Here is a 43586-nt window from a genome sequence, read left to right as displayed (position 1 = left end):
CTGCGAAGGAAAGCGCGGAGCCGGTGGGATTTGAACCCACGGTCCCCAATTCAAGGGACTCCACCTTAGCAGGGTGGTGCTTTCGGCCGCTCAGCCACGACTCCTGGTGCGATGCGCGCCGCATCGGGCGGATCTCCCGGAGTGCAGGCGCGCGTAACCTCACCAATGATAACGAACTGCCAGCACCCGAGCAAAGCCGAGCCGCACGCCGGAAGCCGGCGCGCAGATGTGCGTTGCGAAGCTGGCACCGACGCGTAGCTCACGAATCTCGGAGGTTGAACTCGTACACTAAGAGCTTGTGATGATCACCCGTCCCTCGATCGTGCCGTTTTCCAAGGAGTGAGCAGTGTCCCACGATGACAATGGTGCCCCCACACCACGCCGTGGGCCGAACGGCTCATCCTCGTACGACTCCTCGTTCAAAGCCTCCAGCCGCCCCCGCCTGCGCAGCTCCCGGCCAGCGGCCCCCAGTGACCGCCGTCAGGATCAAACGCCGCCCGCCAACCGCCCAGCCCCGGAGGGATTCGAGAACTCGACCCCGCGTCATGCCAGCAGGCAGGCGCGGGCTTCGGCCGGCCCCCGGTTCACCGGGCTGCGCGCCGCTTCCGGCGCCGTCGCAGCCGGGGCCGGTGCTGTCGCCGGAGCAGCAGCCGCCAAGCGCAGCAGCAGCCCACGCCGCGAACCGCCCCGCACCTTCACCCCCGCCGCCGAGCCCACTCCCCGAGCGTCTTCTGAAGACGTGCCGCTCACCCGGCAGGAAGCGCGCGCGGCAGAGCAGCGCGCCCGCCGATCCCGGCGCCGCGGTCGGCCTGCCTCGACCGCCTCGGGCCCGGATGCTGCGGCAACCGCTGAATCCGAACGAGCCCCGGAGGCGACCCGGCACTCGCGCCGCAACGACGTCTTTCCCCGCATCGTCGGCTGGACGAGTCTCGGCACGCTCATCCCCGGCCTCGGCATGATCAAGAGCCGCAATTCGCGGCTCGGCTGGTTCCTCACCCTCGGGTTCGTGGCAGGTCTCTCCGCGATCGGCATCTGGGTGCTCTACCGCGGCCCGGTCAAAGCAGGCGCACGCGTCGTCTCCAGCCCGACGATCCTCAACGTCATCGCGATCCTGCTCATCATCGGGGCGCTGATCTGGGCGTTCGTCATCATCCGTTCCTATGTGATGCTGCGCAGCGGCACCCGTCTGCGGCGTTCGCAGCGCGTGCTCGGCTCGGTGCTCGTCATGAGCCTCATCGTGCTCACCGGCGTGCCGCTGGGCGTCGGAGCGGCCTACTCCCGCGTGCAGGGTGAGACGGTGCGCAAGGTCTTCGGCGACGGCGGCGGGCCCGTGCTCGACTCCGCTGACCTGTGGAAGGACAAGCCGCGCATCAACGTCTTCCTCATCGGCCGTGACAACGGCGACGGCCGCGAGGGCACCCGCCCGGACACCATGCTCGTCGCCTCGATCGACACGCGGTCGGGCAAGACAACCCTCATCTCCGTGCCCCGCAACCTCGCGTTCGCGCAGTTCCCGGAGGGGTCGAAGCTCGCCGAGCGGTTCCCACAGGGGTTCAACGCCTTCGGTTCCGAGGAGAGCCTCATCAACGCTGTGTGGACGTGGGCCGAATCCGAGCCCGAGGCGGTCGGCGATCCCGGCGACATGGAGCTCGGCATGTACGCCACCATGCAGGCGGTCGAGGGATCACTCGGGCTCACGATGGACAACTGGGCCTCGGTCGACATGCAGGGCTTCGAAGATGTCGTCGACGCGATCGGCGGCGTGAAGATCGACGTCGAACGCCCGATCCCGATGGGCGGCGGCACGAACATGAACACCGGTGTCAAGAACCGCGTGTTCGGCTGGATCGACCCCGGCGAGCAGGTGCTGACGGGCAAGAAGGCGCTGTGGTACGTCCGCTCTCGTGAGGGCGCAGACAACTACGATCGCATGTGCCGGCAGCAGCGGATGCTCAAGACCACCCTCGACCAGGTGAATCCGCGCGAAATCGCGCTGGCCTACCCGAAGCTCGCCGGCTCGGCTGAGCGCAATGTCGCCACTGACATCCCGCAGCGCGAGCTCAACGCCTTCGTCGAGCTCGCCGCGCTCATGCAGGGCACCGAGGTGAAGTCTGCGCAGATCAACAACGATGTCACCAGCACATTCAACCCCGATTATGAGGCGTTGCGCACCTGGGTCGACGAGCAGATCAATCCGAAGGCCAAGAGCCAGCAGGAAGAGGCGACCGGCACCGACACGGTCGAGACTGAGGAACCTGAGCCGGAGGAGACGGGCGCCCCCGCCGAGGGGATCGAAGACACCGAGGGCAAGTGCTACCCGAAAGGCTACGAGCCGGGCTCCGGCTGGCCCGGCTACCCCGGCCCCGAGGGCGATGGAGAGCAGAATTGAGCCGCCGCCGAGGCGGATCGGACAGTGGTGCGCAGGGCACCGAAGTGCCGCGCCGGGTGGGGATCATCGGGGCGGGCCCGCGTGGTCTCAGTGTGCTCGAGCGGCTGTGCGCCCTCGCCGGTGACGAGTCGGTCGAGGTCCATCTCATCGATCCGTTCCCGCCCGGGGCCGGGATCGTGTGGCGTACGGACCAGCACCCGGATCTGCTCATGAACACGACGATCGGCGAGCAGACGATCTTCCCCGATCTCAGCTGCGGCATCAGCCCGCACTCCACCGGGCCGGACATGGCGACCTGGTACCGGCGTGAGCACGCGGCGAGTGATGCCGAGGTGCTCTCGACCTTCGCCCCGCGTGCGCTTTACGGCCAGTATCTGCGCGATGCCTATGACCACATCTGCGCTACGGCCCCGGCAGGCGTGTCGATCCGCCACCGCCCGACGGTCGCCACGGCCGTCATCGAGCCGCGCGGTGCCGCCGACAGCCCGGCCGGGCAGCGGGTCGCCCAGCTCATCCGCTTGGCTGACGGTTCGACCCTGGAGGTCGACGACGTCGTGCTGTGCGTCGGGCACATCCCCGCGCGGCTGAATGAGGAGCGGGTGGCCTGGCAGCGCTTCGCCGCCGGTGCGCACCTGACCTACCTGCCTCCGGGACTGCCCGCTGAGGCCGATGTCGATGTGCTGCCGGCCGGTGAGACGGTGGTGTTCCGCGGTTTCGGCCTCAACTACTTCGACCATCAGGCGCTGCTGAGCACCGGCCGCGGAGGCGCGTTCACGCAGACCGGCACGACGGATGCCGGGGCGCCGGTGCTGGCCTATCAGGCCAGCGGGCAGGAGCCGGTGCTCGCTCCGTCGTCACGGCGCGGCGTGCCGTATCGGTGCAAGCCGATCACTGCCTCCCATCCGCTGTCGGACTACCCGCTGCGCTACTTCACCCCCGCCACCCTGGAGCGGCTAGCCGCCGAGACCGACGGCGGTGATCTGCGGTTCAACGATCAGCTGTGGCCGCTCATCCTCGCCGACCTGCGCCATGCCTGGTATGCGGTTCTCTACGCTTCCGAACCCGAGGCGTTCGTCAGCGACCCGGCAGCGCTCACCGAGGCCCTCGCCGAGGCGGTGGACCGGCATGTCTCCCGCCGTGCGGCTGCCGAGACCCGCGAGGTCGCCGGCCGCCCGGGCCGCCAGACGCAGGAGTCCAGCGCCTGGTCCGATGTCGAGTCGAGTGTCATCGGCAACCCTGAGCGGATCCTCGACCTCCATGCGCTGCTACGGCCGCTGGAGGACCAGACCTTCGCCTCGCGGGCGGAGCTGAATGCGTGGATGCTCGACTTCCTGCGCCGCGACCTCGATGCCGCCTATCGCGGGCCTGAGCGTGCGCCGGAGAAGGCGCTGTTCGCGGTGCTGTGGGCTGTGCGCGCATATCTCAAGGAGCTCATCGCCGACGGCCGGGTCGATGACATCAGCTTCCACACCGAGGTGCGCGGCTGGTTCGAGGGCTTCGTCTCCGGCATCTGCGACGGCCCGCCGCCGCAGCGCTTCGCCGAGCTCATCGCCCTGGCTGAGGCGGGGCTCGTCGACTTCGTCGGGCCCGAGGTGCGCATCACCACTTCGCGTGCCGGTGAGCGCTCCTGCTTCCGCGCCTCCTCCCCGGCCGTGGACGACCCTGTCGAGGCTGGCGCACTCGTCGACGCCGCCTCGCCCGCCAACCAGGTGCGGCGTGCCGCTGACGAGGTGGTGGCCGGGATGCTCGACCGCGGCCAGCTCGCCGTCGCTGAGCTGAAGCTCAGCGAGGGTGTTGCGCAGCCGCTGTCCGGTCTCGATGTCGATCCGGAGACGCTGCGCACCCGCGATGCGCGCGGCTATGACCACCCGCACCGGTACTGCCTGTCGATCCAGCTCTCAGCTGTGCAGTTCGGGCTGGCGATCGCGGCCAATCCACACAAGTCGGCGCGGACTCTGCGCGACGCCCACCGCATCGCCGAGCAGATCCTCGGCGGCTAGGTGTAAGCCCCGGATAGGTTGGGTACACGCGCGGCTGGGGGTTGTCCCTTGAGTGCGGTGTGGCCTCGGTGGTGATTGTAGTGGTGCAGCCATTGGTCGAACGCTTGGACGCGCTGGGTTTCTGAGGTGTAGGGCTGGGCGTAGGCCCATTCCTCAAGCATGATCCGGTTGAAGCGTTCGACCTTGCCGTTGGTCTGTGGTCGGTAGGGCCGGGTGCGTTTGTGCGTCACGTTGCTGCCGAGGGCGTGTTTGAAGGCGTTGGAGCGGTAGCAGGCTCCGTTGTCGGTCAACACTCGTGTGACGGTGATCCCGGCGGCAGCGAAGAACGCGTTGGCGCGTGTCCAGAATCCGGCTGCGGTTTCCTTCTTCTCGTCGGTCAGGATTTCGCTGTAGGCCAGTCGGGAGTGGTCGTCGATGGCGTTGTGGATGTAGGCGTAGCCGGGGCGACGGTTCATGGCCGTGCGGGTTTTGTTGCGGCGGCCAGCGGCACGGCCGAGGACCTTGTGGCCGCCGCCATCGGGGATCCGTCCGAGTTTCTTGATGTCGACGTGGATCAGGTCACCGGGGGCAGCGTGCTCGTAGCTGCGTCGTTGAGCCGGTGAGGTCTTGATCCGGCACCCAGTGGCCGGATCAGTCCATGCCAACGGTGGGCAGCCGTAACGCGTGAGGACCTTGTGGACGGTCGAGGGGTTCAAGTGGAGGTGGTAGGCGATCCGGGCCGGTCCCCAGCGCCGTGTGACCCGTAGCCCAACGATCCGACGCTCGGTACGCCGCGACAACTGGCGAGGGCAGCGCTTCGGACGCGACGACCGATCAGCCATGCCCGCAGCACCAAGGTCACGGTAGCGCTCAGCCCAGCGGCGTGCCGTGGTGACCGCGACACCGAAGCGTTGCGCTGCTCGACGAAGCGGCCATCCATGGTCGACGATGAGCCGAGCAAGGCGCAAACGTCCAGTTTCGGTCAAGATGGCGTTACGGTGGGACATGGAAGACCTCTGTTTCGTGAAATGGGTTTTGTCGTAAGTCCCACACTTCACTCAGGGGTCTTCCCCTATGTCCAGCCGACCCGCCGCGTGTACCTAACCTCCGTGGTTAGTACAGCTAGGGCGCCGGCTCGCCCGCTCATATTTGGGCGCGCCGGGCGACCTGGCCGGCCCCGAGTGTGCGCTTGCGCACGACCGCGGCGAAGCTGCCGGCCACACCGATGACCAGCCAGCCGAACAGGGCGGCCCATGCGCCTCCCAGTCCAGGCATGCCGGTTGCTGCGGCAGTGATGCCGTCCATCGCCGGGGTCATCGGCAGGAACGGGGTGATGGAGTGGAAGAACTCCGGCACCGCCCCGATCGCTCTGCCGGCGACGGCCAGCACGATGAGCACCACTGAGATGAACCGGCCGGTGCCGTTGAACCACGCGACGAGCGCATAGTTCAGCGTCATGAACACGAGCCCCGCGAAGAGCACGAGCAGCAGCACGGAGGCGAAGTCGAACAGGTTGAGCTCCAACACGATGTTCGCGATGATCGCCAGCACCACCGCCTGGATCGCGGCGATGACGAGGCCCGGCAGCATTCCTCTGGCCATGACTGAGAAGGATGACCGGCGCGACGTCAGGGCGGTTGCCGAGACGGCGCGCACGACCGTGTAGGTCACAAGTGCCCCGACCCACAGCGCCATCATGAGCAACAGCGCGATCGATGACGCCTGCGGGATGTCGTTGAGCAGGCTGCCGCTCTCGGCCACCGGTGCGACGACCGTGTTGGAGAGCTTGTCGCGTTCGGGTGCGGTGTAGGACGGGATCTTGTCCTTGCCCTCGTCGAGGCCTTCGGCGAGTTCTCCGGTGCCGTCGGCGAGCTGTTCGGCGCCGTCGTTGAGGTCGGTGAGTCCGTCGGAGAGCGTGCTGGCTCCGGTGGCCGACTGGTCGACGCCCTCGGTGTACTTGTTCACACCGGCGGAGTACTCATCAGCACCGTCGGCGAGCTTGCCTGCACCGTCGGCCAGCTGGCCGGCACCTGTGTCTAGCTGGCCGGCACCGTCAGCGGACTGCTTGACACCGTCGGCGAGGGGGCCCATGCCGTCGGCGAGCTTGTCGGTGCCATCGGCCACCTGGCCGGCACCGCTGCGCAGCTCCTTCGAGGCGTCGAGCAGGTCGTCTGCCTGGCCGCCGAGCCCCTTGAGGTCCTCGAGCAGCGTCGGCAGCTCGTCACCGAGGTTCTTCACCATGTCCTGGATGCCGTCGTTGAGCTCATCGGCCCCATCGGTGAGATCCTGGAGCCCACCGGTGATCGAGCGGCCGTTCTCGTCCTTCTGATCGAGTCCCTCGGCAGCCTGGTCCAGAGTGGATTGGGCGGTCGTGAGCACTCCCCGCGCGTAGGCGTCCTGGGTGCGCGTGCACTGTTCGCCCTCACCGTCCGGGCACAGCACCTGTGTGAGCTGGGCCGCCTCGCTCTTGTCCATGAGCCCGGCCTTGACCAGATCCTGCAGCGTCAGCGTGTCCTTCTGCTGCAGCTTCTCCAGGTCATCGGACTGCTGCTTGAGCTTGTCCTGATAGTCGCCGACACCGTCGTTGATGCGGTTGATGCCGTCGTTGAGGTCTTGGGCGCCCTCCCCGAGCCCGTCGAGCTTGTCCTCGAAGTCGAGATCCTTGCCGTCGCCGAGCCCGTCGGCGAAGTCGCGCAGGCCGATGATCATGCCGTCGACACCGCGGGTGTATTCGTCAACGCCGTCGGAGAGGTCGCCGGCGCCGTCGGCGAGCTTCCGAGTCTGCTCGGGCAGGTCCTTCGTCTGCTCGCGCATCGTGCCGAGCCCGTCGGCCAGTTCCCCGGCACCATCGGAGAGGTCGCCGGCGCCTGTTGACAGGTCACGCGCGCCGCTGGCGAGGTCGCCGGCACCGCTGCGCAGCTGGCCGCTGTTGGCCGACAGCTCGCCGAGCCCGTCGGAGAGCTTGCCAGCACCATCGGCTGCGTCACCGGTGCCGTCGGCGAGCTGTCCGGCGCCGTCGTTGATCTCGTTGGCAGCATCGGACACCGTCTTGAACTGCTTGCTGATGTCGTTGAAGCCGAGGTAGATGCCGTCGAGGTACTTCTTGGCGAACTCGGAGTTGAAGCTCGCCCGGGCGGCCTCGGCGATCGACTGTCCGATCGCGGAGTCGGCCAGCGGGGTGACGTGGGAAGTCTTGACGCTGATCGTGGCCTGCCGGGCCATCATCGGGTCATCGTCGCTCGACGAGGTGACCGCTTCGGAGAAGCCCTTGGGGATGGTGATGACGGCGGCGTACTTGCCGTTGCGCAAGCCGTCATCAGAGTCGTCCTCATCCGAGAGCACCCAGTCGAAGTTCTCGTCGTCGCTGTCGACGAGCCCGGCCGCCAGCTGGCGGCCCAGCGGTACCGTCTGACCGTCGATTTCTGCGCCCTCGTCGAGGTTGACGATGGCGGCCTGGACATTGTCGAGCCGGTCGGTGGCCTTCCAGATCGCAAACACGAATCCGGCGGCGATGACGATCGGCACGAGGATGAGTCCGAGGACGGAGTACCACTTTGCCGTGCGTCCGGTATCAGCTCGTTCGAACCAGGTCATGAGCCGTGTCCTTCCCCCGATTGTGGGTATCGAGATCTAGCAGTCGGTAATGGGTCTGTGGCGGGAGCATCCAGTCTGCGTCCCGGTTGCCGAGGCCGAGCAGCACGCTCGACCCGGCGGAGATGGCGGAGGAGATGAGCTCCCGGGCCGCCTCTGCGGTGTCGCGGTCGCGGGCCTGGTCGGCCCGGTCGATGAGGACGATGTCCGGCATCTGCTCGCGGGTGCGCTTGAGGTAGCCGGGGCTGGTGATGAGGGCGTCTTCAGCGGAGTTGAGCACCATGTACGGGATAGCGCTGCGCACCTTCGGCGCTTCTTCGGGCAGCACCCGGTTCAGCACCTTGAGTTCGCCGCGGTCTGGGGTTGCGCGTCCTGCGATCGTCAGCAGCAGCGCGGTGGCACCCTGTCCGGACACGGCGAGAACCTCGCCGGGCTGCACGGCCAGGTCGACTTTGTCGAAGACCGGCTGGCCGGATCCGTCAAGTCCCAGGCCTTCGCCGTAGACGGCGTAGTCCTTGCCGTCGCCGGGCCAGTCCTTGTACTGCACCTGGTGGTACAGCCCTTCGCCTTCGACGTCGAAGTGCGGCAGCATCCGCTCCAGCCAGCGCGGCAGCCACCAGGCCTTGTCACCCAGCAGCGCCATGACGGCCGGCACGAAGGTCATGCGCACGACGAACGCGTCGATGAAGATGCCGACGGCCAAGCCGAAGGCGATCGATTTGATGATCGCGTCACCGGCTGGGACGAAGGCTGCGAAGACGGCGAACATGATGATCGCTGCTGCGACGACGACGCGGGCTGAGGACTGGAATCCGCGGTGGATCGCGTCCTTCGCCGAGGCGCCGTGGGCGAAGGCCTCGCGCATGCCGGAGACGAGGAACACCTCGTAGTCCATGGCCAGGCCGAAGAGGATGCCCATGAGGATGATCGGCAGGAAGCTGATGACCGGGCCGACCTTCTCGACTCCGAAGATGTCGGCTCCGTGGCCCTGTACGAACACGAGGGTGACGAGTCCGAACGCCGCCCCGACCGAGAGCAGGAAGCCCAGAGTCGCCTTGATGGGCACGGCGATGGATCGGAACACCATCATGAGCAGGATGAGGGAGAGTCCGACGACGAAGATGCCGAAGGGCAGCAGCGCCCCGCCGAGCTGGTCGGAGACGTCGATGGCGACGGCGTTCGAGCCGGTGACCGAGGTGTCGAAACCGTATTCGTCCTGGAAGTGCGGCTTGAGGTCGCGCAGCTTCTTCACGACTTCGGTCGTGCGCTCATCGCTGGGTCCGTATTCGGGGATGATCTGAATGAGGCCGGTGTCGGCGGAGGGGTTGGGCACGGCCATGATGACCTTGTGCACCCCGTCGATCTTCTCGATGTCGGCCTTCATGTCGTCCACGTCGCCGAGCGGGTCGGTCGAACTGATGATGTTAGCTGTGACGACCAGCGGGGAGTTGAAGCCCTCGCCGAAGTGCTCGGAGATGAGGTCGTACGAGATGCGCGGGGCGGTGCCCTCTTCGGCTCCGCCGTTGCCGGGCAGGGCGAGCTGCAGGTTCTTGGCCGGCAGGGCGAGTGCGCCCAGACCGGCGATGACGATGATGACGGTCAGCAGCGGTACCTTCGTCGCTGCCGCCACCCAGGCGTCGTAGAAACGGGTGACGAACCCTGGCTTGCGCGGACGGCTCTCGGTCTCCTCGCCTTCCGCGCCCGAGGCGGTGGACGCGTGGCGGCTGCCGCCGGGCCGGTGCTTCTTGGGCACGAGCCGGTAACCGAGGAATCCGAGCAGTGCCGGCGTCATGGTGAGCGCGACTGCCACGGCGATCGCGACGGTGGCGGCGGCGGCGATGCCCATGACCGTGAGGAACGGAATGCCGGCCACCGACAGGCCGATGAGCGCGATGATGACGGTGACGCCGGCGAAGACGACGGCCGAGCCGGCGGTCGCGACGGCGCGGGCGGCGGATTCCTCCGGGTCATAGCCGTCGAACATCGTCTGCCGGGCACGGGAGACGATGAACAGTGCGTAGTCGATGCCGACGGCCAGGCCGAGCATGAGGGCGAGCATCGGGGTCGTCGAGTTGACGGTGGCGAACGCAGTGCTGCCGAGGATGAGCAGCATACCGATGCCCACGCCGATGATCGCGGTGACAAGCGGCATGCCGGCCGCCCATGCCGTGCCGAGGGTGAAGATGAGGACGATGAAGGCGATGACGACGCCGATCGCCTCGATGATCGAGATGTGCACGCTCGTGACCGTGTAGAGGTCACCGCCGGGGCTGACGATGCTGCCGTCGGGCAGCTCGGCCTGAAGTTCGTCGGCGACCGCCTGCAGATCGTCCTTCGCCGAGTCCGGCAGCAGGTCCGAGGCCTGGTCGTACTGGACGTTGACGATGGCGGCGTCGCCATCGTCGTTGATGACGCCGTCGATCATCTCGTCGAAGGGGGAGGTCGCGCCGTCGACGTGGGGCAGGTCGTCGATCTTCTCGACCGCGTCCTCGATCTCCGCCCGGTACGGATCCGCATCCACCGGCTGGCCGTCTGCACTGACGACGAGCATCGTCGCCGAGCCGCCGGCCACCTCGGGGAAGGTCAGTTCGAGCGCATCGAGAGCGTCCTGCGATTCACTGCCGGGCAGACGGAACTCGTCATTGAAGGAGTCGCCGAATGCGGCGACGAAACCACCGAGGACGGCAAGGATCGCCAGCCAGACGGCGACCACCGTCTTGCGGCGGCGGAACGCGGTGCGGCCGAGCTCGTAGAGAAAGGGCGACACAGGCAACCCTTCACAGATGGGAGATGAGCGGATCAGAGAGTCGATCGGTACCCCTGCGCCTATGCTACGCCGTGCGCACCGCGACCTGTCTAGGATACACAAGTGTATCGGATACAGAAGTGTATCGTAATGGTATAGTCTGCGCTCGTACAAGTCGGCAGACCCGTGGCGCGTGAGAGAAGGAGTTCGACCTGTGAGCGAGGCAGTCAGCAGGCGCCGGAAGCAGACCCGGGAGGCACTCATCGATGGGGCCCGCCGGGTCTTCGCCGCACGCGGGGTCGCGGCGTCGTCGATCGAGGAGATCTGCGAGGCGAGCGGTTTCACCCGCGGCGCCTTCTATTCGAACTTCGCCTCCCGCGATGAGATCGTGCTCGCGATTATGGAGCGCGAGATCGACACCGCGCAGCGCAGCGTCACCGAGCTGGTGGAGAACCGGGGTGAGGATCTGCAGCACACGGCGGCGAAGTCACGTCAGGAGCAGGAAGAGCTCATCCGCGCGATCGTCACGCAGTTCCATGCGCTCCACGACAACACCTCGGCCTGGATCCTCGCTGGGCGCGAGATCGAGCTCTACACCCTGCGCAACCCGGAGCTGCGCTACCGCTATGACGAACTCATCGCCGCCCACTTCGAGAACATGAGCACGGTCATCGGTGTGGCGATCGAGCGCGCCGGCGGCCGACTGACGCTGCCGCTGACGCAGTTCGTCGACATCCTTGCAGCGGTCTCGCTGGCGGTCGATCCGGAGCCGGTCGTTCAGGTGATTCTCGGGCTCATCGACTTCAGCTGAGCGGTTCAGAGCTCCGGGTGGCGCAGGTGGTGTTCGGTGACGGCTTCGAAGGCGTGGGAGATGCGCAGGAGATCAACGTCACGGCCAGGGGCCGCCACGATCTGGATGCCCACCGGCAGACCCGATTCTGAGAACCCGGCCGGCACGGAGACCGCCGGGCAGCCGGTGGCCGAGATGAGCGTGGCCGCACGCATCCATGACAGGTAGTCGGCCATCGGCTCGCCGTTGATCTCCGTCGGGTATTCGAGCTCGGCGTCGAAGGGCAGGACCTGTGAGGTCGTGGTGACGAACACGTCGCGGGTCTCGAAGTACTTCCACAGCTCGGCGCCGAGCCGCACACGTGCGGCGTCCTTCGAACGCACATCAGCGGCGGTGAGCGCGAGCCCCGCGTCGATGTTGTCGACCAGGGACTTCTTCATCTGATCCCGTCCGCCGGCCTCGACCATCTCTTCGAACACCATCGCGAAGTCGTAGGCCCGCTGGGTGCGGAACACCTCGTCGGCGTCCTCGAGGTTCGGCACGTCCTCGGTGACCTCGGCACCCAGGCCGGCGAACACCTCGGCGGCGGCTGCGACGATCTCTGCCACCTCTGCTTCGACTGGGATCTGGCCGCCGAAGTCGGGGCTGAAGCCCACGCGGATGCCGGAGAGCTCCGGCTGGTAGACGGTACCGAGGCGGAATTCGGGCAGGTCGAAGACCGAGCCGGGTTCGCCGATCTCCCAGGGGGCTCCGGTGGCCGGCCCGCAGCCGGCCTGCATAAGCAGGGCGATGTCGCTGACGGTGCGGGCCATGAAACCGGACTGGCTGAGCCAGGCGTGTGGGTTGTCCGGGGCGAGCTTGGGAATCCGGCCGTGGGAGGGTCGGAAGCCGACGACGTTGTTGAAGGATCCCGGCGTGCGCAGGGATCCGCCCATGTCGGAGCCGTCGCCGGAGGCCTGTATGCCGGCGGCCAGTGCCGCACCGACGCCACCGGAGGAGCCGGAAGCGGATTTCGTCGTGTCGTAGGGATTGACGGTGGTGCCGAATACCGGGTTGAAGGTGTGAGAGCCGGCAGCGAACTCCGGGACGTTGGACTTGCCGGTGGTGATAACGCCGGCGGCTTTGAGCCGGGCGATGATGACGGAGTCGGCTGCCGGCACGCGGTCGGCCCACAGCGGGCTGCCGTGCGTCGAGCGCATGCCGGCGGTGTCGTGGGTGTCCTTGTGCGTCATCGGCACCCCGTGGAGCAGGCCGAGGCTCTCCCCGCGGGCGTGTGCGTCGTCGGCTGCTGCTGCGGAGGCTTCGGCGGCCTCGGTGTCGAGGGTGACGATGGCGTTGATGGCGGGGTTGACTTCGTCGATCCGGGCGAGGTGGTCGGCAAGGGCCTCGCGGGCGGAGATCCGTCCGGCGGCGATCTCGGCGGCGAGTTCGCGGGTGGACAGCCAGGTCAGCTCAGACATGTGGGGCTCCTTTCGGCAGCGGGCGACGGTGCCCGCCGGTGATTCAGTGGTCGATGGTTCCGGTCAGACAGGCGTGTCCTGCGGGGTCGAGGATGGCGACTTCCGTGGCCGAGGCGGTGATCTGGCGGCCCACGGCAGCGACGGGGGTCGCGTCGAAGAGAGGTCGGCGGGCGGTGAAGGAGAAGGAGTCGATCTGCTCACCTGGGCGGTGGCGCAGGAAAGCGTCGAGCATGAGCGTGGCGAGCAGCGGACCATGGACGACAAGGCCGGGGTAGCCCTCTTCGTTGATGCAGAAGTCGCGATCGTAGTGGATGCGGTGGGCGTTGAAGGTCAGCGCGGAGTACCGGAAGAGCAGCGTCTCGTCAGGCCGGGTGATCCTGCCGTAGTCCCACGCCGAGGTGTCGGCTGGCTTTCGTGCCGCGCGTTCGGCTGGCGTTTGTGCTGTGGACTGCTGCGGTGCGGCGGCTTCGCGGTAGACGATGGTGTGCCGGTCGGTGGTGGCGTGGCTGCCGTCTGCCGAGATCTCATGGGTGACCGTGACGAAGACGAGCTGACCTGTTCGGCCGGTGCGGACGCTGACGTCGGTGACGGTCTGGACATCCTGCAGCTCCTGGCCGACGGCGATCGGCCGGTGGAAGGTCAGTTCTGATCCGGCCCACATGCGTCGCGGCAGGGGCACCGGTGGCAGGAAGCCACCGAGGTGCGGGTGCCCGCCGATGTCGAGGGCGTGCTGCGGTTCGGTTGGGTTGAAGTGGGCCCAGTGCGCAAGCGGGAAGAGCTGGCCACCCCAGGGGTCTGCGTCGTAGTCGAGTGCAGCGGCCAGGGTGCGCGACTTCGCTTCAGTGGCGATGTCGTCGAGGGTCTGGCTGCGGCCGACCCACTCGCGCAGGCGCGAGACGTCGATCGGTCCATCCATGCGCCCTCAGCCTCCTTCGCCTGTCCGGAGTGTATCGCCTGCTCGAAGCCTATCGGGCACAGTGATGCCGATGCAGGTGCGTCCGCAGAATGGTTGTTCTGAACGGCCTTTCTGCAGCCGAGGTTCTGGCAAGCAGGGCCCGGCACTATGTGGTTGTCAAATATCGTTCTGTCACTGCGGTGGTGTTGCAGGCAGCGCTGGGAGTGAAACGACTGGCTGTCGTTTCGGGTGGGTCGTCTGTTTCGGGTAGGTCGTCGGCGTCGGTGGGGTCTAGTCGGTGAGGTTGAGGAGCTGTTGGGCGTGTACCTGCCCGATGGGATTCGAAGGTGGTCTGGCTGTCAGTTGGTGGCGGCCGGGTAGGGTCCAGGTCAGCATTCCCGTGTCGGGACTTCGTGTGACTTTGAGTCTGTTGTCGGTTTTCATCTGGTGATGCTCCCGGCATAGCGGGTGGAGGTTGCCCATGGTGGTGGGTCCGCCTCGTCCGGGGTCTTCGTGATTGAACGGTTCGATGTGATCGAGTTCTGCTTTGGCGGCTGAGCGGTCGCATCCGGGCAGTGTGCAGTACTGCCACTTCTCCACCAGCGCGATCCGCATCTTCTCCGGGATCGTGTACGTTTCAGCTGCGTGATCGAGGACAGTGCCATCGGCTGGGTCGGTCAGGATCCGGTAGAGCGTCGAATGGCCCGTGCCGGTCAGTTGCCGGGCGGCCTCAGGTGCGATGGGGTGACCGTTGACCATCCCCGGCACGGACTCAGCATCCGCGGAGTCATTGAGGAGGGTCAGTGCTGGGACGGTGATGGTGATGCGGGCTTGGCGTTTGAGCCACTCAGCATCGACGGGGCACTGCACACCGGTCTCGGTGAGTGTTTCGGCGATCTTCTCAGCGGTGGCATCGACATCGATTCCGGCTGGATTGGCGGCTTCGACAATGCAGTCACCGACCCGACCTGGGGTGGTGTGGCTGTCGCTGCTGGTGGACTGGGTGGTCAGGGTTCCTGCAGGCTGGCTGCCGGTGAGGAAGTCGAACATCAGCTCACCCATCCCCCGGCCATCGGCAATCTCGCGGTTTTCGGGCACGCCGAGTGGTGTGCCGAGTCCTTTGGTCACCGACCGTGCCATGCCTGTCAGGCGGGCTTCTAAGAGAGCGATCTGGTGGGAGGGACCGCGGGCGATGAGGGTCCCGAGTCCGTGGGGTTCGTAATAGGTCTCCACGGTGCGACGATCCCGGACCTGCCTGGCGCGTTCTTCACGCGTGACAAGAGTAGAAATCAGTTGGGTGACGGCGCGTTTGAACGCCGTCATGTCTGACACCCGGATCCGGGTGAGCCCTGCATCGAAGTCCGCCAGATGCTCCGGCTCCAGACTCGTGGCACGTGTCGCGCCGTAGAGATACCTGTCATAGCCGATCACCCCGGCCCGGGCTTGGGACGTGAAGGCCGGCAGGCCGACAAGCCCTGCTGCAGCAACCTGCACACGCGACCGGACCTGCTTGACAGTCGTGTCCAGTGCGTCTGCCATGTGCATCAGCGACGTCGATGCCGTTCGCTCGACCAGCCACGCATACGCATCACGCCGCTGGCCGGCCTCGTTTCGGAAATCAGTCCCGTCACGGTCCGGCCGGCCAAGCGCACGCGGATCGGCAGCGAGCTCACGCACCGCATCAACTTGCAGGGAGACATCCTCAGGTGAATCGGAAGCTGCCCGGGCGAGGAAGGCGTCGAAGAGGAACCCGAGTCCGGCCATGCGGCGCTCGTCGATGTCCCGGTTGGCAGATTCCAGCCGGTAGAGGCAGTCAGTGAAATCCGACGAATCGGCCACCGTGTCGTTGCGGCGGGGTGTGATGACCTGTTCTTCGACGAGCATCGCGGTCACCTCCTTGTGATCTAACGCGATCTTTCTGGTTTCAAGTCTAAGCGTGTTCGATATGATGTGACAATAGTTTCGACTGTGTTCACATGCAACTCACATAAACATGTGCGTGCTGCGAGTTCTGGTTCCAGTCTGCCAGCAGCCACGGACAACCCACCCCGCAAACGCAACCCCCACCTCGGGCACGGCAACCACAGCACACACACGGTGCGCGCCCCACCCCAAGCACCACCTCGGGCACGGCCTGAGGAACGGCCCGCGCTCGCGCCACTGATCTGCGACAACGCCGCAGAACACTCTTTCCAGGAAGGATGCTTGTCACTAAGATGGAAGTGCGTCGTCTCCACCCGAGGCGATACCCAACCCGAGGAGGTTCCTATGAGTGCAGATGACAAGTTCGGAAACAAGGCTGACGAGATGCTCGGGAAGGTCAAGTCCGGCATCGGCAGGGCCACCGACGACAAGAGCAAGGAAGCCGAAGGCAAGTCTCAGCAGTCCGGTGCGAACCTCAAGCAGGCCGGAGAGAAGGTCAAGGACGCGTTCAAGAAGTAAGAGCGTCTCTTCTCGGTCAGATGCGATTTGTCGCGCACCTGATCCTCTCGACACGGGCGCGGAAGTGGACTTGGTCCACTTTCGCGGCCGTGTTCTTTGTGCACCTCTTCCTCCTCTACTCCCCCAGCTCCGGCATGGCCTCGCCGTTCGCCGGGTTCGACAAGCTCATGCACGCCGTGGGCTTCGCCGCACTCACCACTCCTCTGCTGCTGCTCGGGTTCCGACCGCTGGCGACGATGCTGGCGATGTCGGCCTACGCAGCCATCAGCGAGTTCATCCAGGCGTTCGCGGTGCCCGGCCGGTCCGGCGAGTTCGGCGACTGGATCGCCGACTGCCTCGGCATTCTGCTTGCATTCGGCATCTGGCGGGCACTGCCGGCCGGCGATCCGCTGCTCGGTGAGAACGGAGAACCGCCGCGGCCGCCGCAGTGGCCGTGAATCCGCACCGCCACGCAGCAGCCTTCAGCGCACCGCGCTGTCGACGGGGACATCGAACCGGTAGAGCACGGGCGACCCATGCGTGAGACCGACGAAGACCGGGCCGCCCACCGGGGTGCGGCCGGAGCGCCAGACCGCATCGAGCACCTCGTCTTCGAGCCTGCTGTGCCGGTCACCTTGGCGGTAGATCGCCTCGACGCGACGCGCCTCGACCTGGTCGGTCGCCTGAATCTCAACTCTCTGCACTGCCATGCCCCGACGCTAACCGCCCGGCGCCTGAGAGTTCCCGCGGGGCATTCCTGGGAAGATCCTGGGTGCGCGTGAGCATGCTGTCTCGGCCGCTCCCGAGGCGCGGGCCGCCCTGCCGGCGATGCTCACCCGAGGCGTGGGCCGCCTCGCCGGCGATGCTCACCCGAGCGCGAGGAACGCCTGCAGTTCGGAGAAGGCGCTGCCGACGGCGGTGTAATGCGCCCACTTGCCGCGCTGCTCACGCTGCAGCAGACCGGCGTCGACGAGCTTCTTGAGATGGTGGCTGACCGTCGGCTGGGTCACGTCGAGGGCTTCGAGCAGATCACAGGCGCACACCGACTCGCAGCCGCGGGCGGCGATGAGCGAGACGATGCGCAGGCGGGTCGGATCAGACAGCGCCTTGAGAGTGGCGGCCATCCGCTCGGCTTCGGCTGCCACCAGAGGACCCGTGGCGAGCGGACAGCACGAGGCGCCGGTCTGCCCGCCGCCCCGCGCGGCACCGGGGGCAGTTCCCGGGGATTCTCCTGGCTCGCCTCCCGGCAGATCCCCCGGCACCGCCCCCGGCAGATCCCCCGGCACCTCTCCCGGCGCCTCCTCCCGCGCAACCGCAGCAGTCGCAGCAACCGCAGCGGACACCGCGGGTTTCCGAAGCTCAGTCATAGCAGCATCTTACATTGACACTCATCGATACGACCCATTACGCTTCCGATTGACAGTCATCGATATGAGGAGTTCTGCGTGCGTCAGACCGCCGATGCCACAACCCCGACCGCCACACCTGTCATGCAGGAGATGTCGTTTCTCGACCGCTGGCTGCCCGCGTGGATCCTGCTGGCGATGGCAGCAGGCCTGCTGCTCGGCCGCCTCGTGCCCGGGCTCAGCAGCGCACTCGACGCGGTGAAGATCGGGCAGGTGTCGTTGCCGATCGCCTTCGGCCTGCTCGTCATGATGTACCCGGTGCTCGCAAAGGTCCGCTACGACGAAACCCATCGTGTCACCGGCGACAAGCGTCTGCTCATCCTCTCCCTCGTCCTCAACTGGCTCGTCGGCCCGGCCCTCATGTTCACCCTGGCGTGGATGCTGCTGCCGGACTTGCCGGAGTACCGCACCGGGCTCATCATCGTCGGCCTGGCCCGCTGCATCGCGATGGTCTTCATCTGGAACGATCTGGCGTGCGGCGACCGGGAGGCCGCAGCGGTGCTCGTGGCGATCAATTCGGTCTTCCAAGTCGTCGCCTTCGGCGCCCTCGGCTGGTTCTACCTGCAGATCCTGCCCTCATGGCTGGGACTGCCGACCACCTCGGCGGATTTCTCTGTCTGGACGATCGTCGTCTCCGTCCTCGTCTTCCTCGGCATCCCGCTCATCGCCGGCTTCCTCACCCGCGTGCTCGGCGAGAAGGCCAAGGGCCGCGCGTGGTACGAGGGCACATTCCTGCCGCGCATCGGACCGTTCGCACTCTACGGACTCCTCTTCACCATCGTGCTGCTCTTCGCGCTGCAGGGCGATGCGATCATCTCCCAGCCGCTCGATGTCGCCCGCATCGCGGTGCCGCTGCTGGCCTACTTCGTCGTCATGTTCACCATCTCGCTGTTCGCAGCCAAGGCCACGGGCCTCAACTACGCGAAGTCGACGACGGTGGCGTTCACCGCGGCCGGCAACAACTTCGAGCTCGCCATCGCTGTGGCCATCGGCACCTTCGGCATCACCTCGGGTCAGGCGCTCGCCGGGGTCGTCGGCCCGCTCATCGAGGTGCCCGTCCTCGTCGCACTCGTCTACGTTGCGCTGTGGGCCGGCCGACGCATGTTCCCGCACGATCCGACCCTGCCGGACCGCATCCGCTGAGGAGACCGCCATGACCGCTGACCCGATTTCCGACACCCCCAGTGTGCTCTTCGTGTGCGTCCACAACGCCGGGCGCTCGCAGATGGCCGCCGGTTACCTCGCGGCGCTCAGCGGCGGGCGGATCGAGGTCCGCTCGGCCGGCTCGGAGCCTGCTGAGCAGCTGAATCCTGCCGCCGTCGAGGCGATGCGCGAGGACGGCGTCGACATCACCGCGGCGTCGCCGCGGATCCTCACGCCCGAGGCGGTGGAAGCCTCCGATGTCGTCGTGACGATGGGCTGCGGAGACACGTGCCCGATCTTCCCGGGCAAGCGCTACGAGGACTGGCAGCTTGCCGATCCGGCCGGGCTCGGAGTCGAGGCGGTGCGCCCGATCCGCGATGAGATCAAACGACGCGTCGAGGCCCTCATCACCGAGCTGCTGTCCGCTTAAGTGCAGCGGCGGCGATGCCGCGCACATGCGCGTCAGCCGCCGGATCGGGTCATCCCTGCCAGCCGCGCACGCATGCGCCGGCTGGCGGTGTTGAGCCCGACGATGTCGACAGACGCGCCGTATGCCGCGTACTTGTCGGTCACCGAATCGAGTGCCGCCACCGTCGAGGCGTCCCACAGATGGGAGCGATGCATATCGATGACGATGTGCTCGGGGTCGCCGGCGTAGTCGAACATCGTGTACAAGTCGTTCGATGAGGCGAAGAAGAGCTCACCTTCGACGGTGTAGTACGCGGTGGCCTGTCCGTCGACATCGCGCAGCTCCCGGTCGACGCGCACGAAGTGCGCCACCCGATTGGCGAAGGCGATCATGGCCACAAGAACTCCGAGCACCACGCCGATCGCCAGATTGTGGGTCCAGACAGTCGCCACCACGGTGACGAGCATGACCGTGGTCTCCGACTTCGGCATCCGCGACAGCGTGGACAGGCGGATCGAGTGCCAGTCGAACGTCGCCCACGACACGAAGATCATGACGGCGACGAGTGCGGCCATGGGGATCTGAGCTACGACTCCGCCGAGAGCGACGATGAGGATGAGGAGGAACACGCCGGCGAACAGCGTCGAGATCCGGGTGCGGGCGTTGGCGGCCTTGACGTTGATCATCGTCTGACCGATCATAGCGCAGCCTCCCATTCCGCCGAAGATGCCGGAGACGATGTTGGCGGCGCCCTGCGCCCAGGATTCGCGGGTCTTGTTCGACCGCGTGTCAGTAACATCGTCGACGAGCTTGGCGGTCATGAGGGACTCGAGCAGTCCGACAATGGCCATCGCCAGCGCGTACGGCGCGATGACCTGCAGGGTCTCCAGATTCAGCGGGACATCGGGGATGAAGAGGGCCGGCAGCGCGTGGGGAAGCTCGCCCTTGTCTCCGACTGAGGGCACGTCCCAGCCGAAGACGACGACCAGGAGTGTGAGCACCACAATCGCGGCCAGCACCGTGAGCGCCGCGGGCGTCAGACTGGGCAGGACGAACACGATGATGGGGCGAGCAGACACAGCGGATGGACGAGCCACGTCACTGCGACGAGCTCGGGCAGTTGCGAGAGGAAGATGAGAATCGCCAGCGCGTTGATGAAGCCGACCATCACCTGCCGCGGAATGAAGCCTTGCTCAGCTGTGCATCGAGAGCGAGCTGAGCGCGGCGACATCCATAATGACGATGCGTCCGCGGCTGCGCTGCGCGATGACGCCGGCATCGGTGAGCCGGCGCAGCTGGCGGCTAAGCGATTCGGGCGTCGTCGACATGAGCGAGGCGATGTCCTTCTTCGACAGCTGCAGGGACACTTCGATGGCACCGTCCGGCCTCGGCCGCGCCGGCAGCGACAGCAGGTAGTCGGCGAAGCGGGAGCTGACGCTGCCCGAGATGACAGAGGCAAGCCGCTTCTCGGTGGCTTCAAGGCGGTTGCTGACCTCTTCGAGCATGCGCATAGCGATATTCGGGTGCTTAGCCAAGAGGCGGGAAAGGTCGGCATGACGGAAGACGCACAGCTCGGTGTCGACGAGAGCCTCGGCCTGGTGGTCGGGCCGGGCACCGGTGAGGAAGGCGGATTCGCCGATGAAGTCCCCGGGGCCGAGGATGCGGATGACCTGTTCGCTTCCATCGGCGTTTGAACGGGAGATCTTGACCTGTCCGGTGTGCACGACTATCAGCTGCGAAACATCGGCCCCGGCAGTGTAGACCTGTTCAGCAGAATTCAGGGTCACCGGGCGGGCGAACCCGGCGACCTCCACCTGCTGGGCGCGCGTCAGGCCATAGAAGAGCGGCACACGCGTGACGCAGAGATCTTCTGAGGGTGCTGAACGCACCCGGGTCGAATGAGTCAATCGAAGGCCCTCCTCCTCTTTGTCCAGTGTGGTCCCCTCCCGGCTCCGCGTCACCGGGGTGTTTACGGCTAGCGTTCGATCGCGCGGGCGCTCATGACCGCATGAGCCGAGAACGGGCCCATCTGCTGTGCGGCGTCAGCGAAGCCAGCGTCAGCCAGCGCCTGCTCCATGTCCGCCATCGGCCACCGGTACGCAGTGGCGATCGGGTGGCTGAACGCCTCCAGGCGCGGCCCGGAGAAAAACGACAGGAGCAGTGATCCTCCATCGCGCAGCGCGGTGCGCAGGATCGCCAGGGCCTCTGGAAGTTCTCCGCGTCCCATATGGATGAGAGAGTACCAGCTGAGAATCCCGTCCCACCGACGGTCAGCCTCAACCAGGTCTGCGATGGCCCCGTGATGGAACGTCACCACGGGGAAGTGAGCGCGGGCGAGGTTGACGAGCCGCTCGGCTGGTTCGAGCCCTTCGACCGTGTGCCCGAGTGCGTCGAGGTGGGCGGTCCAACGGCCAGTGCCGGAACCGACGTCGAGAATCCGTCCGCCGACACCCGACGCCCACGGTTCGATGATCGCGCGGTCGGGATCGGCCGGGGAGATCGCCGTCCCGAGGATGCCGGCGACATCGACGACCTGGGTTCCGTACGCCTCGGCTGCACTGGCCTGCGCCCGCGCACCGAACGATCCCCTCAGTGCCCGGTTGCCAGAGGCGTACCTCCGTGCCCTCATGCTGAGTGCCCGGAGGTACGGGTCTGGGCTGGCTCGGCATCCGCGCCCGAGGCAGTCGAGCCGTGGCCTGTCAGGCCCGCCTGGTCTGGTCGCTGGGCTGGTGCTGCTGTGCCGTCGTGGGTATTGCGCAGCAGGCGCATCGCGTTGAGGATCACGATGAGCACCGAGCCCTCGTGCACGAGCATGCCGACTTCCATGGTGACCCCGCCTGCGAAGACACCGGCGAGCAGCAGGATCACGGTGATGAGTGCAATCGCGATGTTCTGCCGCATGACCCTCGCAGTGCGTTTGGCCAGCCCGATCGCCTCGGGCAGTTTCAGGAGGTTGTCGCCCATGAGTGCGATGTCGGCGGTCTCGACGGCCACGGCGGATCCTGCCGCACCCATCGCCACTCCGATGTCGGCGGTCGCCAACGCCGGCGCGTCGTTGACTCCGTCGCCGACCATCGCGACCGTGTGGCCTTCGCGTTGAAGACCTGCCACAGCGTCAAGCTTGTCCTCGGGCAGCAGCGACGCGTGGATCGCGTCGATACCGACCTTCTGGCCGATCGCTTCGGCCACGGGCTGGGTGTCGCCGGTGAGCATCACGACCTTCTGCACACCGTTGGCGTGCAGCCGCTGCACCATCTCCGGGGCGTCTTCACGGATCGTGTCGGCGACCGCGATGACGCCGATCACCTGGCCATCGACTGCGACGATCATCGGCGTCTTGCCTGCCTCTGCCAGCTCTTCGACTGCCGTGGCTGAGCCCGCGTCGTCGGTGATGCCGTACTTCTCCAGCAGCTGGGCGTTGCCGACCAGCACGTGATGCCCGTCGACGTCGCCTTCGATGCCTCTGCCGATGACGGGAGTGACCGGACCGGGTACGCCGTCTGGGGCGACGCCTGCGGCGCGTGCTCCGTCGATGATCGGCCGGGCCAGCGGGTGTTCGGACCCCGCCTCGACAGCGGCCGCCCAGCGCAGCACGCCGCGCCGGTCTGCAGCCGGACCGAGGACGACGACATCGGTGAGCTCCGGCCGGCCTTCGGTTAGGGTGCCGGTCTTGTCGACAGCGACGGCCGAGATCTTAGCTGAGGTCTCGAGGTATTCGCCGCCCTTGATGAGGATTCCGTTGCGGGCTGAACGGCCGATGCCGGAGACGATCGCTACCGGGATGGAGATGACGAGTGCACCGGGGCAGCCGATGACGAGCAGGGTCAGTCCGAGAACGACATCGCCGGAGATGAGGCCTGCGGCGAACGCGAGGACCATGACCGCTGGCGTGTACCACTTGGAGAAGCGGTCGATGAACGCCTGCGTCTTGGCCTTGGCGTCCTGAGCCTCTTCAACGCGGTGGATGATGCGCGCGAGCGTGGTGTCGGCTCCGATGCCGGTCGCCATCACCTGGAGGAACCCGCTGCGTGAGATCGAGCCGGCGAACACATGGTCTGCGGTGGTCTTCTCAACCGGAATGGATTCGCCGGTGATCGAGGCCTCGTCGACGGAGCCGGTGCCGGCGATGACCTGCCCGTCGACGGGAACTTTGGCGCCGTTCTTGACGAGGACGACGTCGCCCATGCGGACGTCGTGGGCAGCGACTTCGACCTGCTCGCCGTCGCGCATGACGACGGCAGAGTCCGGGGCGACGGCGACGAGCTCGGCCAGGGCCGAGCGGGTCTTGTTCATGGTGCCGGCTTCGAGCGCGTGGCCGATGGCGAAGAGGGAGGTGACGGCTGCAGCTTCCCAGAAGTTGCCGATGAGCACGGCACCGATCGCTGCGATGGAGACGAGCAGGTCGATGCTGATGAATCTCACCATCAGGGCGCGTGCAGCCTTGATGACGATACCGTATCCGGCCACCACGGCCGCGGCGAGCATGAAGGCGCTGGCCAGGGTGAAGGCGTGGCCGGAGCCGTGGGCGTGTTCGCCCGGATCGATCCACCACTGCGAAGTGAGTTCCAAGTTCCAGGCGCCGGCGAAGAGCCGCTCGACGCCGAATGAGGTGAGGATGAGCAGGCCGGCTGCAACAGGGATGAACCAGTTGCTGTACCGCCACCTGCGGAGCGCATTCACGAGTATCCCGCCTTTCGTGCTGGGAATGGGATGGCTGTGCGTTCTGCGCTGGTTGGCCCGCGGCTGCCGATCGGTCTGCGACCGGCGGCCAGGATGCGACGGGCAGCCAGCAGGACCTCAGTCAGAAGGCAGAGGCCTTCGACTTGTACCCGGCCTTGGCGACGGCGGCGATGAGGTCGTCGACGGAGGTCTTCGACGTGTCGTGGTCGACCTCCACACGGCCCGAGGCGAAGTGCACCTTCACGTTGTCGACTCCGTCGAGCTTGCCGACCTGCTTTTCGATCTTGCCGACGCACGAGGGGCAGGAGAAGCCTTCGGCCCGGAGGAGGGTGTGGGTGTTGCCTGTTGTCTGTGGCATGGTGATTCCTTTCCTTACGCCCCCGTTCGGAGGCCCGACCGGAACCTTTCCTGGTCTTCGCTTCTCACCGTATGGAGATTCCAGGCACCGCGCCTTGACGCAGGTCAAGTGCCGCCGGAAACCGCCTGCGTGAGCGCGCGAAGCGACCTGCAGACAACAGACGGAGCCCCCGCCGCGGATTGGGCGGGGGCTCCCGTGGAGATCCGTGAGAGCAGCGCACGGACAGATTCTCATTTGGCGGTGAGTGTGGGATTCGAACCCACGGAAGGGGGTTGCCCTTCAACGGTTTTCAAGACCGTCACTTTCGGCCGCTCAGTCAACTCACCTCGGCATCCGCGGCGGTTGAGCCGCCCGGAGTCCACATCACAGCATAAACCACTTCAGTCGCGGTTGGGGAACCTCGGCAGGGTCGTCGGGCGGGCTGGAATCGGCGGGAACTGGGTGGCTGCGGCCGCCTCGGGGTCGGCGTCCTCGTCGATGACCGCGTCATCGGGGTCGGCGTTCGCGTCCGTGCCCGAGGTGGTGCCCCCACTTGCCGCGCCCGTTCCCGAGGCGGTCTCGCTGCCCTGGCCCGTTCCCGAGGCGGTCGGCTCGTCGGCCGCGGATTCCGGCCGGGCAGGTGCCGGGTCGGGCGCCTGTTCCGGTGCTGCCGGCGGGGTCGCCGGTCGAGCCGGTGCCTCCGCAGCCGCAGTCTGATCCGCCGCTCCGGGTGCCCCGCCGTTCTTCTCGGCGCGGGCGACCTCGGTGTCGAGGCCGTCGTAAGCATCGGGCACAGGGTCAGCCGGCTGGGCGATCTCCTCGACCGCGCTCTGGGCGAACTCCTCGGCGCTGACGGTCTCCTCGGCGTTCCACACAGTGGCCGCGCCGGCCGCGCTGGTCGCACCAGCCGCGCCACCTGCACCAGGCGCGCCATCCGTATCAGCCGCGCCGCCGGCGCCGCGGGCACTGGCGCCACCGGCACCACCGCCGGCCCCATCACCCTCAGCATCGTCCTCCCGCTGGGAGTCGTGCTCCAGTCGGCCGCCGAGCAGCAGGGTCAGGGTCGCCAGCGGCACGATGAGCCAGGCGGGGCGGTTGCGCAGCTCGGTGACGACCTCGACGAGCAGCCGGTCGATGAGCACGGCCCGCAGCACCGGGTCGTGCAGTCCGACCGAGGCGCCGACGGCGTGCGAGTAGCCGGTGAGCAGTGAGTTCTGCGCCTGTGAGGACCACAGGTACTCAGGGGAGTCGACGACCTCCCGCAGCGATTCGTGCCCGTCCGAGAGCCCGGACAGCCCGATGAACGTCGGCTGCGCATCGGCTTTGAGCGCTCCGGTCCGGCGCAGCCGGGCGTATCCGGCGGCGTAGTCGATGCTGCGCAGCAGCGCGACGAGGTCGATCGCCGCAGGCTTCGGGAACTCCTGGGTGGCAGCAGAGAAGTTGACGACGGTGAAGCCGACGACCGGGCTGGTGAGCACCTGGTTGAGCGTCAGCTCACCGTGTATCCGCTGCAGTGCACCGACTGTCTCAAGGCGGCCGAGGTTCGCGCGGTGCTCCTTGAGCTTGGCCTGCAGGTCGCCGAGCGCCAGCGGCGCACGGGCGAGCGCCCAGTCGACGCGCTCCTGCCATTTGGCGATCCAGTCCTCGGTCGGCTCTCCGGCCCCGCGGACTACGCCGAACTCAGCGGCGAGGTCCAGGTGCAGCTCGCCGATCCGCGAGCCGAGCGCCGAGGCCTTCTTGTTGTAGCTGCCGATCGACCCCGAGTCCACCGCACACGCGATGTCGACAGCCTCGCGCCAGGCCGGCTGCGAGTCAGGATACTGGACCGACAGCATCGCCAGCGGCGCCGACCGGGTCTCCAGCTCTTCGGCGTCGAACCAACGGCCGGACACCCAGCCCATCACCTCGGGCACGGCGCGCGACTCCGCCTCGGTCAGGGCGACGGGAATCCGCACCGCCTGACTGAGCCCCGGCTGGACGACGCGGAAGAAGGTGAGCACGCACGGGTTCTCGGGGTCCTCGATGACAACGGTCGACTCGTGCGCACGGGCCTCCAGCAGCTGCAGGCGCACCGAGGCGGCGTAGTCGAGCATCTGGTGTTCGGTCTGCACGCGGTGGAACTTCGTCATCGCGTTGCTCACCGCGTGTGCTGCGACCTGGCCGCCCTCGAACCGGCGGGCGGTGGCCGCGGCGTGGGCGCAGTTGATGACGAAGACCGGGTCAGCACACCCGTCGTATACCCAGCAGGGGCCGAGCGTGATGTCGTCGATGGTGCCGATGAGGTGGGCGCGCAGGGCGAAGTTCTCGCTCGTGCGGAAGCTGAGGGGGACGTTGATGCGGCGCAGCGTGCGCCCGTCGCCGACGGAGATGATCGCCTGAGTGCCGCGCACGGTGCCCTCGCCGGAGTCCCATTCGAACAGGCGGGTGACCGACATCGGCGTGATGTCGGGGTCGGCGCCGAGCTCGGTCTCCAGTTTGGGGAACCAGCTCTGGCGGGGCAGCCAGGCAGAGAGCAGACCTTCGAGTTCACTGCTGATGGCCACCGTGTTCCCCCTTGGCGTTGCGTCGGCGCGGGCTCGCATCATGCGCTAGGGCACACTCTACCGAAACCGCGCAATGCGGCCGGGAGGGCACGCCCGGCACACCCGGCCTGACCAGCGCCGCGGCGGTGCCCGCCGCACCAGCGTCCGGTCCCGAGGCGGTGCCCGCCGCACCGGCGTCCGGTCCCGAGGCGGGGCCCGCCGAGGCGTCGTTCGTCACCGACTGACACGAAACTGCTCACCATATGGCACGAACTGACTCATGACGTGACACGACCGCAGCGGCGGGCACACAATGGGGAGGTGCTCATTCACGAACAGAAGATCTGGAACCTGCCGACCGCCAGCGACGTCGAGGCCGCTGCCGCGCTCATTTCGGATTCCATCATCACCTCCCCGTTGCACATCTCCGAACGTCTGTCCGATGCGATCGGCTCGACGATCTACCTCAAGCGCGAGGATCTCCAGCTCGTGCGCTCGTACAAGATCCGCGGTGCGTTCAACTTCCTCCTGCAGCTGACCGCCGATGAGCGCTCCCGCGGAGTCGTGTGCGCGTCGGCCGGCAACCATGCGCAGGGCTTTGCGAAGGCGTGCAAGGAGCTCGGCGTCAAGGGCCGGATCTTCGTGCCGAAGACGACACCGCGGCAGAAGATCGACCGGATCCGCTACTTCGGCGGCGATGAGGTCACCGTCGTCATCGACGGCTCCACCTACGACGACGCCTCGGAGCTGGCGGCGAACTACGCCGAGACCTACGGCGCACTGCTCGTCTCGGCCTTCGACCACCCGCGCACCGTGGCCGGGCAGGGCACGATCGGCCCGGAGATCCACGAGCAGCTGAGCGAGGATCCGGATTTCATCATCGTGCCCGTCGGCGGCGGCGGGCTGCTCGCCGGCATCGCCGCCTACGCTGCCGAGCACATGCCTGAGACCCAGGTGATGGGTGCCGAGCCGGCCGGTGCGGACTCGATGGTCGCGGCACTGGCCGCCGGCCGCCCGGTCACCTTGGAGAACATCGACTCGTTCGCCGATGGCGCCGCCGTGCGCCGGGCCGGGGACCTGACCTACCGGATGATCGCCGACCTCGGCCTGCGCATCGACCCGGTGCCCGAGGGCCGAGTGGCCTCGGAGATGCTCGAGCTCTACCAGGTCGACGGCATCATCGCCGAACCGGCCGGCGCGCTGGCCTCAGCGGCGATCGGCGGAGCGCATTCGCGGGCGCCGATCACGATCCCACCGGGTTCGACGGTCGTGTGCATCGTCTCCGGCGGCAACAACGACATCTCCCGCTACTCGGAGGTCATCGAGCGCTCGCTCGTGTACGAGAACCTCAAGCACTACTTCATCGTCAACTTCCCGCAGGAGCCCGGCGCGCTGCGCCGCTTCCTGTCCGAGGTGCTCGGCCCCGATGACGACATCTCGCTGTTCGAGTACATGAAGCGCTCCGACCGCGAGACCGGCCCGGCGTTCGTCGGCATCACCCTCGGCCAGGCGCAGAGCCTGCCGGGTCTGCTCGCCCGGATGGACGCCTCACCCCTGGAGATCGAGAAGGTCTCGCACGACTCGCCGCTGTTCCGCATGTTCGTCTGAGCCCCACCCAACAGCCCCGCAGCCAGTGCCCAGCGCCCCGCACCCGAGGCGGTGGCTGTGCGGTGCGTGTGTGATCGTGTGGCGATACTGACCGCACACCCAGGCCTGGACGCTAGGCTGGCCTCATGCGCGCTATGACGATTCCTCAGCCCGGCGGTCCAGAGGCCCTGGTGCTCGCCGACGACGTCGAGACTCCCGCAATCGAGCCCGGCTCCGTGTTGGTCAAGGTCCATGCCGCCGGCATCAACCGAGCCGATATCCTGCAGCGGCAGGGCCATTACGACCCACCCGAGGGCTCCACCGAGATCCCCGGCCTGGAGGTCTCAGGCACCATCGCCGAGGTCGGTGCCGAAGTGACCGGCTGGAAGACCGGCGACCGCGTCGCCGCCCTGCTGTCCGGTGGCGGCTATGCCGAGTACGTCGACGTGCCGGCCGGTCAGCTGCTGCCCGTCCCCGATCACGTCGACCTCACCGCGGCAGCCGCCCTGCCGGAGGTCGTCTCCACCGTGTACTCGAATGTCGTCATGGAGGCCGGGCTGCGTGCTGACCAGTGGCTGCTCGTCCACGGCGGCGGCTCGGGCATCGGCACCTGCGCCATTCAGCTCGCCCGGGCGCTCGGCGCCCGTGTAGCCGTCACCGTCGGCTCGGAGCGCAAAGCCGCATTCTGCCGCGAACTCGGCGCCGATGCCGTCATCAACTACCGCGAGGAGGACTTCGTCGACCGGATCCGCGAGATCACCGCATCCGATCCCGCCACCGGCCCGGCCGGCGACGCGTGCACCCCGGGTGCCAACGTCATCCTCGACCTCATCGGCGCGAAATACCTCGAGCGCAACATCAAAGCGCTGGCGAACGACGGCCGGCTCGTCGTCATCGGCATGCAGGGCGGGGTCAAGGCCGAGATCAACCTCGCCCGCCTGCTCACCGGCCGCAAGCACATACTCGGCACCACCCTGCGCGCCCGCTCGGCTGCGCAGAAGGCGCTCATCGTCGCCACGGTCCGCCAGCACATCTGGCCGCTCGTGCTCGACGGCACGATCCGCCCGATCATCCACGACACGCTGCCGCTGGCCGAGGCCGGACGCGGGCACGCGATGCTCGAAGATGGCGATAGCATCGGCAAGGTGCTGCTGCGCGTCGGCGATGGCGCTCAGCCCGCCTGACCGCCCCCACGAAGGAGACGAGGACGATATGACCGACGAGACCACCCCGCAGGCCCCGCACCTGGAGACTCTCGCGCAGGCCGCCGCCCGCCTCAACGGCGGGCACAGCACCCCCGCTCCCGAGGCGGGCCCCGCGTCGGGTGCTGACGAGACCACCCAGCAGGATGAGCAGGCGGCGCAGCGCCGGGACACCTCGGGGCAGGACACCTCGAGCCGGGACAGTGGTGGCCAGCGAGCCCCCGGCGCCGAGGCGGGCGAGCAGTCGGCGCCCCAGCAGGGTGGGCAGGAGCGTTCGGCGAAGATCTCCGAGCCCGGCAAGATCGTGCGCGTGGGCACGATGGCCCAGCAGCTGCTCGAAGAGGTCCGCAAGACCGACCTCGATGAGGCCGGCCGCGGGCGGTTGGCTGAGATCCACCGCCGCACGATCGAGGAGCTCTCGGCCGGCATGTCCGATGAGCTCATCGACGAGCTCAAGCGCCTCGATCTGCCCTTCGGGGAGTCGGAGACCCCGTCGATCGGTGAGCTGCGGATCGCGCAGGCCCAGCTCGTCGGCTGGCTCGAAGGTCTCTTCCACGGTATCCAGACCGCGCTCATGAGCCAGCAGGCGCTCGCACAGTCGCAGGCCGGTCAGGAGGCCGGTGCACTGCCGCGCGGGGTGGTCGTGATGGGTCAGGAGGACGGCGGTGGGGACAGCGACTCTGAGGCGGAGCCGCGGCCCGGCAACTACCTCTGAGACCAGCGTGGGAATCCTGTCCCGGCTGACGGGACTGTTCTCCCCGGCCAAGCATGCCGCGCGGGAAGCCGAACGGGAGTTCGGCACCGGGGTGTGGCGTCAGCACCACGACCGGTTCATGCGCGCCGTCGACCGCTTCTACGAGACCGCTGTCGCACTCGGCCACGAAACCGGGGACTCCACCGAAGCCAGCCAGGCTGCCGGCGAGCAGATCGCCGGTCTCACCGCACCGCTGAATGAGGCTGCTGAGCAGGTCACGGAACTCACCCGCCGGTTGCATGCGCGCTGGCCGGTCGAGGGTCTTGTCGTCCCGGCCGGTGTGCGCAGTGCCTGCGGGCCGCTGCCGGAGAAGCTGTCCCAGGCGGCGACGAAGGCCGCGGAGGCCGGGCAGGCGGTTGCGATGGCCCGGATCGCTGTGCGCACAGGGCAGGACCCGGCGGCTCCGACCGCGGCTGCGGCACGGTTCGTCGACGATGTCACCGCGCTCATCGACGAGTGCATCCGCCTCGACGCGGCGAGCTGATAGATATAAAGAGCTGATAGATATAGAGGTAGGCCACCCCGCATGACGGGCGCCGGCAGCACAGCGAAGCAGCAACACAAGTAATAGGTATCGGCGGGACGGAGGCCAGCAGTGAGCGAGACGAGCACACCGCAGGCACCGCATCAGCATCCAGAGAACATCCGGCTCGTGGCCAGCGATGTCGACGGCACGCTGCTGCAGCGCTTCCAGCCGATCCCCCAGGCCACCATCGAAGCGGTGAATGCGCTCGTGGCCGCCGGTGTCGACTTCGTACCGGTGACCGGCCGGCCGATCCGCTGGCTGGCACCCCTGCAGCGAGACCTGCCGATCGTCCGCCACGTCATCTGCGCCAACGGCTCGATCGTGTACAACCTGCAGCGCGACGAGGTCGTCCACGCCCACCTCATCAGCACCGAGGTCCAGCACGAGCTCATCAGCCGGGTGCGATCGCACATGCCCGAGGCGAAGCTCGCCTTCGAAACGCTCGATGCCTTCTGCATCGAACCGGGCTTCGTCACCCGCTCGCCGCAGGAGGCCGTGACCATCGACCCGGCTGAGAGCGGGGACATCCGCGAGGTCGCCAAGATCATGGTGCGCGGGCCCTCGACGGACTCCGATGCGATGCTCGCTGCCGTCAGCGAGCTCATCGGCGATGCGCTGCACGCCACGCATTCGAATCCGACGACTGGGCTCATCGAGCTGGCTGCTGCCGGAGTGACGAAGGCGCGTACGCTGGCTGAGTACTGTCAGCGCCGCGGGATCGACGCCGACGATGTCGCCGCGTTCGGCGATATGCCCAATGACATCGAGATGCTGACCTGGGCCGGTTGGGGGTATGCGATGGCCGACGGCCACCCGACCACTCTCGCCGCAGCCCGCGCCATGGCTCCTGCGGTGCATGATGGCGGGATTACTGAAGCGATCCGCGCCTTCGCAGCGGCCGCACAGCGTCGCGGCAAGGGGGATTCTGGCGAGATTGTCCGAATCTCCGACTAATTCTTTCGGTACCCCTGGGGTCATTTCACCTGCGCAAACAGTCATTCGCATGGTGAATTCGACATAAACCCACCTGCCCCAGCTTTTACTTCAGGAGCACTCAGGCTACTCTGAGACTCGTGTGTTGCGGAATGGTAACGGACTTCCTCCCGTCAAGCCCGCAGCCAGCACTGACACTGAACACACCTTTGGAGTACTGACACATGACGAAACGCAATTCGCTGCGGGCCCTGGGCCTGAGCGCTGCGATCATCGTCGGAGCAGGCGGCTCTCTCGCTGCTTCTCCGGCTTTTGCAGCCAAGCCAGCCGCCCCGACCGGAGGCCCCGCATACGAAGAGTTCAGCAGCGACCTGATGGCGAAGAACGTCGCCGGCGTCGGCCCAGGTGGCGACGGCAAGCTCATCGTGATGATTGACGCTTCAGATTCGCGCCAGAAGGATCTCGCCAAGCTCGACACGGAATACTCCAACGTCGAGGTGATTGAGCTCGACGGGCCGATCAGGCCCGTCAGCGACCGTGACGTCGTCGGCGGAGCCGGATACTACTCGAACAGCTCCGGCACTGCGGACGAGATTGCGTCCGGCTGTTCCTTCGGGTTCGCTGGATGGAGCCCCACTGGCGAGGAGTCCGTCATCACGGCTGGCCACTGCCGCGAGACTGCCGGAGGGACCCACGACCACGTTGGCGTGACCGACCCGACGAAGGACAATGACGGCACCGAGGTTTTCAATCCGTCACCCCTGCACAAGGGGGAGATGTTCGGAAAGTTCACTTTCAGCCAGTGGGGCGGCAAGTCAGACCCGTACGCTGGTGAGGATGATCCGACGGTCACCGACATCGCCGCAATCGCGAAGACGAATGACGAGTACAAACTCAAGCCCGAGGTGACCGACTGGACGACACAGGACAGCGGTGATCTCTCGCAGTCAACGACCACGATCACCTCCGTCCGATCAGCTGAACCCAACATGGCTGTCAAACGCTCCGGCCGCACCACTGGCATGACCGACGGTACGACACTCACCGACGCCAAGTACAAGTTCCAGGTGGCCGACGGCCCCGACCCCGACGGCGAAGGGCCTGAAAAGCCCAAGATCCGGTGGGTCACGGGCTTTGCGGCGACCAACGAGATGAAGCCGGGTGACTCCGGCGGCCCGTGGTTCACCGACGACGGCGCAGCTGTCGGCATCTCCAGCGCGATCGCCTCGAGTGATCAATACGAGCATCTCTCGTTCGTGACTGATATCAATCACGGCCTGGAGCAGTCCGGCGGATATGAGGTGCGTCTGCACGTCGAAGCCCCGGGTGAGCCGAAGGTGGTTGCTGGCAGCGGAGCCTCAACGACTGCGAAGGCCGGTGGCCCTGCCGCCGCTCCTGCGGAGTACAAGATCGAGGCGACCCCGGGTCAGAAGATCGAAGGTTCGATCGAGAAGGACGCCACTATCGAGGCTGTCGAAGGCACTGAGGCTCCGAAGGACCTCGCGTCCAAAGACGGCACGTACTCGTTCTCCGCACCCGAGCAGCCAGGCACCTACACCTACAAGCTCCAGGCGCGCAAAGGCAAGTTCAACGTCTCTGATCCGATCACCATCATCGTGACAGTCAAGGAAGAACCGACCGCGGAGCCTACGCAGGACCCGACCGCGGAGCCTACGCAGGACCCGACCGCGGAGCCCACGCAGGACCCGACTGAAGAGCCCTCGGAGGACCCGACTGAGGACCCCAGCGATGACCCGGCAGAGCGCGCTCTGTCGATCGACCCGGAGAACATCAAGGCGACCGACTTCGTCAAGAAGGACGCAGTGACGATCGCAGCTTCCGGCTGCACCCCGGGCACCGAGGCCAACCTCGAAGTCAAGCCGCGCGGCTCGAACGTCACCGGCCACACGGACACCGCCACGGTCGATGAAGACGGCAATGTCGGATTCTCCGTCTACGGAGAGAACGCCGATATGCCGAACGCCTACATCGGCGACTACGACGTCACCGTCTCCTGCGACGGCGGCGACGACCTGACCGGCACCTTCACTGTCACCGAAGCCGGTGGCAAGGACGATGACGGAAAGGGCGGCGACGACAAGAAGGATGACAACAAGGACCTTCCGCGCACCGGTTCTGAGGCACTCGGCTCCCTCGGAGCTGCAGCCGCCCTCATCGCCGGTGGTGCAGGACTCTACGTCCTGGCTCGCCGTCGGAAGAACTGATGCCGCTGACACCGTGACTGCCTAACAGCAGGAACGCCAGCTGATTCGGGCTGTGAACCACAACGGTTCACGGCCCGAATCGCATTCACACGGCAGCAGCAAAACGGCTAGCCTGACAGCATGAACTCCGACCCCCGCAAACAGGACGACAACTCGCTTACGATGCACGACGTGGCCGGCACCTGGCGCTCAGACGAACCCGGTCAGCCGTACCTGACATTCACCGACGAAGGCGCTGCATGGGGAACCGACGGCTGCAACGGCATCAATACCTCCTACACGCTCGACGGGTCCACGATCACAATTGAACCGTGGATCGCCACCGCTCGCGCCTGCCTGGGCGTGGACACGTGGCTGCGCATGGCCCGCTTCGCCGAAATCGACGGTGACACCATGACCATTCTCAACCGGAATGACGACGTCATCGGAACCCTGATCCGATCTGCCGAAGACGTCACAAAGCCCTGACAATCGGCGACGCTGCGGGTCTAGGCCTCAGCCCCCGAAGTATCCTGGACCACATGAGAACACTGAAAACTGCCACGTTTGCTGCAGCCGGCATCTCGATGCTGCTGCTTTCCGCGTGCGGAACTGGCGAGGGCAACGGCACTGTCTCCCCGAGTGAATCCCCCAACGCCACAGACACCTCCAGTGCGACCTCTGAGGAAACCAGCACCGCAAATCCCGGTGACCCGTCCGGCGAGCTGACACCCGAGACTCTCGAAGGCAAGTGGGGGGCAGATCAGAAGGGCGATCCATTCCTCGAATTCAAGACCGATGAGACGGTCATCGGCACCGATGGCTGCAACGGCATCAACAGCACCTACACGATCGAGGGATCGACGATTCACATCGAACCATGGGTGACGACAGCAAAGGGCTGCACGGACATCGATACCTGGCTCAGCGGTGCGAGGACTGCAGAAATCACAGATTCGAATGAGAACGCCGATGAGATGACCGTCAAGGACAAAGACGGCAAGGAAATCGGCACTCTCATCCGGGAGAAGTAGGACTTCCCCGGAGCGACTCTCCGCTCTTCCACCGCCCCGCAGCCTGGGCGGCTGAGTTACCTCAGCTGTCCAGGCCGAAGTAGTCTTCGAGCGCGGTCGCCAGACCGTCCTCCTCGACAGGTCCGGTGACGACGTCGGCCTGTGCCTTGAGTTCGTCCTTCGCCTGGCCCATCGCGATGCCGTGGGCGACCCACTGCATCATCTCCATGTCGTTCATGCCGTCGCCGGCGCACACGGTCTCCGACCGTGCGACTCCCAGCTGCTGACACACGTACTCGACGCCGCTGGCCTTCGAAACGCCGTCGGGGGCGATGTCGAGCCAGTTCGACCAGCCCACGGAGTAGGTCACGCCGTGCAGGCCCATCCGCTCGACCGCCTCTAGGAACTCCTCATTGCTGCCGTTGAGCTCGCGCATGACGATACGGGTGGCTTCCTTGTCCATGAGCTCATCGAAGCTCACGAGCTCCAGCTGCTCATTCGACGCCAGCTCACCGACCGGGAACTCCCCTGACGCCCAGCGCATGAGCTCAGCGTCCTCGACCATGAACAGTGCCATCGGCAGGTGCTCGCGCATCCGCGTGAGCATCGGGCCCGGGTCGAAGGTCTCCACGTGGTGGACCTCCCAGCCCTTCTCAGCCTCCGGGCTGATCCGCACGATCACCGAACCGTTGGAGGCGATGAGGTACCCGTCACGCTGTCCGAGACGGTTGGCCACCTCGAGCGCGCCGCCGACTGAACGGCCGGTTGCAATGACGACATGGTGGCCGGCAGCCTCAGCTGCCTGGATGGCGGAGCGCACCCGATCGGTCATCATATCGTCGTAGTCGACGATCGTGCCGTCGACGTCGAGGGCAATGATGTGGGGCTTCAATCTTCTCCTCAGTCTTCGTAGCGTGCACCATCCGGCCCGTAGCCCGACATGCCGCCGAGGTAGGAGCGCAATGCGGCGGGGATGCGCACCGCGCCGTCGGCCTGCTGGTGGTTCTCCAGCAGGGCGACAAGCCAGCGGGTGTTGGCCACGGTGCCGTTGAGGGTGGCGACCGGCCGGGTGCCCTTGTCGGTGCGTTCGCGGATCTTCAGTCGGCGAGCCTGGAAGGTGGTGCAGTTCGATGTCGAGGTCAGCTCGCGGTACGTCTCCTGCGTCGGCACCCAGGCCTCGCAGTCGTACTTCTTGGCAGCCGAGTCGCCGAGGTCACCTGCGGCGATGTCGACGACCCGGTAGGGGAGCTCGCACTTGGCCAGCATCTCCTCCTGGATCGACAGCATCCGCTCGTGCTCTGCCAGCGCATCCTCCTGCTTGACGTAGGAGAACATCTCGACCTTCTGGAATTGGTGGACGCGCAGGATGCCGCGGGTGTCCTTGCCGTAGGAACCGGCCTCACGGCGGTAGCACGGCGACCAGCCGCCGTAGCGCTTGGGCCCGGCGTCGAGGTCGAGGATCTCGTCCATGTGGTAGCCGGCCAGCGGCACCTCAGAGGTGCCGACGAGGAACAGGTCGTCGGCTTCGAGGCGGTAGACCTCATCGGCGTGCTCACCGAGGAAACCGGTGCCTCCCATCACCTCAGGCTTGACCAGAGTGGGGGTGATGACAGGACTGAAACCGTGCTTCTCGGCAGTGTCGAGGCCCATCGTCAGCAGCGCCAGCTCGAGCCGTGCGCCGAAGCCGGTGAGGTAGTAGAAGCGGGCACCGGAGACCTTCGCCCCGCGGGCGGTGTCGATCGCGCCGAGGCCTTCACCGATCGCGAGGTGATCCTGGGGTTCGAAGCCCTCGGCTGCGAAATCGCGCGGGGTGCCCTCACGGCGCAGCTCAACGGAGTCGTCCTCCCCGCCGGCGGGCACGCCGTCGATGACGAGGTTGGGCAGCTTGCGCACGAGCGTCTCGAAGGCGAAGCCGGCTTCGTCGGCATCGGCCTGCAGTGCCTTGACCTTCTCCGCTTTGCCTTTGGCCTCGGCGACGAGCGTGGCTTTGGCGTCTTTGTCCTTCTCCTTGGCGACCTGCTTGCTGAAGGACTTCTGCTCAGCGCGGGCCTCCTCGAAGGATGTCAGCGCTGCGCGCCGGGCCTCGTCGGCGGCGAGGATCTCATCGACGAGTCCCGGATCCGCCTCACGGGCCCGCTGGGAGGCCTTGAACGCCTCGGGGTCTTCTCTGAGCTGCTGTAGATCGATCACACACCCAGCCTATCGCTGAGAGGAGCGGACGTCTCCCAGCGCCCGTTCACCGGAATTTCGCCCGCGCAGGCTGAGTGAGCTGGACCGGTTCGCGAAGTAGATTGGTGTTATGGGATCTTCAACCGGAACGCTCTTCCTCCTCGCCCTTGCCGTCGTCATCCTGTGTCTCGGCCTGTTCATCGGCTACTGGCTCGGTTCCCGCTCACGTACCGCGAATCGCCGAGCAGCGCAGCAGTCTGGGTCGGGCAGGGATCAGCAGCTCAATGTTGAGGACCTCACGAGCGCGGACAGTCAATCAGGCCAGAGCGCCGATATTCCGCCGAAGCCGCGGGCGGCCATCATCATGAACCCGATCAAGGATGTGACCGGTGACTTCGCCGCGGTCGCCTCGGCGGTGTGCCGCCAGGAGGGCTGGCAGCCGCCGCTCGTCATCGAGACCACCGAGGACGACCCGGGCGAGGCGATGGCCCTCGAGGCGCTTGACGCCGGAGTCGACCTCGTCGTCGCCGCCGGCGGTGACGGCACCGTGCGCGCCACCGCCGAGGTGCTGGCCGGCACCGACACTCCGATGGGCATCATCCCGATGGGCACCGGCAATCTGCTGGCCCGCAACATCGGCCTGCCGCTCGACCGGCAGGAGTGGGCGATGCGCATCGCCCTGTGGGGCCAGGACAAGCCGATCGACATCGGTCACGCGCAGACCGCCCCCGATGGTGAGGACTACGCCTTCCTTGTCATGGCCGGGCTGGGCTTCGACGCCGCCGTCATGGCTGACACCGACTCCGAGCTCAAGTCGAAGGTCGGCTGGCTGGCCTATTTCGAGGCCGGCGCCCGCAAGCTCGTCGGCTCCCCGACCCGTGTGACGATCACCGTCGACGGTGTGCAGGCGCTGCGGGCGAAGGTCCGCGCGGTGGTGGGCGGCAACTGCGGCAAGCTCCAGGGCGGCATCGTCCTCATGCCCGAGGCCGACATCACCGACGGCATCCTCGATCTCCTCGTCGTGGCCCCGAAGAACGCCTTCCAATGGATCGGTGTGGCCGCCTCGGTGTTCTCCCGCCAGAAACGCAAGGGCCTGCACACCCAGATTCTGCGCGGCGAGTCCGTCGTCATCGAATGCGAAGAGGAGATCGATATGCAGCTCGACGGCGACCCGCTCGGCGAGACGAACTACCTGGCCATGCAGGTCGAGCACCACGGTCTCATCGTACGCACCCCGACCCGGGAGCAGACCCGCCTCATCCGGCAGGAGGGCTGGCCGCTTCCCGTCGCCTGAGCCTCTTCCACAAAGCTGAACCTGGGTATATGCTGAGTATCTGGTCGCCGGCTTGAAAGGCACGCCATGAGACTCTCACGCACCTGCGCAGCAGTCCTCATCGCCGTGACCATGTCCGCTGGCGCCGCCCCAGCGCTCGCCCGGCCCGCCGATGGCTCCGTGCAGGCCACCGGCGAGCGCCTCGGCAGCAGGACTGATGAGGACCGGGGCACAGCTCCGGAGCAGACGGCACCCGACTCCTCGGCGACCACGCCGGACAGCACGCAGGAGCGCTCCGCCGACGAATCAGGCGGTTCCACCCAGTCGCCGGCGACGCCCGAGCCGGAGACACCGCAGCCTGCAGCTACCGGGGACGCGACCGCAACGGAACCGGCACCCACCACGGAGACTGCAACCGGCACCTCGGGAACGGAAGAGGCGACTGCAGAGAAGAGGCTGACGATCGAACCGGGCAAGCTGAGCGCCTCGGATTTCGTGCGCGAGGACGCCGTCATCATCACCGCCACCGGCTGCCAGCCCGGCGCCGATGCGACGATGACCGTCATCCCACAGAGCATGAACGTCGGCAACTACTCCGAAACCGCCACCGCCGACGCCGATGGGGCCGTCGCGTTCAGCGTCCACGGCCAGCACGACATCATGGCCCAGACCTACGCGGGCGACTACGCGGTCACGGTTGCCTGCGCCGGGAATGACCAGCGCACCGGCAGCTTCACCGTCACCGCCGATGCCGCACCGACCCCGAGCGCCGGCCCGACAGGCACGCCCGGCGGTCACGACAACCGCGGCGCCCGCCTGCCGCGCACCGGCAGCGACCTGCTGGCCGCAGCCGCCGGCGCGATCCTGCTGACGGTCGGCACCGCCTCGATCATTGTCACCCGCCGCCGCGGCTGAGGCCGCGGGCCGAAGAGTTCTCGCCGGATTCACCTGATCGCCAGCGCCGGGATGCTTCGATCCGCTTGGCTGAGTGTGTATCGATCCTTCTTCTGCGAGGTGTCCTGTGAAGACTCTGCTCTCTGCCCTGTCGCTGCGTGGCCTTGCCGCCGGTGCAGCTGCCCTACTCGCCGCCAGTGCCGGCGTCGCCGTGGCCACACCCGCCCAAGCGGCCAGCGTTTCGGTCGACATACCCTATCCGATCCCGGTCTCCGAGCTCGCCGACGGCATCCCCGTCACCGTCACCACTGAGCCCGGCGCCGAGGTCGACGTGCGCTCAGTCAACGCCATGTTCAACGGCGGTTACACCCTGCCGATCGAAGACGTCGACCGGTTCGACGGGGCAGCCGATGAGTCGGGGGAGTACTCGTTCACCCTCGCCGCTGATGACGCGTTCGTCTCCTCGTTCAAACCGGAGCGCAATGCCACGGTCAGCGAACTGCAGCCCGATGAGGCCGTCGTCGTGCAGGTGAGCAGCGCCAGCAAGAGCACCTCGAAGACGACAGTCGTGACCTACGATGCCGGACACATCGCTGGGCCGGAGACGGCAACCGTCGCCGAGGCGCAGGCTGGCCTGGCATTCTCTGTCCAGGAGGGCCCGGCAGAGGGCTACAGCTACTCCCCTGCCGCGGCACTCGGTGATGAGCCGATCGCAGACGTCGCACCGGAGAGCGTAGGCCCGGCAGAGGAGTTCACCGTCACCGCGCCGGAATCGGTGGCTGTCGGCGATGAGATCACCGTCAGTGCAGAGACGGTCAAGGGCTCCAACCGGCTGCCGGACACGCTGCCGGTCGCCCGGCACACCGTGCGCATCGTCGAGGAGCCGACCGAGGACCCCACCGATGATCCCACGACGGACGCACCAACCACGGACCCGACCGCAGATCCCACAATTGACCCGACGGACGAACCAACCACGGAGCCGACGGACGACCCGACGGCGGAGCCGACCGATGACCCGTCCACTCCGGCCGAACGAGAGCTGAGCGTCGATCCCGAGCGGATCGCGGCTGCTGACTTCGTCGAGGAGGGCGCAGTCACCATCGTCGCCACCGGATGCGAACCCGGTACGGATGCTGAGCTGACCGTGACACCGGAGAACGAGAACATCGGCACCCACGTCGACACCGCGACAGCCGATGCCGATGGCACGGTCGCCTTCACCGTCTTCGGCGACAACCCCGAGGCCGCCGAATCCTACATCGGCGCCTACGACGTCACCGTCTCCTGCCCCGGCGGAGATGACCTCCGCGGCGCCTTCATCGTCACCGCTGGCGACGGCTCGGATGATGACGGCTCAGGCGGCGACGACCAGAGCAAGGATGACAACGGCAAGAACGGCGACGACAAGCGCGATGATCGCAGCCGCCTGCCGCGCACGGGCTCCGAGTTCACCGCCGCCGGCGCCGGTCTGGCGCTGCTGGCGATCGGCACGGTCGGCATCATGCTGACCCGCCGCCGCAGCTGAGCCCGTCATCACAACGCATCACCCCCGGCGGCGCAGGCCACCGGGGGTGATGTGTTCCACCCCAGGTGACCGGGCGCGACCCTCGCGCCTGAGGATCACATGCCGATACTCTGGAGGCAGAATCTGCGGTGACACCCATCGGGAGGCAGAGCCTGCGGTGACGCCCATCCCCGACGTGCAGCTGAGGAGCAGCATTTCCCATGAATGATCGCCCCACTTCTGACCAGACCGCAGAGCGCCGGTCAGCCCTGCGCTCCCGAGCGGAGAAGCGCTCGAAGCAGCAGGCCGAAGCGCGTGCAGATCAGCGCGCCGTCGCCGAGCACGATGGCGGCTCGAGCACTGCAAGCTCCAAGCATCACGACGGATTCTTCGCCCACCTTGGGCTCAAGCCGATCTGGTTCGCCGCCGCCTGGATCGCCCTCATCGTCGTCCTGCTGCTGCCTGGCGATCCCGAGCTCGGCGTGGCCGGTCAGCGGGCACTGGCGATCCTCGCCTTCGCCGTCATCCTGTGGGTCTCCGAGGCCGTGACCTATCCGGTCTCCTCCGTCATCATCATCGGTCTGACCGCGGTCCTGCTCGGCTTCGCCCCTGCGTTAGAGGAAGGCGCCGGCCCCGAGCCGATGGGCTCGACTGAGGCGCTGAAACTCGGCCTGGCCGGCTTCGCCTCCCCAGCGGTCGCGCTGGTGGCAGCCGCGCTCGCGCTCGCTGCGGCGATGCAGGCGACCGGCCTGCACAAGCGGCTGGCGCTGTGGGTGCTGCGGTTCTCCGGTGAGAAGACCAGCAGCATCCTCATCGGTGCGATCGTCATCTCGATCGTGCTTGCGTTCTTCGTCCCGTCCGCCACCGCTCGCGCCGGAGCCGTGGTGCCGATCCTCCTCGGCATGGTCGCCGCGTTCGGCCTGGCCAACAACTCGAAGCTCGGTGCACTTCTCGTCATCGCGGCCGCGCAGGCGGTCTCGATCTGGAATGTCGGGATCAAGACGGCTGCCGCGCAGAACTTCGTGGCCACCGGTTTCATCTCCTCGGAGATGGGCGTCGACGTCGCCTGGGGTTCGTGGTTCCTGTGGGCAGCCCCATGGTCGGTGCTCATGTCCATCACCCTGTACTTCGTCATGCGCTGGGCGATCAAGCCCGAGGCCGACAAGATCGACGGCGGCCGCGAGATGATTCGCCAGAACCTCTCCGAGCTCGGCCCGATCACCGCCCGCGAGATCCGCCTCATCATCATCGCCGTGCTGCTGCTCATCCTGTGGTCGACTGAGGAGGTGCTGCACCCGTTCGACTCGTCGACGGTGACGATCGTCGCGATCGCGGTGATGCTCACCCCGAAGATCGGCGTGTTCTCGTGGAAGGCTGTCGAGAAGCTCATCAACTGGGGCACACTCGTCGTCTTCGCCGTCGGCATCTCACTCGGCTCCCTGCTGCTCAAGACCGGTGCTGCCGCGTGGCTGTCGTCAAAGACCTTCGGGGCGGTCGGCCTGTCGGAGATGCCGATGCTGGCGATCATCGCCGTCGTGTCGGTGTTCACCATCCTCATCCACCTCGGCTTCGCCTCGGCGACTTCGCTGGCCTCGGCCCTTATCCCGGTCTACATCGCCCTGGCGATGAGCCTGCCGGGTGCAGCCCAGGGCGGGTTCGGCTTCGTCATCATCCAGCAGTTCGTCATCAGCTTCGGCTTCCTGCTGCCGATCTCGGCACCGCAGAACATGCTCGCCTACGGCACCGGCGCGTTCACTGCCAAGCAGTTCCTCAAGACCGGCATCCCGCTCACCATCGCCGGCTACCTGTTCGTGCTGCTCCTCTCGGCGACGTACTGGAAGTGGCTGGGACTCGTGTGAGGGCTCGGGTTCAGGCAGGCGCGCTCCGAGGTGGGACGTTAAGCTGAGGACATGGCAATCGATGCAGATCAGCTTCAACGCGACCTCGACCTGCGACTCCTCGGCGAGCAGTTCTTCCTGCAGGCACTCGACCAGCTCTCCCGCGCCGATCTCGACCAGCCCTCATTGCTGCCCGGCTGGTCCCGCAAGCACGTTGCGGCACACGTCATCCACAACGCCGAGGCGTTCATGCGGCTGCTCGAATGGGCCCGAACCGGTGAGGAGAACCGGATGTACCCCTCGCGGCAGGCCCGCGATGAGGAGATCGGCTCGACTGTCGCCCACATCTCCAACGGCGATGTCATGACGATGGCCCATGAGGTCGTCGACGAGCTCAGCGACGAGTTCGACGACATGGACGATGAGGCCTGGAACGCAACGGTCGTCAACGGGCGGGGCGAGGACATCCGGGCCGCGCAGATCCCGTGGTCGCGGGCGCGGGAGGCCTGGATGCATTCCCTGGACCTCAACATCGGGATGACGACCCTCGACTTCCCGGCTGCGATGGTCAACGCACTGCTCGATGAGATCACCGGCATGTGGTTCGCCCGCGACGAACCGGTCAACTTCAAGCTCGACATCACCGACCGCGACGAATCCCCACGCATGGTCGTCGCCGGGCCGGAAGACAGGCGTCCAGCTGAGCCGATCGAGGTGACCGGCGAGGCAGCCGAGATCGTGTCCTATCTCACCGGGCGCGGCTGGCCGAACTCCGGGCTCGAGGACAACGACAAGGGCGCCTCGGGAACGGCGACTCCGCAGGACCTCCCCGAACCGCCGCCCTGGATCTAGCACCGACAACGACGAGGAAGAGGACGAGCGTCATGAGCTACCCACCCCCGCCCCCCCCGCCCCCCC

General features: G+C 66.9%; 35 protein-coding genes, 2 tRNA genes and 1 pseudogene. 20 read left to right on the top strand and 18 right to left on the bottom strand.

Features of this window, described 5'->3' with window-relative positions:
- Positions 1–15: 15 nt before the first annotated feature.
- Positions 16–104 (bottom strand) — tRNA-Ser (locus M3B11_RS08330).
- Between the two features lie 242 nt (positions 105–346).
- Between M3B11_RS08330 and M3B11_RS08325 the strand changes: the two genes are divergently transcribed.
- Positions 347–2389 carry an LCP family protein gene (locus tag M3B11_RS08325; RefSeq protein ID WP_259877009.1) on the top strand — a complete coding sequence of 681 codons (2043 nt, stop codon included), beginning with the start codon at positions 347–349 and terminating at the stop codon, positions 2387–2389.
- Complete coding sequence (locus M3B11_RS08320; protein WP_259877002.1) at positions 2386–4389, top strand: FAD/NAD(P)-binding domain-containing protein; 2004 nt, start codon at positions 2386–2388, stop codon at positions 4387–4389. Before M3B11_RS08325 ends, M3B11_RS08320 begins: the two co-directional genes overlap by 4 nt.
- Here the strand turns inward: M3B11_RS08320 and M3B11_RS08315 are convergent.
- The 3 genes from M3B11_RS08315 to M3B11_RS08305 all read right to left on the bottom strand — a co-directional run bounded on the left by M3B11_RS08315 (position 4386) and on the right by M3B11_RS08305 (position 10726).
- On the bottom strand, positions 4386–5375 hold the full coding sequence (locus M3B11_RS08315; RefSeq protein ID WP_259877000.1) for an IS481 family transposase: 990 nt from the start codon (positions 5373–5375) through the stop codon (positions 4386–4388). The two genes, M3B11_RS08320 and M3B11_RS08315, sit on opposite strands and share 4 nt — an antisense overlap.
- A gap of 136 nt (positions 5376–5511) precedes the next feature.
- Entirely contained in the window at positions 5512–7962 is a 2451-nt protein-coding gene (locus M3B11_RS08310) for a YhgE/Pip domain-containing protein (RefSeq protein ID WP_259876998.1), read from the bottom strand.
- Positions 7940–10726: an MMPL family transporter gene (locus M3B11_RS08305; RefSeq protein WP_259876996.1), complete on the bottom strand. Its 2787-nt coding sequence runs from the start codon at positions 10724–10726 to the stop codon at positions 7940–7942. Before M3B11_RS08305 ends, M3B11_RS08310 begins: the two co-directional genes overlap by 23 nt.
- Positions 10727–10919: 193 nt before the next feature.
- On the opposite strand from M3B11_RS08305, the gene M3B11_RS08300 reads away from it, so the two are divergent.
- Positions 10920–11516 (top strand): TetR/AcrR family transcriptional regulator, encoded by a 597-nt coding sequence (locus tag M3B11_RS08300; RefSeq protein WP_259876991.1) that lies wholly within the window; start codon positions 10920–10922, stop codon positions 11514–11516.
- Positions 11517–11521: 5 nt separating this feature from the next.
- Here M3B11_RS08300 and M3B11_RS08295 read toward each other — a convergent pair whose 3' ends face one another.
- The 3 genes from M3B11_RS08295 to M3B11_RS08285 all read right to left on the bottom strand — a co-directional run bounded on the left by M3B11_RS08295 (position 11522) and on the right by M3B11_RS08285 (position 15734).
- Complete coding sequence (locus M3B11_RS08295; RefSeq protein ID WP_311197754.1) at positions 11522–12955, bottom strand: amidase family protein; 1434 nt, start codon at positions 12953–12955, stop codon at positions 11522–11524.
- A gap of 43 nt (positions 12956–12998) precedes the next feature.
- Positions 12999–13871 carry a MaoC family dehydratase N-terminal domain-containing protein gene (locus M3B11_RS08290; protein WP_259876990.1) on the bottom strand — a complete coding sequence of 291 codons (873 nt, stop codon included), beginning with the start codon at positions 13869–13871 and terminating at the stop codon, positions 12999–13001.
- Positions 13872–14141: 270 nt separating this feature from the next.
- The gene (locus M3B11_RS08285) at positions 14142–15734 is read right to left on the bottom strand and encodes an HNH endonuclease signature motif containing protein (RefSeq protein ID WP_259876988.1); all 1593 of its coding nucleotides are present in this window, start codon (positions 15732–15734) and stop codon (positions 14142–14144) included.
- Between the two features lie 384 nt (positions 15735–16118).
- Between M3B11_RS08285 and M3B11_RS08280 the strand changes: the two genes are divergently transcribed.
- On the top strand, positions 16119–16292 hold the full coding sequence (locus M3B11_RS08280; RefSeq protein ID WP_259876986.1) for a CsbD family protein: 174 nt from the start codon (positions 16119–16121) through the stop codon (positions 16290–16292).
- 89 nt (positions 16293–16381) lie between these two features.
- Positions 16382–16729 carry a VanZ family protein gene (locus M3B11_RS08275; RefSeq protein WP_259876984.1) on the top strand — a complete coding sequence of 116 codons (348 nt, stop codon included), beginning with the start codon at positions 16382–16384 and terminating at the stop codon, positions 16727–16729.
- Positions 16730–16753: 24 nt separating this feature from the next.
- Here M3B11_RS08275 and M3B11_RS08270 read toward each other — a convergent pair whose 3' ends face one another.
- Positions 16754–16981 (bottom strand): hypothetical protein, encoded by a 228-nt coding sequence (locus tag M3B11_RS08270; protein ID WP_102160960.1) that lies wholly within the window; start codon positions 16979–16981, stop codon positions 16754–16756.
- A gap of 156 nt (positions 16982–17137) precedes the next feature.
- Positions 17138–17533, bottom strand: a complete 396-nt coding sequence (locus M3B11_RS08265) for an ArsR/SmtB family transcription factor (protein ID WP_396121553.1) — start codon at positions 17531–17533, stop codon at positions 17138–17140.
- Positions 17534–17761: 228 nt separating this feature from the next.
- Here M3B11_RS08265 and arsB point away from each other — a divergent pair, with 228 nt between their 5' ends.
- Positions 17762–18820, top strand: a complete 1059-nt coding sequence (gene arsB, locus M3B11_RS08260; RefSeq protein ID WP_102161748.1) for an ACR3 family arsenite efflux transporter — start codon at positions 17762–17764, stop codon at positions 18818–18820.
- A gap of 10 nt (positions 18821–18830) precedes the next feature.
- Entirely contained in the window at positions 18831–19250 is a 420-nt protein-coding gene (locus tag M3B11_RS08255; protein WP_207948751.1) for an arsenate reductase ArsC, read from the top strand.
- Positions 19251–19282: 32 nt separating this feature from the next.
- Here the strand turns inward: M3B11_RS08255 and M3B11_RS08250 are convergent.
- From M3B11_RS08250 to M3B11_RS13315, 7 genes and pseudogenes are all read right to left on the bottom strand, one after another.
- Positions 19283–20415, bottom strand: a pseudogene (locus M3B11_RS08250) (SulP family inorganic anion transporter); the annotation flags it as partial.
- Between the two features lie 7 nt (positions 20416–20422).
- A complete protein-coding gene (locus M3B11_RS08245) occupies positions 20423–21079 on the bottom strand; it encodes a Crp/Fnr family transcriptional regulator (protein ID WP_259876982.1) in 657 nt (218 codons plus the stop codon).
- 125 nt (positions 21080–21204) lie between these two features.
- The gene (locus M3B11_RS08240; RefSeq protein ID WP_259876981.1) at positions 21205–21858 is read right to left on the bottom strand and encodes a class I SAM-dependent methyltransferase; all 654 of its coding nucleotides are present in this window, start codon (positions 21856–21858) and stop codon (positions 21205–21207) included.
- On the bottom strand, positions 21855–23909 hold the full coding sequence (locus M3B11_RS08235) for a cation-translocating P-type ATPase (protein ID WP_259876976.1): 2055 nt from the start codon (positions 23907–23909) through the stop codon (positions 21855–21857). Before M3B11_RS08235 ends, M3B11_RS08240 begins: the two co-directional genes overlap by 4 nt.
- 121 nt (positions 23910–24030) lie before the next feature.
- A complete protein-coding gene (locus M3B11_RS08230) occupies positions 24031–24267 on the bottom strand; it encodes a heavy-metal-associated domain-containing protein (RefSeq protein ID WP_102160952.1) in 237 nt (78 codons plus the stop codon).
- A gap of 235 nt (positions 24268–24502) precedes the next feature.
- A tRNA-Ser gene (locus M3B11_RS08225) sits at positions 24503–24593 on the bottom strand.
- Between the two features lie 54 nt (positions 24594–24647).
- The gene (locus M3B11_RS13315) at positions 24648–26789 is read right to left on the bottom strand and encodes a maltokinase N-terminal cap-like domain-containing protein (RefSeq protein ID WP_311197753.1); all 2142 of its coding nucleotides are present in this window, start codon (positions 26787–26789) and stop codon (positions 24648–24650) included.
- Positions 26790–27089: 300 nt separating this feature from the next.
- Between M3B11_RS13315 and ilvA the strand changes: the two genes are divergently transcribed.
- From ilvA to M3B11_RS08170, 8 genes are all read left to right on the top strand, one after another.
- On the top strand, positions 27090–28376 hold the full coding sequence (gene ilvA, locus M3B11_RS08215; protein WP_259876975.1) for a threonine ammonia-lyase IlvA: 1287 nt from the start codon (positions 27090–27092) through the stop codon (positions 28374–28376).
- Positions 28377–28501: 125 nt separating this feature from the next.
- On the top strand, positions 28502–29539 hold the full coding sequence (locus M3B11_RS08210) for an NAD(P)H-quinone oxidoreductase (protein WP_259876970.1): 1038 nt from the start codon (positions 28502–28504) through the stop codon (positions 29537–29539).
- 28 nt (positions 29540–29567) lie between these two features.
- Positions 29568–30272: a bacterial proteasome activator family protein gene (locus M3B11_RS08205; RefSeq protein WP_259876962.1), complete on the top strand. Its 705-nt coding sequence runs from the start codon at positions 29568–29570 to the stop codon at positions 30270–30272.
- 7 nt (positions 30273–30279) lie between these two features.
- A complete protein-coding gene (locus tag M3B11_RS08200; RefSeq protein WP_259876960.1) occupies positions 30280–30795 on the top strand; it encodes a hypothetical protein in 516 nt (171 codons plus the stop codon).
- Between the two features lie 111 nt (positions 30796–30906).
- Entirely contained in the window at positions 30907–31791 is an 885-nt protein-coding gene (locus M3B11_RS08195) for an HAD family hydrolase (RefSeq protein ID WP_259876958.1), read from the top strand.
- Between the two features lie 203 nt (positions 31792–31994).
- The gene (locus tag M3B11_RS13310; protein ID WP_311197750.1) at positions 31995–33995 is read left to right on the top strand and encodes a trypsin-like serine protease; all 2001 of its coding nucleotides are present in this window, start codon (positions 31995–31997) and stop codon (positions 33993–33995) included.
- Positions 33996–34115: 120 nt separating this feature from the next.
- Positions 34116–34463, top strand: a complete 348-nt coding sequence (locus M3B11_RS08175; protein ID WP_259876956.1) for an META domain-containing protein — start codon at positions 34116–34118, stop codon at positions 34461–34463.
- Positions 34464–34516: 53 nt separating this feature from the next.
- Positions 34517–35008: an META domain-containing protein gene (locus tag M3B11_RS08170; RefSeq protein WP_259876954.1), complete on the top strand. Its 492-nt coding sequence runs from the start codon at positions 34517–34519 to the stop codon at positions 35006–35008.
- Positions 35009–35069: 61 nt separating this feature from the next.
- Here the strand turns inward: M3B11_RS08170 and M3B11_RS08165 are convergent, their stop codons facing one another.
- Together M3B11_RS08165 and serS are read right to left on the bottom strand one after the other, a co-directional pair.
- Complete coding sequence (locus M3B11_RS08165) at positions 35070–35879, bottom strand: HAD family hydrolase (protein ID WP_259876947.1); 810 nt, start codon at positions 35877–35879, stop codon at positions 35070–35072.
- Positions 35880–35887: 8 nt separating this feature from the next.
- On the bottom strand, positions 35888–37177 hold the full coding sequence (serS, locus tag M3B11_RS08160) for a serine--tRNA ligase (protein WP_259876946.1): 1290 nt from the start codon (positions 37175–37177) through the stop codon (positions 35888–35890).
- A gap of 109 nt (positions 37178–37286) precedes the next feature.
- On the opposite strand from serS, the gene M3B11_RS08155 reads away from it, so the two are divergent.
- The 5 genes from M3B11_RS08155 (at position 37287) to M3B11_RS08135 (ending at position 43520) form a co-directional block, all read left to right on the top strand.
- Positions 37287–38450: a diacylglycerol kinase family protein gene (locus M3B11_RS08155; protein WP_259876940.1), complete on the top strand. Its 1164-nt coding sequence runs from the start codon at positions 37287–37289 to the stop codon at positions 38448–38450.
- A 66-nt stretch (positions 38451–38516) separates the two neighbouring features.
- On the top strand, positions 38517–39344 hold the full coding sequence (locus M3B11_RS08150) for a hypothetical protein (protein WP_259876934.1): 828 nt from the start codon (positions 38517–38519) through the stop codon (positions 39342–39344).
- 106 nt (positions 39345–39450) lie between these two features.
- Positions 39451–40851 carry a PT domain-containing protein gene (locus M3B11_RS08145; protein WP_259876932.1) on the top strand — a complete coding sequence of 467 codons (1401 nt, stop codon included), beginning with the start codon at positions 39451–39453 and terminating at the stop codon, positions 40849–40851.
- 200 nt (positions 40852–41051) lie between these two features.
- A complete protein-coding gene (locus M3B11_RS08140; RefSeq protein ID WP_259876927.1) occupies positions 41052–42689 on the top strand; it encodes an anion permease in 1638 nt (545 codons plus the stop codon).
- Positions 42690–42740: 51 nt separating this feature from the next.
- The gene (locus M3B11_RS08135) at positions 42741–43520 is read left to right on the top strand and encodes a maleylpyruvate isomerase family mycothiol-dependent enzyme (RefSeq protein ID WP_259876925.1); all 780 of its coding nucleotides are present in this window, start codon (positions 42741–42743) and stop codon (positions 43518–43520) included.
- Positions 43521–43586: the final 66 nt, after the last annotated feature.

It is taken from the genome of Brevibacterium sp. p3-SID960 (assembly GCF_025144725.1).
Taxonomy (GTDB): domain Bacteria; phylum Actinomycetota; class Actinomycetes; order Actinomycetales; family Brevibacteriaceae; genus Brevibacterium.
This window is presented reverse-complemented; position numbering and strand designations above follow the sequence as displayed.

Bases quoted from the DNA above. Each gene is read 5' to 3' on its own strand.
- M3B11_RS08315 (WP_259877000.1), bottom strand. From the start codon at position 5,375: ATGTCCCACCGTAACGCCATCTTGACCGAAACTGGACGTTTGCGCCTT.
- M3B11_RS08310 (WP_259876998.1), bottom strand. From the start codon at position 7,962: ATGACCTGGTTCGAACGAGCTGATACCGGACGCACGGCAAAGTGGTAC.
- M3B11_RS08295 (WP_311197754.1), bottom strand. From the start codon at position 12,955: ATGTCTGAGCTGACCTGGCTGTCCACCCGCGAACTCGCCGCCGAGATC.
- M3B11_RS08290 (WP_259876990.1), bottom strand. From the start codon at position 13,871: ATGGATGGACCGATCGACGTCTCGCGCCTGCGCGAGTGGGTCGGCCGC.
- M3B11_RS08285 (WP_259876988.1), bottom strand. From the start codon at position 15,734: ATGCTCGTCGAAGAACAGGTCATCACACCCCGCCGCAACGACACGGTG.
- M3B11_RS08280 (WP_259876986.1), top strand. From the start codon at position 16,119: ATGAGTGCAGATGACAAGTTCGGAAACAAGGCTGACGAGATGCTCGGG.
- M3B11_RS08270 (WP_102160960.1), bottom strand. From the start codon at position 16,981: ATGGCAGTGCAGAGAGTTGAGATTCAGGCGACCGACCAGGTCGAGGCG.
- arsB (WP_102161748.1), top strand. From the start codon at position 17,762: ATGCAGGAGATGTCGTTTCTCGACCGCTGGCTGCCCGCGTGGATCCTG.
- M3B11_RS08255 (WP_207948751.1), top strand. From the start codon at position 18,831: ATGACCGCTGACCCGATTTCCGACACCCCCAGTGTGCTCTTCGTGTGC.
- M3B11_RS08240 (WP_259876981.1), bottom strand. From the start codon at position 21,858: ATGAGGGCACGGAGGTACGCCTCTGGCAACCGGGCACTGAGGGGATCG.
- M3B11_RS08230 (WP_102160952.1), bottom strand. From the start codon at position 24,267: ATGCCACAGACAACAGGCAACACCCACACCCTCCTCCGGGCCGAAGGC.
- M3B11_RS08210 (WP_259876970.1), top strand. From the start codon at position 28,502: ATGCGCGCTATGACGATTCCTCAGCCCGGCGGTCCAGAGGCCCTGGTG.
- M3B11_RS08205 (WP_259876962.1), top strand. From the start codon at position 29,568: ATGACCGACGAGACCACCCCGCAGGCCCCGCACCTGGAGACTCTCGCG.
- M3B11_RS13310 (WP_311197750.1), top strand. From the start codon at position 31,995: ATGACGAAACGCAATTCGCTGCGGGCCCTGGGCCTGAGCGCTGCGATC.
- M3B11_RS08175 (WP_259876956.1), top strand. From the start codon at position 34,116: ATGAACTCCGACCCCCGCAAACAGGACGACAACTCGCTTACGATGCAC.
- M3B11_RS08170 (WP_259876954.1), top strand. From the start codon at position 34,517: ATGAGAACACTGAAAACTGCCACGTTTGCTGCAGCCGGCATCTCGATG.
- M3B11_RS08155 (WP_259876940.1), top strand. From the start codon at position 37,287: ATGGGATCTTCAACCGGAACGCTCTTCCTCCTCGCCCTTGCCGTCGTC.
- M3B11_RS08150 (WP_259876934.1), top strand. From the start codon at position 38,517: ATGAGACTCTCACGCACCTGCGCAGCAGTCCTCATCGCCGTGACCATG.
- M3B11_RS08140 (WP_259876927.1), top strand. From the start codon at position 41,052: ATGAATGATCGCCCCACTTCTGACCAGACCGCAGAGCGCCGGTCAGCC.
- M3B11_RS08135 (WP_259876925.1), top strand. From the start codon at position 42,741: ATGGCAATCGATGCAGATCAGCTTCAACGCGACCTCGACCTGCGACTC.